Origin of the sequence: Hungatella hominis, from assembly GCF_014288005.1 — a bacterium.
Classification (GTDB): Bacteria; Bacillota; Clostridia; order Lachnospirales; family Lachnospiraceae; genus Hungatella; species Hungatella effluvii.
On the sequence record NZ_JACOPB010000001.1, the window covers coordinates 346,029 to 403,699 of the forward strand.

General features: G+C 50.1%; 55 protein-coding genes and 1 tRNA gene (2 of these 56 cut by a window edge). 42 read left to right on the plus strand and 14 right to left on the minus strand.

Going from position 1 to position 57,671, the window contains the following annotated elements; genetic code table 11:
- Positions 1-403 carry the 3' end of a hypothetical protein gene (locus tag H8S75_RS01565; RefSeq protein WP_187019606.1) on the plus strand. Its footprint begins 422 nt before the window's first position, so the window shows 403 of its 825 coding nt (coding positions 423-825); its start codon lies off the left edge, out of view; it ends in the stop codon at positions 401-403.
- A gap of 82 nt (positions 404-485) precedes the next feature.
- On the opposite strand, the gene H8S75_RS01570 is transcribed toward H8S75_RS01565, so the two are convergent.
- The gene (locus tag H8S75_RS01570; protein ID WP_110322177.1) at positions 486-716 is read right to left on the minus strand and encodes an HPr family phosphocarrier protein; all 231 of its coding nucleotides are present in this window, start codon (positions 714-716) and stop codon (positions 486-488) included.
- A 253-nt stretch (positions 717-969) separates the two neighbouring features.
- Here H8S75_RS01570 and H8S75_RS01575 point away from each other — a divergent pair, with 253 nt between their 5' ends.
- Entirely contained in the window at positions 970-1,380 is a 411-nt protein-coding gene (locus tag H8S75_RS01575) for a DUF134 domain-containing protein (protein WP_187018825.1), read from the plus strand.
- A 146-nt stretch (positions 1,381-1,526) separates the two neighbouring features.
- Positions 1,527-1,913 (plus strand): NifB/NifX family molybdenum-iron cluster-binding protein, encoded by a 387-nt coding sequence (locus tag H8S75_RS01580; protein ID WP_187018827.1) that lies wholly within the window; start codon positions 1,527-1,529, stop codon positions 1,911-1,913.
- Positions 1,914-1,960: 47 nt separating this feature from the next.
- On the opposite strand, the gene H8S75_RS01585 is transcribed toward H8S75_RS01580, so the two are convergent.
- Together H8S75_RS01585 and H8S75_RS01590 are read right to left on the minus strand one after the other, a co-directional pair.
- The gene (locus tag H8S75_RS01585; protein ID WP_187018829.1) at positions 1,961-3,832 is read right to left on the minus strand and encodes a sensor histidine kinase; all 1,872 of its coding nucleotides are present in this window, start codon (positions 3,830-3,832) and stop codon (positions 1,961-1,963) included.
- Positions 3,829-5,379 (minus strand): response regulator, encoded by a 1,551-nt coding sequence (locus H8S75_RS01590; protein ID WP_187018832.1) that lies wholly within the window; start codon positions 5,377-5,379, stop codon positions 3,829-3,831. The genes H8S75_RS01585 and H8S75_RS01590 overlap by 4 nt, the downstream gene beginning before the upstream one ends.
- Positions 5,380-5,562: 183 nt before the next feature.
- Between H8S75_RS01590 and H8S75_RS01595 the strand changes: the two genes are divergently transcribed.
- Together H8S75_RS01595 and H8S75_RS01600 are read left to right on the plus strand one after the other, a co-directional pair.
- Positions 5,563-6,570, plus strand: a complete 1,008-nt coding sequence (locus H8S75_RS01595; protein WP_187018834.1) for a substrate-binding domain-containing protein — start codon at positions 5,563-5,565, stop codon at positions 6,568-6,570.
- A gap of 118 nt (positions 6,571-6,688) precedes the next feature.
- Positions 6,689-6,925 (plus strand): HPr family phosphocarrier protein, encoded by a 237-nt coding sequence (locus tag H8S75_RS01600; RefSeq protein ID WP_002603170.1) that lies wholly within the window; start codon positions 6,689-6,691, stop codon positions 6,923-6,925.
- 125 nt (positions 6,926-7,050) lie between these two features.
- On the opposite strand, the gene H8S75_RS01605 is transcribed toward H8S75_RS01600, so the two are convergent.
- From H8S75_RS01605 to H8S75_RS01615, 3 genes are read right to left on the minus strand one after another with little or no spacing between them, the layout of a single operon-like run.
- A complete protein-coding gene (locus H8S75_RS01605) occupies positions 7,051-7,836 on the minus strand; it encodes an ABC transporter permease (RefSeq protein WP_187018836.1) in 786 nt (261 codons plus the stop codon).
- A 19-nt stretch (positions 7,837-7,855) separates the two neighbouring features.
- On the minus strand, positions 7,856-8,659 hold the full coding sequence (locus H8S75_RS01610; RefSeq protein WP_187018838.1) for an ABC transporter permease: 804 nt from the start codon (positions 8,657-8,659) through the stop codon (positions 7,856-7,858).
- Positions 8,660-8,669: 10 nt separating this feature from the next.
- Entirely contained in the window at positions 8,670-9,470 is an 801-nt protein-coding gene (locus H8S75_RS01615; RefSeq protein WP_187018841.1) for an ABC transporter ATP-binding protein, read from the minus strand.
- Positions 9,471-9,869: 399 nt separating this feature from the next.
- Between H8S75_RS01615 and H8S75_RS01620 the strand changes: the two genes are divergently transcribed.
- The 13 genes from H8S75_RS01620 (at position 9,870) to H8S75_RS01680 (ending at position 23,057) form a co-directional block, all read left to right on the plus strand.
- A complete protein-coding gene (locus H8S75_RS01620; protein WP_025531196.1) occupies positions 9,870-10,235 on the plus strand; it encodes an ArsR/SmtB family transcription factor in 366 nt (121 codons plus the stop codon).
- A gap of 27 nt (positions 10,236-10,262) precedes the next feature.
- Positions 10,263-10,487 (plus strand): cation transporter, encoded by a 225-nt coding sequence (locus tag H8S75_RS01625; RefSeq protein WP_002603175.1) that lies wholly within the window; start codon positions 10,263-10,265, stop codon positions 10,485-10,487.
- A 16-nt stretch (positions 10,488-10,503) separates the two neighbouring features.
- Entirely contained in the window at positions 10,504-12,408 is a 1,905-nt protein-coding gene (locus tag H8S75_RS01630) for a heavy metal translocating P-type ATPase (protein ID WP_187018843.1), read from the plus strand.
- A gap of 233 nt (positions 12,409-12,641) precedes the next feature.
- Positions 12,642-13,979, plus strand: coding sequence for a type I glutamate--ammonia ligase (gene glnA, locus H8S75_RS01635; RefSeq protein ID WP_187018845.1), 1,338 nt, complete (start codon positions 12,642-12,644; stop codon positions 13,977-13,979).
- A 45-nt stretch (positions 13,980-14,024) separates the two neighbouring features.
- A complete protein-coding gene (locus H8S75_RS01640; RefSeq protein ID WP_187018847.1) occupies positions 14,025-14,573 on the plus strand; it encodes an ANTAR domain-containing response regulator in 549 nt (182 codons plus the stop codon).
- A gap of 10 nt (positions 14,574-14,583) precedes the next feature.
- A complete protein-coding gene (dapF, locus tag H8S75_RS01645; RefSeq protein ID WP_187018849.1) occupies positions 14,584-15,393 on the plus strand; it encodes a diaminopimelate epimerase in 810 nt (269 codons plus the stop codon).
- A 21-nt stretch (positions 15,394-15,414) separates the two neighbouring features.
- Entirely contained in the window at positions 15,415-16,644 is a 1,230-nt protein-coding gene (locus H8S75_RS01650; protein WP_187018852.1) for an LL-diaminopimelate aminotransferase, read from the plus strand.
- A gap of 175 nt (positions 16,645-16,819) precedes the next feature.
- Positions 16,820-17,275, plus strand: a complete 456-nt coding sequence (locus tag H8S75_RS01655) for an Lrp/AsnC family transcriptional regulator (protein ID WP_187018854.1) — start codon at positions 16,820-16,822, stop codon at positions 17,273-17,275.
- A gap of 134 nt (positions 17,276-17,409) precedes the next feature.
- Positions 17,410-19,614 carry a glycoside hydrolase family 2 protein gene (locus H8S75_RS01660; protein WP_187018857.1) on the plus strand — a complete coding sequence of 735 codons (2,205 nt, stop codon included), beginning with the start codon at positions 17,410-17,412 and terminating at the stop codon, positions 19,612-19,614.
- Positions 19,615-19,686: 72 nt separating this feature from the next.
- The gene (locus H8S75_RS01665) at positions 19,687-20,469 is read left to right on the plus strand and encodes an N-acetylmuramoyl-L-alanine amidase (protein ID WP_187018859.1); all 783 of its coding nucleotides are present in this window, start codon (positions 19,687-19,689) and stop codon (positions 20,467-20,469) included.
- A 169-nt stretch (positions 20,470-20,638) separates the two neighbouring features.
- Positions 20,639-21,277, plus strand: coding sequence for a cytidylate kinase-like family protein (locus H8S75_RS01670; protein ID WP_117623608.1), 639 nt, complete (start codon positions 20,639-20,641; stop codon positions 21,275-21,277).
- A 197-nt stretch (positions 21,278-21,474) separates the two neighbouring features.
- On the plus strand, positions 21,475-22,119 hold the full coding sequence (locus tag H8S75_RS01675; protein WP_187018862.1) for an HAD family hydrolase: 645 nt from the start codon (positions 21,475-21,477) through the stop codon (positions 22,117-22,119).
- Between the two features lie 32 nt (positions 22,120-22,151).
- Positions 22,152-23,057: a DUF368 domain-containing protein gene (locus H8S75_RS01680; RefSeq protein WP_187018864.1), complete on the plus strand. Its 906-nt coding sequence runs from the start codon at positions 22,152-22,154 to the stop codon at positions 23,055-23,057.
- Positions 23,058-23,170: 113 nt separating this feature from the next.
- Here H8S75_RS01680 and H8S75_RS01685 read toward each other — a convergent pair whose 3' ends face one another.
- Complete coding sequence (locus H8S75_RS01685) at positions 23,171-24,442, minus strand: peptidoglycan-binding protein (protein WP_187018866.1); 1,272 nt, start codon at positions 24,440-24,442, stop codon at positions 23,171-23,173.
- Positions 24,443-24,611: 169 nt separating this feature from the next.
- A complete protein-coding gene (locus tag H8S75_RS01690) occupies positions 24,612-24,788 on the minus strand; it encodes a hypothetical protein (protein WP_187018868.1) in 177 nt (58 codons plus the stop codon).
- A 315-nt stretch (positions 24,789-25,103) separates the two neighbouring features.
- Between H8S75_RS01690 and H8S75_RS01695 the strand changes: the two genes are divergently transcribed.
- The 4 genes from H8S75_RS01695 to H8S75_RS01710 all read left to right on the plus strand — a co-directional run bounded on the left by H8S75_RS01695 (position 25,104) and on the right by H8S75_RS01710 (position 30,094).
- A complete protein-coding gene (locus tag H8S75_RS01695; RefSeq protein ID WP_187018870.1) occupies positions 25,104-26,177 on the plus strand; it encodes a carbamoyl phosphate synthase small subunit in 1,074 nt (357 codons plus the stop codon).
- Positions 26,177-29,371 (plus strand): carbamoyl-phosphate synthase large subunit, encoded by a 3,195-nt coding sequence (carB, locus tag H8S75_RS01700; protein WP_187018872.1) that lies wholly within the window; start codon positions 26,177-26,179, stop codon positions 29,369-29,371. Before H8S75_RS01695 ends, carB begins: the two co-directional genes overlap by 1 nt.
- 179 nt (positions 29,372-29,550) lie before the next feature.
- Entirely contained in the window at positions 29,551-29,901 is a 351-nt protein-coding gene (locus tag H8S75_RS01705) for a DUF3796 domain-containing protein (protein WP_055658726.1), read from the plus strand.
- A complete protein-coding gene (locus H8S75_RS01710; protein ID WP_025531210.1) occupies positions 29,894-30,094 on the plus strand; it encodes a helix-turn-helix transcriptional regulator in 201 nt (66 codons plus the stop codon). Before H8S75_RS01705 ends, H8S75_RS01710 begins: the two co-directional genes overlap by 8 nt.
- 22 nt (positions 30,095-30,116) lie before the next feature.
- Here H8S75_RS01710 and H8S75_RS01715 read toward each other — a convergent pair whose 3' ends face one another.
- Positions 30,117-30,659: a DJ-1/PfpI family protein gene (locus tag H8S75_RS01715; RefSeq protein WP_187018873.1), complete on the minus strand. Its 543-nt coding sequence runs from the start codon at positions 30,657-30,659 to the stop codon at positions 30,117-30,119.
- 604 nt (positions 30,660-31,263) lie between these two features.
- Between H8S75_RS01715 and H8S75_RS01720 the strand changes: the two genes are divergently transcribed.
- The 3 genes from H8S75_RS01720 (at position 31,264) to H8S75_RS01730 (ending at position 33,586) form a co-directional block, all read left to right on the plus strand.
- The gene (locus H8S75_RS01720; protein ID WP_187018874.1) at positions 31,264-32,076 is read left to right on the plus strand and encodes an RNA ligase family protein; all 813 of its coding nucleotides are present in this window, start codon (positions 31,264-31,266) and stop codon (positions 32,074-32,076) included.
- A gap of 2 nt (positions 32,077-32,078) precedes the next feature.
- Positions 32,079-33,215, plus strand: coding sequence for an AAA family ATPase (locus tag H8S75_RS01725; protein ID WP_187018876.1), 1,137 nt, complete (start codon positions 32,079-32,081; stop codon positions 33,213-33,215).
- A 62-nt stretch (positions 33,216-33,277) separates the two neighbouring features.
- Positions 33,278-33,586, plus strand: a complete 309-nt coding sequence (locus H8S75_RS01730; RefSeq protein WP_055658733.1) for a DUF3837 family protein — start codon at positions 33,278-33,280, stop codon at positions 33,584-33,586.
- A gap of 184 nt (positions 33,587-33,770) precedes the next feature.
- Here the strand turns inward: H8S75_RS01730 and H8S75_RS01735 are convergent.
- The 4 genes from H8S75_RS01735 to H8S75_RS01750 form a co-directional block, all read right to left on the minus strand.
- Positions 33,771-33,843: transfer RNA gene (locus tag H8S75_RS01735), tRNA-Val, on the minus strand.
- Between the two features lie 128 nt (positions 33,844-33,971).
- On the minus strand, positions 33,972-34,583 hold the full coding sequence (locus H8S75_RS01740) for a manganese catalase family protein (RefSeq protein WP_055658735.1): 612 nt from the start codon (positions 34,581-34,583) through the stop codon (positions 33,972-33,974).
- Positions 34,583-34,879, minus strand: a complete 297-nt coding sequence (locus tag H8S75_RS01745; RefSeq protein ID WP_002603201.1) for a spore coat protein CotJB — start codon at positions 34,877-34,879, stop codon at positions 34,583-34,585. Before H8S75_RS01745 ends, H8S75_RS01740 begins: the two co-directional genes overlap by 1 nt.
- Positions 34,879-35,082: a spore coat associated protein CotJA gene (locus H8S75_RS01750; RefSeq protein WP_055658737.1), complete on the minus strand. Its 204-nt coding sequence runs from the start codon at positions 35,080-35,082 to the stop codon at positions 34,879-34,881. The genes H8S75_RS01745 and H8S75_RS01750 overlap by 1 nt, the downstream gene beginning before the upstream one ends.
- Positions 35,083-35,252: 170 nt before the next feature.
- Here H8S75_RS01750 and H8S75_RS01755 point away from each other — a divergent pair, with 170 nt between their 5' ends.
- Genes H8S75_RS01755 through H8S75_RS01765 form a run of 3 tightly spaced genes read left to right on the plus strand, consistent with a single transcriptional unit; the run spans position 35,253 to position 37,943 of the window.
- Positions 35,253-36,173, plus strand: coding sequence for an NYN domain-containing protein (locus tag H8S75_RS01755; RefSeq protein ID WP_187018878.1), 921 nt, complete (start codon positions 35,253-35,255; stop codon positions 36,171-36,173).
- Between the two features lie 24 nt (positions 36,174-36,197).
- Entirely contained in the window at positions 36,198-37,169 is a 972-nt protein-coding gene (locus tag H8S75_RS01760) for a magnesium transporter CorA family protein (protein WP_187018880.1), read from the plus strand.
- 9 nt (positions 37,170-37,178) lie between these two features.
- On the plus strand, positions 37,179-37,943 hold the full coding sequence (locus tag H8S75_RS01765; RefSeq protein WP_187018882.1) for a DUF4261 domain-containing protein: 765 nt from the start codon (positions 37,179-37,181) through the stop codon (positions 37,941-37,943).
- Between the two features lie 126 nt (positions 37,944-38,069).
- Here the strand turns inward: H8S75_RS01765 and H8S75_RS01770 are convergent, their stop codons facing one another.
- Positions 38,070-39,068 (minus strand): YeiH family protein, encoded by a 999-nt coding sequence (locus H8S75_RS01770; RefSeq protein ID WP_055658744.1) that lies wholly within the window; start codon positions 39,066-39,068, stop codon positions 38,070-38,072.
- Between the two features lie 190 nt (positions 39,069-39,258).
- Between H8S75_RS01770 and H8S75_RS01775 the strand changes: the two genes are divergently transcribed.
- From H8S75_RS01775 to H8S75_RS33245, 14 genes are all read left to right on the plus strand, one after another.
- Positions 39,259-40,140 (plus strand): LysR family transcriptional regulator, encoded by an 882-nt coding sequence (locus tag H8S75_RS01775; RefSeq protein ID WP_187018884.1) that lies wholly within the window; start codon positions 39,259-39,261, stop codon positions 40,138-40,140.
- Positions 40,141-40,266: 126 nt separating this feature from the next.
- The gene (locus H8S75_RS01780) at positions 40,267-41,823 is read left to right on the plus strand and encodes a VanW family protein (protein ID WP_187018885.1); all 1,557 of its coding nucleotides are present in this window, start codon (positions 40,267-40,269) and stop codon (positions 41,821-41,823) included.
- 303 nt (positions 41,824-42,126) lie between these two features.
- Positions 42,127-43,440 (plus strand): ABC transporter substrate-binding protein, encoded by a 1,314-nt coding sequence (locus tag H8S75_RS01785; protein WP_187018887.1) that lies wholly within the window; start codon positions 42,127-42,129, stop codon positions 43,438-43,440.
- Between the two features lie 64 nt (positions 43,441-43,504).
- Positions 43,505-44,404 carry a carbohydrate ABC transporter permease gene (locus H8S75_RS01790; protein WP_110322141.1) on the plus strand — a complete coding sequence of 300 codons (900 nt, stop codon included), beginning with the start codon at positions 43,505-43,507 and terminating at the stop codon, positions 44,402-44,404.
- Between the two features lie 11 nt (positions 44,405-44,415).
- A complete protein-coding gene (locus tag H8S75_RS01795; RefSeq protein ID WP_187018889.1) occupies positions 44,416-45,282 on the plus strand; it encodes a carbohydrate ABC transporter permease in 867 nt (288 codons plus the stop codon).
- 35 nt (positions 45,283-45,317) lie between these two features.
- Positions 45,318-46,559, plus strand: a complete 1,242-nt coding sequence (locus tag H8S75_RS01800; protein ID WP_187018891.1) for an AGE family epimerase/isomerase — start codon at positions 45,318-45,320, stop codon at positions 46,557-46,559.
- Positions 46,546-47,964 (plus strand): sulfatase family protein, encoded by a 1,419-nt coding sequence (locus H8S75_RS01805; RefSeq protein WP_187018893.1) that lies wholly within the window; start codon positions 46,546-46,548, stop codon positions 47,962-47,964. The genes H8S75_RS01800 and H8S75_RS01805 overlap by 14 nt, the downstream gene beginning before the upstream one ends.
- Positions 47,965-48,002: 38 nt before the next feature.
- Positions 48,003-49,172 (plus strand): ROK family protein, encoded by a 1,170-nt coding sequence (locus tag H8S75_RS01810; RefSeq protein WP_187018895.1) that lies wholly within the window; start codon positions 48,003-48,005, stop codon positions 49,170-49,172.
- 664 nt (positions 49,173-49,836) lie between these two features.
- Positions 49,837-51,222, plus strand: coding sequence for an ABC transporter substrate-binding protein (locus H8S75_RS01815; protein WP_187018897.1), 1,386 nt, complete (start codon positions 49,837-49,839; stop codon positions 51,220-51,222).
- A 16-nt stretch (positions 51,223-51,238) separates the two neighbouring features.
- Positions 51,239-52,168, plus strand: a complete 930-nt coding sequence (locus H8S75_RS01820; RefSeq protein ID WP_349768845.1) for a carbohydrate ABC transporter permease — start codon at positions 51,239-51,241, stop codon at positions 52,166-52,168.
- Between the two features lie 10 nt (positions 52,169-52,178).
- Positions 52,179-53,021: a carbohydrate ABC transporter permease gene (locus H8S75_RS01825; RefSeq protein ID WP_187018902.1), complete on the plus strand. Its 843-nt coding sequence runs from the start codon at positions 52,179-52,181 to the stop codon at positions 53,019-53,021.
- A 38-nt stretch (positions 53,022-53,059) separates the two neighbouring features.
- Positions 53,060-54,562, plus strand: a complete 1,503-nt coding sequence (gene arfA, locus H8S75_RS01830) for an arabinosylfuranosidase ArfA (RefSeq protein WP_187018904.1) — start codon at positions 53,060-53,062, stop codon at positions 54,560-54,562.
- Between the two features lie 162 nt (positions 54,563-54,724).
- A complete protein-coding gene (locus H8S75_RS01835) occupies positions 54,725-55,708 on the plus strand; it encodes a LacI family DNA-binding transcriptional regulator (protein WP_187018906.1) in 984 nt (327 codons plus the stop codon).
- 15 nt (positions 55,709-55,723) lie between these two features.
- Positions 55,724-57,671, plus strand: partial view of a family 43 glycosylhydrolase gene (locus H8S75_RS33245; RefSeq protein ID WP_187018907.1) — the 5' portion only. Its footprint extends 455 nt past the window's final position; the window shows 1,948 of its 2,403 coding nt (coding positions 1-1,948); the start codon lies at positions 55,724-55,726; the stop codon falls past the right edge of the window.

The window sequence follows — 57,671 nt, forward strand, 5'->3', positions numbered from 1 at the left end:
GACAGTACCGGAAGGTTTCGTGCCGCTGGAATCGTATATGGATTTATACGTGGATGATACCATGACTCTGGATCTGTCGGTGGCGGCGCCGGATATGACGGTGTCCATGGTGGTGGTGACGTATGACCAGATGGACGAGGAGTTTAAGGGAATGAATGCCGGACAGCTGGCCGCGGTGATGGGGCAGGGACTCGGCGGATACGACGAGTATATGCAGATCGGAGCGGTGGAGATGGTCACCCTTGGCGGCCGGGAATACGCGAAGCTGCCGGTAATCTATACGGGACTTCTCAACCAGGATCTGTATTTCCGGTGGTCGGGAGAGTCCATTATGATGATCGAGATCGTCTACGATCCATACCGGAAAGATATGGCGGACGGAATTATCGGATCGATCCGATGAAGGAACGAAAGCAGAAAAGGTGTGTCAGCAGAACCATCGTTTTGATGATTCTGCGGCACACCTTTTTGAACTGTTCCGATTATTATCCGCGGCAGCAGAATTCAATCTTTTTAATCAGCTCTTCGTAATTATCGGAATAAATCTGAAGATTGAGCAGGCGGTTGACTCCAAGACTCAAAATGCCAAGCAGGGACTTTCCGTCAACAATCATATGATCACATTGTAAATCAAGATCACCGGAATACCCTTCAAGCGCTTTTAAATAATCCATCACTTCATCGACGGACTGGAATACAACCTTTACTTCTCCCATGTGAAGTACCTCCTTTATACATTGATAAGTATGTTGTATTTTAGTGGAAATGAAAAGAAAAGTCAAATAAGAAGTTGTTAAGAAACAGCAGATTCATGCTAAAATACCGTTAATATGCGGCCCTGATGAGGAGTGAACTGTAACTGAAGCAGAGAGTAGCACAGAAATACAGAGATAATAATTGACATATGTCAAAAATTGCCTTATAATAAATGACATATGTCAATAACATCTGCACAAGGGAGGAAACGATATGGCACGGCCCGTTAAGGCGAGACGGATATGCGGAATACCGGGAAGAATGCGGTTTGGACCGTTGGAAGCAGGGACAGGCCCGGAGTCGGACCAGGTGATTTCCCTGACTCTGGAAGAGTATGAGACGATTCGCCTCATCGACTACCTGGGCTGTACTCAGGAGGAATGCGCAGATCAGATGGGGGTGGCCAGGACGACGGTTCAGGCCGTATACCAGTCCGCGAGGTTGAAGATAGCGGCCATGCTGGTGGAGGGAGGCGCTCTTTCCATCTGCGGAGGGAACTATGAGGTATGCCCCAGGGCGGGCGGCTGCTGTAAAAAGGACTGCAGAAAGCGTCTCTGCCCCGGACGCAGGTGTGATGGACAAGAGCACTCTCGGAAACTCCCTTGCGCCCATCTTTGTGGCTGATTTTCCGCCATATGCACACAAATTTATTCAACGTACACGCCGTGTACGCCTCGTAAATTTGTGTATATCTGACGAAAAATCATCTCACAAATCTGAGCACAAGGAGTTTCCGAGAGTACTCGAATATCATAATGGAGGATGGAATCATGAAAATTGCGGTAACGTATGAGAACGGCGGTGTGTTTCAGCATTTTGGACACAGCGAACAGTTTAAGATTTATCAGGTAGAAGAGGGAAACGTTGTATCTTCAGAGGTCGTGGAAACCGATGGAAACGGTCACGGCGCGCTGGCTGGATTCTTAAAAGGGATGGGAGTGGAGACTCTGATCTGCGGAGGTATCGGCGGAGGAGCGAGAAATGCGCTGAGTGAGGCCGGAATCCAACTGTATCCGGGTGTGAGCGGAGATGCGGACCAGGCTGTGGAGGCGCTCTTAAAGGGAACGCTCTCCTACAATCCTGATACCATGTGCAGCCACCACCATGAAGGCGAAGAGCATGACTGCAATCATGGCGGCGGAAGCTGTCATCACTAGAGTGTGTCAGAAAGCAATTTTCAAACACGCTCTAAAGCTCTGTTGGTTTAAACAGGGCTGTCTTCGCGGCGTTTCTCGGGAATCTTTATGGTCACCTCCGTTCCTGTTCCGGGAGAACTCTGGAAGGTAAGGCCGTAGGAATCTCCGTAGAGACGCTTCAGGCGGAGGTTGGTGTTATAGACACCGATGTGTACAGAATCGGAGGTTCCATTTGCCATGGAATCTCCTTTTCCTTCTGCCAGAATAGATTCCAGCTTTTCGGGAGAAATTCCGATGCCGTCATCGGAGATGAGGAAGACAATGTCCCCGTCCTGCCGCCAGCCCGTCAGAAGGATGTTGCCGCTTTTTTCTTCTTTGTCCATGATTCCGTGGAGCCATGCATTCTCCACAATGGGCTGGAAGGTCAGCTTTGGAATGGTATATTCGGACAGTTCATCCGGCACATCCACGACGAAACTGACACAGTCGTCGTAACGCATGTTCTGGAGCTCCACGTATAGCTCGGTGTGTTCCAGTTCTTCCTCGATGGTGTTCATAAGCCCCCGCTTGCTGAGCGTCAGCTTATAGAAACGGGAGAGTGTCTGGACCGCCTTCGTAACGTCTTCTTTTCGTCCGGTTCTGGACAGCCAGTTAATCATATCCAGTGTATTATAGAGAAAATGCGGATTAATCTGCGCCTGTAAGGCCCGGAACTCCGCCAGCCTTAAGTCTTCGGAGGCCTTCTCCTGACTGTTCATCAGATCGTTGATCTCTTCCGTCATATAATTGTACGTGTCGGTGAGGACGCCGATCTCGTCACAACCGGTCTCTTCGGCCTCCATCGGCCTGGGGCGGCCTGTACGGACGGATTCCATCTGATAGGCCACCGCGATGATACGGTCCGCGATGGAGACGGAAAGCTTCAGGGCGATGAAGAGGGCGGCGGCGGTGAAGAGAAGGTAGGCCATAATCAGCTGAAGAATCAGCTTCCTACCTGCGTCGGTGATGTGGCTGGAGGGCAGCAGGGAAACCATGTACCAGTCCGTGTTCCTGACTGGGAAGTAGGCCGTATATGCGTCGCCATCCGGATACTCCACCAGGGAAAATGTCTTTTCCGGACCGATCCTGGTAAAGAGTTCGTCCGCGGGAATATAGTAGATCCCCGCAAGGGCCATGTCGGAGGCGGATACCATCACGTCACGGCTGTTGATGATGTAAGCTGCCTCTCCCTTGACTGAGGCGTTGTTAATAAGCGCGGAATCGAAGGGCTCACCGTTAAAATACACCGCCAGATAGGCGGAGGCCTGCACAAGCTCCTGATCGGAGCCTACAGGCGGCAGATAGGTGATCTTGGAAATATAGGCCAGGCGGCCGAATTCCCCTGCTTCGGACGGACTTAAGTAGAGCTCCGGGCAGAGCAGCTCCCTATCATGCATGGTGCTGAAGATTCCGTACCAGTAGCTGCTGCTGACAGAGGAGACAGGAGCAAACAGCCGGTTGCCCTCGGTATTGTATTTCATCAGATCAGGGTAAACGGAATCATCGTAGTAGATGCGGATTCCCGTGATCATGGTGTTGTCGGTCAGGCTGTCCGTCAAATGAAACAGGCTGTCCATCCGGTTCTGCTCCGGCTCAAACGCCGCTGCATCGCTCTCCGAGAGATAGAAGAGGCGGTGGATGGAGGAAGACTCCTTGAGTGCGTCAGATACATAGGTCACATGGGACACCAGATTCTCGATCGACGCCGCCGTCTGTGCAGATAAGGCCTGTTCCGAGCGAATGGAGTCGTCCATGACGATGCCGTAAAGCTTTACGAAAATAAAGCCTGATAAGACCGCCGTGGGCAGCAGAATTAAAAGAGCATGGGAGATAACAAGCTTATTCTTTAATTTCAGGTCATACGTATAGTGACGCATCATTCGTTTGAAGAAGTTTCTCATGAAAGTATTTTCTCCCTGTATTCAGAAGGGGACAGGCCCACCAGCTTTCGAAAGGTCTTGCTGTAATAGTTGCCGTCGCTGTAGCCCACCTTGGAGGAAATATCGGCGATCTTATAACGGGGATCGCCCAAAAACTGTTTGGACTTCTTGATCCGGTAATTGGTCAGATACTGGTTCAGTGTCTGACCCGTCTCATTTTTAAACAGCGTGCAGATATAGCTGGAAGACCGGTTCACATATTCGCTGACATCCAGCACAGAGAGCGAGGAGATGGCATAGTTCTGGTGAAGGTATTCCTTGACCTGAAAGACCAGGGGATTCTCCCCCGTGTCCCGGCTTAAATGGTCAAAATACTGTTCGATTTTCTCTGCCAGCAGGCTGTGCAGCTCAGAAAATGTGCGGCAGCGGAGTACGCTGTCCCAGATGGACTGAGGATTTACTCCCTCGCTGCTCCACAGGGAAACATAGTTCATGATGCCGTTTTCGTCCAGCTTGACAAGGTATTTGTAATAGATATCCTTCACCTGGCTGGGCAGAAGCGGCTGGCCGTTCAAGATGGAATCATGGAGCTGTTTCACCAGTTCCAGCGCCTTCTCCTTCTGCTTTTCCGAGAGGGCCAGGCCAAAGTCCATCAGTACATCGGCGGGCGGGCAGAGGGCGGCCGGTTTATCGTAATCGGTCAAAATGGAATTGAACTCGTGAAAAAAACTGTTTTCCAGGAGATGCTTCGCCTTTTCATAAGAGAGATGGACAGAGGCGGTGCCCGTGACGATAGGGCCTACTGCGAGGAAAAAGCGGCAGTATTTGTCGAAGCTCTCCTGTAAGAACAGGGCGCATCGTTTAACAGCCTCCTTATCCGGCTTTTTCTCAGAATATATATGTACGATTACATAGCGGTCGGAGCGGAAGGCATAGACCTGCTTTAATCCCAGCTCCTTTAACAGAATCAGGAAATTCTCCCGCGCCTCATCCATCGGGATCTCCGGAAGCTCGGAGAGCGGCGTCATGCTGTCTACGATGATTGTGAAAAATGAGGTAGCGGGACCGATGGTAAGCTCCAACTGGCCGCTCAGCTCCAGCGCCGCCGCTTCGCTGTCCGGAAGCGACAGAAGGTGGGCCAGATGGCCTTTCTGCTCCTTTTCCTGTATCATGACGGCGCTCCGCGTGTGGCTGCGCACCTGGCAGTTTAACAGGGCCTCGGCCAGGGCGTCGTCGAGCTCGGAGAGGCTCAGTGGTTTCTCTACGTAACGGACAGCCTTCAGTTTGATGGCTGCCTTTAAATACTCTTTATCAGAATAGGCGCTCATGAAAATAATAGCGGTATCAGGATTCTTTTCTAAAATGGCTTCTGCCATCTCAACACCTGTCATACGGGGCATCCTCACATCGGTTAAGACAATGTCCGGCTGTTCGGAGACCGCAGTCTCCAGGCCATGTACTCCGTCGTCGGCGAGAAGTATGGAGTCAAAAGGCAGAGAAAGCCTGGCGATGCTGTCACGGATTCCTTCGCGGGTCAGTTTTTCGTCGTCTACAATCAGCAGTTTCATCGTATCTTTCTCCTTCCAAAAATGCGGGAACGCCAGAACGTTCCCGGTTTCATGTTTTGTAAACATGGTATATAAATATTGTAACAGGAAATAGGAAATATGCAACGAAAATAGACAAATTACCCCATGGGTATTATACTGGTATATGATGGAAACAAAAGAGGAGACAGCGGAGGGAAGACGGTGAAACGGTTCTGGCTGATAATAGGACTTCTGACCATTTTAAGCCTTGCGGCGTGCAGTGCTGCGGGGCTGGTGGAGGAGAATCCGGAATATGCAGTAATCATGAAATCGAAGGATAACCAGTATAATGAAGAAGTGGCGGAATCGTTCCGCCAGGTGACAGAGGAAGCGGGATATCGCTGCGAGGTGCTGTATCCGGAATCGGCGAGGGCCCAGGATCAGGTGATTCTTGTGCGCCGTATGATGCGGGAGCGGGTGAAAGCCATCGCTATCGCGGTCAGTGACGAACATGCGCTCGCTCCCGTGTTAAAGGAGGCGATGGCAAAAGGAATCGTGGTCACTACTTTAGATTCTGACACGGAAAAGGACAGCCGCAGCATTTATGTGAGCCCGGCCGATCCGAAGGAGACAGGCGCCAGTCTGGTGCATGCGGTCAGGGACTGTATGGCTGGGGAGGGCCAGTGGGCAATCCTTTCGGCCCAGGCCCGTTCTGCTAATCAGAGCCAGTGGATTCGCGCCATGATGGAGGAACTGGAACAGCCGGAGTATCAGAATATGCGTCTCGTGGATATTGTATATGGGGAGGATGATTATAAGGCATCCGAAGCCAGGACGAGAGAGCTGATAGAGAGGTACCCGGCACTTAAGGCGATCTGTGCGCCCACCACGGTAGGGATTAAGGCTGCTGCGGATGTTGTAAAAGAGCAGGGACTTGAGGGACAGATCAGGGTGACAGGTCTTGGGGTTCCACCCATGTCTGAGGAAGACGCTGTTTCTGACTACGCCTGCGTGTGTCCGGAGTTAAATCTCTGGAATCCGGCTGCTTTAGGAAAGCTGTCTGCTCAGGTGTCCATGGCACTGGTTAATCAGGAACTTACAGTGAGAGAAGGAGCGGTATTTAAAACGGAAGACGGCAGGGATTATCCGATTCATGAGGGAGCCGGCGGCGGCCTGGAAGTGACGGCGGGCGGTCCCGTATCACCGGATGAGGGCGGCAGCGGCCTGTGAAACAGGGATAAATGGCAAAAACGAAATATTTTCCAGTATTTAGAAAAATATTACCGTAGAAATGTCGAATCGTGTCGTGGTATGATATAAACTGTCAGAAAACAAAGGGGTGATAAAAATGAAGCATATTTTCGTAACGTTTGACCAGGCAGAACAGATCTTTTCATTTGTAAAAATTATGAGCAAATGTGATTTTGATGCGGACGTAAAACTGGGAAGCCGTATAGTAGATGCGAAGTCGATTGTTGGAGTGCTGTCCCTTGCTAAATCGAGAACAGTAGAAGTTATCTTCCATACAGATAACTGTGATAATATAATTGATCAGATAGCAGCTATCGTTCCCATCGCTGCGTGAAGAAAAAGCAAAATCAGGCCGAATAAGCCAGAGTTTTGACTGCCGGAAGGCAGAGAAAGTAAAAGGTAGAACCGTTTACTTTCTCTGCCTTCTTTTTGTGTAACAGCTGCTTCAGAGGGGCTCTCTCATGAGCCTGTGGACTGGTAATGGGACAATCCGAAACGCCACAGGCAGGCCGCCGGAATTAAGAAGAGGCAGGCGGGCAGCGGAAGAAGGGCGTACCAGTCCCTGGCAGTTTTGCCGGTCAGATAGAGGAAGGGGTAGTACTGGAACAGGGAAAACGGCACCAGGAAGGTGCAGATCGTGAGCACCGTCTTTCCGTAAATGGAGATCGGATATTTACCGTACTCCCGCGCGCCGTCCGTGAACACGTTCATGAACTCCAGCCCCTCCAGGGTGAAGAAACAGATGGAGGCGAAGATGATATAGACAGCGGCAAACACGAGGGTCCCGCCTCCGATCATGAGGACCAGCGTGAGCACCCGCATCGGTGTCCAGAGAATACCGCTTTTCGCCACTCCGTAAGCCAGCATGACGACAGCCTGGAGAAGCCGTCCGATCCTTGTAAGCTCGATCTTGCTGCACAGCACCAGGAAGACGCAGCTGCCCGGCCGCAGCAGGATCCGGTCGAATTCACCGTTTCCAATCATCAGGTTGAAGGTATCGAAGCTGCGGAAAAATGTCTCCGCCAGCGTGTACGCCATCAGCGTGATGGAAAAACATAAGAGCACCTCCGGATAGATGAAGCCGGAAACCTCATGAAAACGCGTCATCATGAAGTAGACGCCCAGAAACGCGTTAAAAGAGACGAGAAACTGTCCCAGCATGGTGAAAAAGAACGAAGCCTTGTGCTGCATCATGCTTTTTAACTGCATTTCAAAAAAACGAAAATAAAGCCGTACTGCTTTCATAAAAGATTCCTCCTTTTTCTCAACCGCCCTGTATGACAACGTGTTTCAATGCATGGCGTTCCATGGCCCGGCCGGCGGCCAGCATCACAAGCAGCCAGAAGACCTGCAGAGAAAGGCTTAAGTATATCTCACGGCCGCTCAAATCACCGCCGAAGATGCGGAACGGCACATTCTGTATGGAGGCAAAGGGCAGAAGGCTGACGACAGCTCCTATATTTCCCGGCAAAAAGGGCAGTGGGATGACGGCGCCGCTGAAAAAATCGAAGAGCGACGAGACGATCAGCCGGATTCCCTGAGAGGAGATAGTATAAAAAACAGACATATAGACCACCATGTTAAGCGCAGTGACGATGAACAGCGCCAGAACCATGGAAAGTACGGTAAAAAACCAGGTTCCCGCATGGGAGGGAAGTGTGAGGCCGTAGGGCTTCGGAAGGAGAAGGGCTGCGATGAGAATCGGCATACAGCGCAGCACCGCCTTTGACAGACGGACGGCCAGACTCCGGACATACCACATATTATAGAGGCGCACGGGACGGCAGAGCTCGTAGGCTACATTGCCCGTGGTGATGGAATCAAACAGCTCCATCTCCCAGAACCAGGCCATGTAGAGGGCCAGAAATGCCTGCTGAAGCCAGACGTAGGTTGACAGCGCCTGAAAGGTCATGGGAAATGACGAGGAATCCGCCTGGTAGAAGGCCCGGAACAGTAAAATCTCCATGGCGCCCCAGACAAACTGGGTGACCATGCCTGACACCGCGGCAGTCCGGTACTGCAGCCCGTGTAGGAAGCGAATCCGGAAAAATGAGAGGTATTTTTTCATAAGCGGCCTCCTAAATCCGATAATCGCGGTACAGATCCGCGACCATCTCATCCAAAGTTTCCCCTTCTTCCCGGCAGTGATTTTTCAGTGACTCGAAGGTGCCGTCTAAAAGCAGACGGCCTCTTCCGATCAGCATGACCCGGTCTGCCATGGCTTCTATGTCCTGCATGTCATGGGTGGTCAGGAGGACCGTGGTGCCGTGAATTCTGTTATGTCTGCGGATAAAGTCACGGACCGCCAGCTTGGAGACGGCATCCAGGCCGATGGTCGGTTCATCCAGAAATAAGATTTTCGGCCGGTGCAGCAGGGAGGCGGCGATTTCGCAGCGCATCCGCTGGCCGAGGGACAGCTGTCTGGCAGGCGTCCGCATGATTTCACTCAAGGACAGTAAATCTACAAGCTCGTCGAGTGCGTCTTCGTAATGTGTCTGGGGAATTTCATAGATGTCGCGGAGAAGCTCGAAGGAATCAATGACGGGCACGTCCCACCAGAGCTGTGAGCGCTGGCCGAATACGACGCCGATCTCTTTTACGTGTTCCCTCCGTTCCTTCCAGGGTATCCGGCTGTCAATGAGGCAGGTTCCGCTGTCGGGAGTCAGAATTCCGCTTAAGATTTTGATGGTGGAGCTTTTTCCTGCGCCGTTGGGGCCTATGTAGCCGACCATCTCACCGTCTCCGATGGTGAAGGTGATGTCGTTCAGCGCATGGACATAGTCCACTTCTCTGTGAAAAAGCGCCCTGACCGCTTCAGAAAAGCCGGCGCTCCTTCTTGCGACTTTAAAAGTCTTGTTCACATGTTCCACTTGAATCATAATGGTTCCTCCTGGTAGTAATATTATGGAACGTGGACTTTCTGACAGAGGACAGCCGGTTGCAGATCTGTCGTAACAGTGAGTGCGTTCTAATATCTTGCCAAGCGGTGGAATGCCTCAAAAACCGCATTCCTCTCCGGGAGATGACTGTGCAGCAGGAAATGGCGCCTGCTTCCCGGGGACTCTACCGTGGTATCAATATTCTCTTTTCCCGATTCCCGGAATGGGATGAAGGCGGGAGAAAGGAACTTCATTTTAGCACCGGAGAGGGCAAAAGTCAACGGAAAAAGGGTATTGACTTATTCATAAAATGTGATAATATAAACATATGAACAGTTATTCATATGATGGAATAAAATAAGAACAAGAAGGAGGTAAATCATGGAGGATGGAAACAGAATGGATCTGCAGGACAGTGAGGCACCTCACTGTGATTTTATATCGGTCCACGAGGACATTGTAAACCGTGTCATGCAGGTGATGCCGGCTGACCAGCAGCTTCTGGATCTGGCCGAATTCTTCCGGGTATTCGGAGATTCCACCAGAATCAGGATCCTGTATGTACTCAGCCAGTCCGAGATGTGCGTTTGTGATATCGCAGGCCTTTTGAAGATGGGGCAGTCAGCGATATCCCATCAGCTGCGCGTCCTAAAGCAGATGCGTCTGGTAAAGTTCAGGCGGGACGGAAAAACCGTATTTTATTCCCTTGCAGACGGCCATATCGAGACGATTCTGGCCCAGGGCATGGAACATATCTGCGAATAAGAGAAAAGAAAAAGGAGAGAGTAAGGTATGAGAAAGATTATTAAATTAGAAGGTTTATGCTGTGCAAACTGTGCTTCAAAGATCGAGACTGAGGTTTCAAAGCTGGCAGGCGTGAAGTCTGCGGCACTCAGCTTTATGACGCAGAGACTGACCATGGAGGTCGAGGACGACCGTGCAGACGCGATTGTGGAAGAAAGCAGAAAAATTGCATATAAGATAGAACCGGAAGCAGAATTTAAGGTACTCCGGTAAACGTTAAGGAGCAGCGATGACGAAAAAACAGAAAACGATGGTAGTAAGGCTGGCGGTCAGCGCGGTATTTCTGATCGCAGGAGCCCTGATGGAAGGGAAGACGGCTTATGCCTGGATTCCATTTGTGATTTCCTATCTGTCTGCCGGATATGACATTCCGCTCAAGGCGGTGCGCAACATTTCCCATGGCCAGGTATTTGATGAGAATTTCCTGATGACAGTGGCAACCTTCGGAGCGATTGGGTGTGGAGCCCTGGAAGAAGCGGTTGCGGTCATGCTGTTTTATCAGGTAGGAGAGTTATTCAGCGATTATGCTGTCAACAAGTCGAGAAAGTCCATCACCGAGCTGATGGATATCAACCCGGAGTATGCCAACCTGGTCCGGGATGGAAAAGAAGAGAAGGTCGATCCGTATGAAGTCGAAATCGGAGATACGATCGTCGTTAAGCCAGGGGAAAAGGTGCCGCTCGACGGCGTGATTATAAAAGGAAACTCCAGCCTCGATACGAAGGCGCTGACCGGAGAGTCCATGCCGGTGGAGGTAAAGGATCATGATCCGATCATCAGCGGCTCTATCAATCTAAACGGAGTTCTGGAGGTCCGGGTGACGAAGCTGTTCGATGACTCCACCGTGGCAAAGATCCTGGAACTGGTGGAAAATGCCAGCTCCAGAAAGGCAAAGGCCGAGAACTTCATCACCAAATTTGCCAGAGTGTATACCCCGGTGGTCGTCTGTCTGGCGCTGGCTCTGGCTATTATTCCGCCTTTGCTCTTGGCCGGAAACTGGGGAATCTGGATTTACCGCGCGTGCAGTTTCCTGGTAGTGTCCTGCCCATGCGCACTGGTTATCTCCGTCCCGCTCAGCTTCTTCGGAGGCCTGGGAGCGGCTTCGAAGCAGGGGATCCTGATGAAGGGAAGCAACTATCTGGAAGCGGTGGCGTCACTCGATACGGTGGTATTTGATAAGACAGGAACACTGACCACTGGAAAGTTCCAGGTGACACGGGTAAAACCGGTGGAGGGAACGAAGGACGAACTGCTTGAACTGGCGGCCTACGGAGAGTTTCATTCCAACCATCCGATTGCCCTGTCGGTGAAGGACGCATATGGAAAGAGCGTGGAGGAATCCAGGATTATCACGGCGGAAGAGATTGCCGGACACGGAATCCACGCGGTACTGGATCTGGAGAACGGCAGAAAAGACTTATTTATCGGTAACGAAAGGCTGATGAAGGCACAGGGAATCACCATTACCGATGTGCCGGAGATTATGGGAACATCCCTTTACATCGCAGAAGGCGGCGTGTTCCTCGGTTCCATCATCATTTCCGATACGGTGCGCGAGGATGTGCCGGAAGCGCTGCACGGACTGAGAAGAGCAGGCGTCAGACGCCTCATAATGCTGACCGGAGACAAACCGGAAGTGGGCAGGGCGGTTGCAGATAGGCTGAGCCTCGATGAAGCGTACGGCGGCCTCCTGCCGGGGGATAAAGTGGGGAAGGTAGAAGAACTCCTCACTACGAAGCCGGAAGGCAGCACACTGGGATTCGTGGGCGACGGCATCAATGACGCCCCTGTTCTTGCCAGAGCGGATATCGGTATCGCCATGGGCGGAATCGGTTCCGATGCGGCAGTGGAAGCCGCGGATGTGGTGATTATGACAGACGAACCTTCCAAACTCGTGGATGCCATCGTTATCGCCAGAAAAACCATGCGGATTGTAAAACAGAATATTATATTTGCAATCGGTGTCAAGGTACTGGTTTTGATTCTGACGGCACTCGGATTTGCAACCATGTGGGCGGCGGTATTCGCCGATGTGGGTGTTTCGGTACTGGCGATCTTAAATGCCATCAGGGCGCTGAATTATAAGAAGGCGCGGGAGAAGGCGTTTGAGGGCAGCGCAGGTACGGAAGTTTAAGGGAAATGGCCCCATACCTTTGCGGGAAAACCGGATGACTGGATTGTTTTCCAAATATGAATAAAATGCTTCCAGAATAAGAATAAAAATACATTGACAAACTTTTTTCAAGCTGTTATATTTTATGCATATAACGGGGGTGATGTAAGAGAATTTCATCGGGGCGGAAGCTCCGGTCAGGGGTTCTGGCACATCACGCCCCTTTTTGTGTCATAGGGAAGGGAGAAGCTATTATGAGCAAATACAGTAAGGAAGATATCTTCCGAATCGTGGAAGAGGAAGATGTGGAGTTTATCCGACTTCAATTCACTGACATTTTTGGCATGTTGAAAAATGTTGCCATCACATCGAGCCAGCTGAAGAAGGCGCTCGATAACCGCTGTATGTTTGACGGGTCCTCGATCGAGGGCTTTGTGCGGATCGAGGAATCCGATATGTATTTATATCCGGATCTGGATACCTTTGAGATTTTTCCGTGGCGCCCGCAGCAGGGAAAGGTGGCGCGGCTGATGTGTGACGTCTACCGTCCCAATAAGACTCCGTTTGAGGGGGATCCGCGGTATGTGCTGAGAAGCGTGCTAAAGGAAGCGGCCGATATGGGTTTTGTCTTTAACGCCGGACCGGAATGCGAATTTTTTATTTTTCAGACAGACGAGGAGGGACGACCGACGACGGAGACCCACGAAATGGCCGGGTACTTCGACGTGGCTCCTATTGATCAGGGAGAGAATGTCCGCCGGGATATCGTGCTAAATCTGGAGGATATGGGATTTATGATAGAGGCATCTCACCATGAGATGGCGCCGGGACAGCATGAAATCGACTTTGAATACGCGGAAGGGCTGGTGACGGCTGACAATGTCATGACGTTTAAGATGGCAGTAAAAGCGATTGCGAAACGCCACGGCCTTCATGCCACGTTTATGCCGAAGCCGAAGGCGGGAGTCAATGGATCGGGCATGCATTTAAATATGTCCCTGTCTGATTTAAATGGAAAGAACTTATTTGAGGATGAGGCGGATCCATTGGGGCTCAGCCAGCTCGCCTACCAGTTTATGGCCGGCATCCTCTGCCATATGAAGGAGATGACCATTTTAACGAATCCGCTGGTGAATTCCTACAAGCGGCTCGTACCCGGGTACGACGCGCCCATCTATATCGCGTGGTCCGCAAAGGCAAACCGCAGTCCGCTGATTCGGATTCCGTCGTCGAGAGGAGAGAGCACCCGGATCGAGCTGCGCTGCCCGGACCCTTCCGTCAATCCATATCTGGCGCTGGCGGCCTGCCTGGCGGCTGGCCTGGACGGAATTAAAAAAGGTATGGTTCCGCCCGACAGTGTGGATACTAATATTTATACCATGGCGCCGGAGGAGGTTCTTGCGCGCGGTATTTCCAGGCTTCCTGAGACGCTCGGAGAGGCCATCGAGGAATTTAAGAGCAGCGAATTTATGAAAGAGGTTCTGGGAGAGCATATTTATACCAAGTATCTGGAGGCCAAGGAAGCCGAATGGAGGATGTTTCGGGCGTACGTAACGGATTGGGAGACAAAGGAGTACTTGTATAAGTATTAATTTTTTTGTTTCTCAGCTGATTCGATACCCTGGAGGTGAGTGCGCTTGGCCAATGTGATTGTGGCGTTCTCCAAACCGGAGGACGCGAAAAATATTAGGAATATCCTTGCAAAAAATGGCTTTTCGGTCGCGGCGGTCTGTACTTCCGGCGCACAGGCCATTAACAGCGCCGATGAACTGGGAAGTGGGATTGTGGTATGCGGGGCCAGATTTGCAGACATGGTGTACGACGAACTCTACGACTGTCTGCCTCCGGGAGTCCGGATGCTTTTGGTGGCATCGCCGGGACACTGGAACGGAAGAGCGCCGGAGGATGTAGTCTGTCTCGGGCTGCCCCTGAAGGTTCACGATCTGATCAGCACTCTGGAGATGATGATGGAATCGCTGGTCAGGAGAAGGAGAAAACAGAGACTGAAGCCCCTGGAACGGAGCAGGGAAGAACAGGAATTAATCAAACAGGCGAAGGAACTTCTGATGGACAGAAACCATATGACCGAGGCGGATGCCCACCGCTATCTGCAGAAATGCAGCATGGACAGCGGCACCAACATGGTGGAAACCGCGCAGATGATCATGAGCCTGATTAACAGATAAGGGGGATACCATGAAGTTTACAAAGATGCAGGGAACGGGGAACGACTACGTGTATATCAACTGTTTTGAGGAGACGGTGGAGAGACCGGAGGAGCTGGCGGTAAAGGTCAGTGACCGCCATTTTGGAATCGGTTCGGATGGCCTGATTTTGATCTGTCCTTCCGGGCAGGCGGACTGCCGCATGAAGATGTTTAATGCCGACGGCTCCGAGAGCGAGATGTGCGGAAACGGAATCCGGTGTGTGGGGAAATACGTGTACGACCACCATATTGTGGAAAAGGATGAATTCGATGTGGAGACGAAGGCGGGAATCAAGCATTTAAAGGTCACTGACGAGGGCGGTAAGGCCTCATTAATCACCGTGGATATGGGGATTCCCGAGGTGACGGGAGAGGTGCCGGAGCCGATCATGATCGACGGCCGGTCCTATGAGTTCATTGGAATCTCCATGGGAAATCCTCACGCCATCTATTATATGGATGAGATTGACGGATTGGATTTAGAGGCCATGGGACCGGCGTTTGAGACACATAAACGTTTCCCGGAACGGACCAACTCAGAGTTTATCCAGGTGATCGACAGAAGCCATCTCCGCATGCGTGTGTGGGAGCGCGGAAGCGGAGAGACGTGGGCCTGCGGCACAGGAGCGACGGCGAGCGCTGTAGCCTCCATCTTAAGCGGCAGGACGGAGAATACCGTGGAGGTGGAACTGAAGGGGGGAATATTAAGCATAACCTGGGACCGGGAGAGCGGCCATGTGTATATGACCGGACCGGCTGTGGAAGTATTTCAGGGGGAATTTGATCCAGAAAATTTATAATTTGCTCACAGGAGGACATCGATGGTAAAAGTAAATGACAACTATCTGAAACTGCCGGGAAGCTACCTGTTTTCCGCTATTGCGAAAAAGGTGAATGCCTATACCGCTGCAAATCCGGATAAGAAGATTATCCGTTTGGGAATCGGCGACGTCACGCAGCCCATTGCGCCGGCTCTCATAAAGGCGCTTCACGATGCCGTGGAGGAGATGGGCAGTGTAGAGACATTTCATGGTTACGCGCCGGATCTTGGCTATGGCTTTTTGCGGGAGGCCATCGCGGCTGGTGATTACGCCGCCCGTGGATGTAAGATCGAGGCGGATGAAATCTTCATCTCCGACGGTGCGAAATGCGACTGCGGCAATATCCAGGAGATTTTCAGCGAGGACGCGGTAATTGCAGTCTGCGATCCGGTCTATCCGGTTTACGTGGATTCCAACGTCATGGCCGGCAGAACCGGAGAGTATGATGAGAAGACGGGAAAATGGAGCAGAGTCATTTACATGCCGTGCACGGCGGAAAACCAGTTTGTCCCGGAACTCCCGGAGGAGACTCCCGATCTGATCTATCTGTGCGTTCCAAACAATCCGACCGGAACGACGCTTACGAGAGACCAGCTTAAGGTGTGGGTCGACTATGCCAACAGAACGGGAGCCGTGATCCTTTACGATGCGGCTTATGAGGCGTATATCGCAGAGCCGTCGGTTCCGCACTCCATCTTCGAGATCGAAGGGGCCAGAACATGTGCCATAGAGTTCCGTTCCTTCTCGAAAAACGCCGGCTTTACCGGCGTGCGTCTGGGATTTACCGTGATTCCGAAGGAGTTGGTCCGTGGAGGTGTCATGCTCCATTCCCTGTGGGCGAGGCGCCACGGAACGAAGTTCAACGGCGCCCCCTATATCGTTCAGAAGGCCGGTGAGGCGGTATACTCTCCGGAAGGCAGAGAGCAGCTAAAGGAACAGGTAGCCTATTATATGAGAAATGCGAAGGTGATCTATGAGGGGCTGAAGGAAATCGGATGCGAGGTGTACGGCGGTGTCAACGCCCCCTATATCTGGCTTTTAGTCCCTGGCGGAATGACCTCCTGGGAGTTCTTCGACTGCCTCTTAAATGAGGCCGGCGTGGTGGGAACTCCTGGAAGCGGATTCGGGCCCAGCGGCGAGGGATATTTTCGTTTAACGGCATTTGGCACGTATGAGAATACGGTGGAGGCCGTGGAACGCATGAAAAATATGGTTTCCCTAAGAAAATAACGTTGACAACCGCCCTTTCTGTGGTTATGCTAGATGAGAAATAAGAAAATAAAGATAATGGTTGTGAATAAAAAGGACAAAAGCGTTCGTACCCTGGTGGTACTGACGCTTTTTTTGTTTCACAGGGGACTCCGCTTGCCGGAATTTTTATTCTATAAAAGGAGAGAAAAATCAGATGGATGAGATCGATAAGAAAATATTGCAGATGCTGCAGGAAAATGCAAGGTATTCCCTCAAGAAGATTGCTGAGAGTACCTTTCTGTCTTCGCCGGCGGTTTCCTCCAGGATTGGAAAACTGGAACGGGAGGACATCATCACTGGGTACCACGCGGCGGTGGATCCGGTTAAGCTGGGATATCACATCACGGCATATGTAAATCTGGATGTTGTGCCTGGAGAGAAGCTGGGATTTTACGAACGGATGGCGGAGATTCCCAATGTGCTGGAGTGCAGCTGCGTGACGGGAGATTACTCCATGCTGCTGAAGGTGACCTTCCGGAGCACCACGGAGCTGGACGCTTTTATCGGTGAAGTGCAGAAATACGGGAAGACGAACACACAGATCGTACTGTCAACTCCGGTCGGTCCCAGGGGGGCGGATGTCATGGAGGCTGGTAGCTTTCACGATTAATATCTTCGATCGATTAACTAATTATTAATTATAGTGCATTTTTATAAATAGTATTGTGCATTTTCTGAATTTTTTGTATAATATATCTAAAGTGTATCAGGCTGACAAGTGCATTTTCAGCAGGGAGGAGCAGAATGAAAAGATACAATATTAATTCTGACTGGAAATTCAGAAAAGGCGATGGAAGCCCTGCCTCCGTGGTTACGCTGCCTCACATCTGGGATATCAGGGGAGGTCAGAATGGAAACGGCGGTTATGTGGGAGCGTGCGTCTATGAAAAGCAGATTGTGATGTCGGATGACTGGAAAGGCAGGGATATCTATCTGGAGATAGGCGCTGCGGGCAGTGTCGCCGAGGTTGTGATCAATGGTCAGCCAGTGGGGACGCATAAAGGCGGCTACTCCTTATTCCGGTTTAACATTACGGAATGGATGAGACCGGGGCAGTACAACCGGATTGAAGTGCGGGTGGACAATTCCGTGCGCGACGATGTGTATCCGATCGCGGCGGACTACACGTTTTTCGGCGGTATTTACCGGGATGTCAATCTTGTGGTGGCGGATTCGTCGAGATTCAGCCTGGATGACGACGGCTCTGAGGGTGTTTATATCATTCCGGAGATTACGGGCGGCGGAAGAGGACGGGTCCGCGTGTACAGTGTGGTGGACGAGCCGGAAGGGTGCGAGGTCTGCTGCCAGGTGCTGGATCAGGACGGGGAGCTGTGTACGAAAGCGACGGTCAAGGCAGGAAAGGAGCCGGCAGAGCTTTTTATCGAGCAGCCTGTTTTGTGGAATGGACGTAGTGGTGCTTATCAGTACACGCTGTCCGCAGATTTGCTGAAAAACGGAAAGTGGATGGAGAAGCGGATGATCCGATTCGGCTTTCGAAGTATCAGCCTTTCCGCAGAAAGCGGTTTTCAGCTGAACGGAGAGAGGCTGTTTCTCCACGGCGTAGGGCGTCATCAGGACAGAGAGGACTGCGGATGGGCCATTTCCCGGGAGGACATGGAGGAGGACATGGCCCTCTTAAAGGAAATCGGCGCCAATACCGTAAGGCTGGCCCACTATCAGCATGCTCCTTATTTTTATGAGCTGTGCGACCGGGAGGGGCTGGCAGTATGGGCGGAGATTCCGTTTATTTCCAGGCTTTCAGACAGTGCGGCGGCCAGAGACAACGCTCTTTTGCAGCTGACGGAGCTGATAAAACAGAACTACAACCATCCGTCCATCTGCTTCTGGGGAATCGGCAACGATGTGACCATGTTCGGCGCAGAGGACTGGGTGGAGGAGGCGCTTCGGGAGATGAATGCATTGGCGAAACGCCTTGATCCCGGACGAATCACGGTCTGCTCCCACATGATGACGCTTGCGGAGGACAGCCCTTTGAGCGTTATTACTGACGGAATCGGCTATAACGTCTATTACGGATGGTATGTGGGCGAATGCAGTGACATGGGAGTCTGGCTGGATGAACTGCAGCAGAAGCAGGTGCCCGTTCCGATCGCCATATCGGAATACGGCGCGGATGGAATTCTGACTTACCAGACCGGTTCGCCGACGAAAGGCGATTACTCCGAAAGCTACCAGTCTCTGTACCACGAAGAGATGCTGGCAATCATAAGGGAGCATCCGCTGGTGTGGGCGTCCTATGTGTGGAATCTGTGTGATTTCGCCTCCGTCAACCGAAAGGAAGGCGGTGTGAGCGGGAGAAATAACAAGGGACTGGTCACGTATGACCGAAAGACGAGAAAGGACGCATTTTACCTGTATAAGGCGGAGTGGTCCGGGGAGCCGGTGGTTCATATTACCGGAAAGCGTTATAAGAGGCGGGCGGAAAGCAGTAATACTATCCGTGTTTATTCTAACGCGGAGGACGTGGAACTGTTTGTGAACAGCAAATCCATGGGAGCCATGTGCAAGGACTGCCATATCTTCTGGCTGGACGGAGTGGTGCTGCTTCCGGGGAAGAATGATATTCTGGTGAAGACGGAGCGCGGAGATTACGATGATGTGATCCTGTATGGAGAACAGGCGGATGAACCTTCCTATTTATTCAGACAGGACAGGAATGCGGAGATGCGGGAGGTGGCGACCGAATACCGTGTGAGGAACGGGTATCATTCCGTATACGATACACTGGATGAGATTTTGGACAATCCGGAGGCGAAAAAGGTTTTGGAGGAGGAGGCGGGAGCCGATGTGTTGAGCCAGCCCCTGCTGCATACGCTGGGAGAACTTCCGTTAGAAAGCATTGCAAGGAAATCGGGAGGACTCATACGCAGGGAATGGGTCGTCCGGCTGAACGAACGCCTTACAAAAGTGAAGAAACTGCAGGAATAGATCAAAAATGGTACATTCAGGGCTCTTTTCACATACTTTACATCATAGAGGTATGTGAAAGGAGTTTTTCTTTTGGCTGAAAGAAAGATAGTAGTGATAGATGCCGGTCACGGCGGCGCTGATCCGGGCGCAAAATTTGAAGGAAGACAGGAAAAGGACGATGCATTGAGGCTTGCCCTGGCGGTAGGAAAAATTCTGTCGGAGAATGGAGTAGACGTCAGATATACAAGAACAGATGATACGTATAATACGCCTCTGGAAAAGGCCACGATGGCGAATGAGGCGGGAGCGGACTATTTCGTATCGATTCACCGGAATGCCATGCCAATACCGGGCAGCGCCTCCGGAGTTATGAGTCTCGTATTTGAGAATAAGGGAGTTCCGGCACAGCTTGCGAACAATATCAACGAAGAACTGGCCAATACGGGGTTTGCCAACCTGGGTATCATCGAGAGGCCGGGGCTGGTCGTGCTTCGCAGAACCGAGATGCCGGCCGTCCTGGTTGAGGTGGGATTCATCGACAATGAGGCCGACAACCAGCTCTTTGATGATAATATTGATGCCATCGCAAGAGCGATTGCCGACGGAATTCTGACAACGATCCGGGAAGGGGAAGCGGCGCAGCCGGAGTACTACCAGATTCAGACGGGAGCTTACCGCATCCGCTCTCTGGCAGAACAGCAGATGAATACGCTGCGGTCCCAGGGATTCCCGGCGTTTATCGTCAATGAGGATGGTTTATTCAAGGTACGTGCCGGCGCTTTCCGTGAGCTGGATAACGCCGTGCGCATGGAGCAGGAGCTGAGACGGTATGGATACAATACATTTCTTGTCAGAAGACCGGCCGTTTCTTAAGAGACCGGACCGGGACCATTTTCCAACGGTGAAAATGGTCCCGCCGGGGAACTCCATATTCCGGAAAAATAGTGTCCGCAACAGAAAATGTGTGTTATAATAGAGACAGAAAAACAACAAAACAACAAAACAACAAATCAACGGTCACGCATGCACAGGAGGGATTCACATGGGAGATAAGAAACTTGTTATTACCATTGGCCGTCAGTATGGCAGCGGCGGCAATGAAATCGGTCGGAAGTTGGCGGGAGAACTGGGAATTGATTTTTACGACAAGAATATCCTGCGTATGAATTCCGACGAGAGCGGCATCAAGGAGAGTTACTTTCATCTGGCGGATGAGAAAGCGGGGAACCGGCTTCTGTACCGGATTATCAGCAGTATGACACCGGAGATGAGAGGCCCAAGCTTCGGTTCGGACTTAATCTCGGCGGACAACTTATTCCGTTTTCAGTCTGAGGTGATCCGGAAGCTGGCAGAGGAGCAGTCCTGCGTCATTGTGGGCCGTTGCGCGGATTACGTGCTGGAGGACGCGGACAACATCGAACTGGTACGGATATTCATTTATTCGGATATGGACGCGAGAATCCGCAGGATTAAGGAGAAAGAACTCTATGCGCCGGAGGACATTAAGAAGAATGTAAAGCGGATAGACAAGGAACGACGGAATTACTACCGTTATTATACCGGGAGAGGATGGGCGGACCCGGAGAACTACGATCTTCTGATCAATACATCAACGGCCGGGATCAAGGGGAGTGTCAGAATGATCGAGGAGTACATAAAGATCAGAGGCTATAAAATATGAGTTTGGGCGGCACAGTCAGGTTTGGCTGTGCCGTTTTTTTGGGGCGGCTGAACAGGATAAAAATGATATATTGTGAAAACCGGCAGTAGTGTGATATGATAGAGCCATCCGGGCAGGCCGGACTTGTGAAAAGGCGCCTGGGAATGGTAAACGGAAATACTGGTAACGCAGGATAAGGGACAGGAGAGAGGAAACACATGGTTAAGGCAGTGATTTTTGACATGGATGGCGTGATCATCGACAGCGAGGGAACGTATTTGGAATTTCAGTTGGAATTTGCCAGGAAGAAGAACCCGAACGTGCGCATTGAACAACTTTATCCGATGGTTGGCGCGACAAAAAAAGAGGCGTGGGAGGTACTGGAGCGTGCGGTCGATAACGGACAGCCGTGGGAGGAATTGAGAGATGAGTGCCGCCAGCGTGATATTTACAGTGAGGTGGACTATAGAGAGATTTACCGCCCGGAAGTTACAGAGGTCTTAAGAACTTTGAAGGAAAAGGGATACCGGCTCGCACTGGCTTCTTCCACTCAGATGGATTTGGTGGAACGGGTTCTTCGTGAAAATGAGATAAGGGAATATTTTGAAGTGGTGGTCAGCGGCAGCCAGTTTAAACGGAGCAAACCGGACCCTGAAATCTATCAGTATACAGCGTCTCAGCTGGGCGTAAGGACGGAAGAGTGTCTGGCGGTGGAGGATTCCACCATCGGGATTACAGCGGCCAGCAGAGCCGGGATGAAGATCGCGGCGGTGATCGATAACCGCTACAATTTCGACCAGAGTCTGGCGGATTATCACATTGCCAGGGTGAAAGAGGTATTAGAAGTGGTGGCTGAAGCATAAAATACGATATACAACCTTGAAGGAGGAATGATTTGGAGTATATCGGTGAATTGCTGAAAGGCGTGGTCATAGGAATTGCCAATATCCTTCCCGGCATCAGCGGCGGGATGCTGGCCATATCCATGGGCGTGTACGACACGATCATCCATGCGGTGAACCGGCTCTTTAAGGAACCGGTGGAAAGCATAAAAACGCTGTTTCCCTACGGTCTGGGGGCGGTGGCTGGGATCATCAGCCTGTCTCTGGTGTTCGAATACTTATTTGGGACGTTTCCTTTACAGACGAAGCTGGCGTTTATCGGGCTGATCGGCGGCGGCCTTCCTGCTCTGTTTGAGAAGACAAAGGCGAAGGCGGAGCCTGGGGAGAAGAGACTGGGGGCTGTTACGATCTGCATCACAGCCGCCGTGGTGATCATTATCACCGTAGCAGGCGGTATATCACTCGCCTCCGGTTCGCAGGCTGGAGGCGAAGCGGCGAAGACTGGAGCGGCCTATCTATCTTCCGGCCGGTTCTGGATTATCTCCATGTTCTTCGTGGGCATACTGGCTGCGGGAACCATGGTGGTTCCGGGCGTGAGCGGCTCCATGATCATGATGATGATCGGTGTGTACGAGCCGCTGCTGCAGACGACAAACGGCTGTATCAGGGCGGCGGCCGCGTTTGATTTTCCAGCGCTTCTGTCAGATGGACTGGTCCTGCTTCCGTATTTTACAGGGCTGGGACTCGGAATTTTTCTGTTTGCCAAAATTGTGGAACATCTTCTGGTCAATCATGAGCGCCAGATGTACCGCGTGATCATCGGCCTGGTATTTTCTTCGCCGGTGGTGATCCTGTGGGATGTGGCCTGGAAACAGATCGAACTTTACCAGCTGCTTGGCGGGATTTCCCTGTGTCTGCTGGGATACGCAGCAGCGGTTCGGTGCGGCGGAGAAGGATGAGCCGGCGGTTGAGAAACGGGAATACAAAAAACAGAAATACAAAAAGCCAGATGCATCGTCTGATCAGCAGAAACGATGCATCTGGCTTTTTTCTTCTTAATTAATTATATGAATTAATTTAACTCGGCAATTCTTGTGACTCCCACATAAATATGGGATATTTTATACCAGGTGCGGAAATCGATAACTCCCGTCACAGGGAGGCCGAATATGGACTGGAATTCCCGTACAGCGGCTGCGGTTGCCGGTCCGAAGATCCCATCCGGCGTAATGTGCGGGATGGCGCTGTAAACGGTGGCGATGGCGTCCAGCTGTTCCTGCACCTGCTGTACCTTCTGGCCGCTGGAGCCGATGGTTAAATCGTAGCCGGGCCAGGAAGCGGGGATGCCGGAAATCTGCTCGGCGGTATTGATGTACATGTCATCACCGTAGAAATAGCGCAGAATTTCAATGGGGCTGTATCCGCGTTCGCCTAAGTCGGCGGAGCCCCACTGCGTCATCCAGCCTTTGTGCTGGCAGGACACCCGGTTGCCATCACAGTACTGGGTTAAGATCGGCTGTTTTACCTCAGGACGCGATAAGTAGTTGTCGAAGATCTCATCCACAACCTCGGAGATGGACTGGAAGATATTTCTGCCGTAGATCCATTTATGATCAAAAGCGGTGGAAGAGGTAATGGTGAAATCATAGCCCTGGTTGCGGTACCACTCCGTGTAGACACGGTTCAGTGTGAAGCTCATGATGGCCAGAACGTTTGCCGTGATGGAGGAACGGGGCCAGGTTGCGTAAATTTCACTGGAGGCTACATTCTTGATATAGTCCCGGTATGGAACGTAGTAATTGGGGGCGGTTGAGTCGGTAGGAACTCCGTCATGAACCACGACGGTCTGAGGAACTACCACGCGGCTTAAGACGATCTCACCGGTTTCAGCCACCGGCTTTACTTCAGCTTCAGCAATTTTTGGCGGATAGTAACCATAGAGCGTGTGATCCGGAATGACGATGGGAGTGTCCGGTGATACCTCGTCGGCCAGCGGCGTCATACGGACCGGCTGGATTGCAAGAGAGTCCGGAAGGATTTCCGTTCCGGAGATGGCGACTTCCGCAAAGCCCCGCGCCCGGATGGTGATGGTATATTCGGAATAGGGCTGGGTTAAGCCGGGCGACAGGCTGTATTCCAGCGGAGGAGCGGCTAAGCGGATCTCCCCGGTCTGGCCGGAAGAATTGGTGTTCGTCGATTCTACAGTGCTTTCAGGATCTCCTTTGTAAGCGATGGAAACTTCGGCATCGCGGATAGGAAAATTGTTTTCGGCAGAAACTACATTTACCTGGAGTGAGCCGGTATCAGTAGGTTCCAGTGCGGCAGCGGTCATATATTTTCTCATAGATTGCCCCTTTATTGGATGATTACTGACAGTATATGACGGCTGTTTCGCAAATGTTCCGGTTTTTCCGGAAAACGGGCTGCGGCGGAGAATGTTTCTGCCGGGAGGGGGCAGGCGCCGCAGTCCAGGAATCCTGGCTGACTGAAGGGATTCCGAATTTCCGGACGTTTTACCGGAACATGGACTCTACGTAGTTACGCATTTCAGTCCGGCTCTCAACGTTTCTGGCTCCGTCTACGATTTCGTTCCGTCTGGATTCCGGAAGTTCCGCAAAACGGGTCAGAATGTCGGAATGCTGTGCCAGCTCCATGGTAAAACCGATGGGCATTTCACTGTTATCTATCATAAACATCACCTCGGAGATAGTCTCTGCAGTTTTGAACCCGGCTATTCGCGGATACGGTTTTTTCATCAGGATGTGAAAGCCAAGGCCGGAAGATCTATCCATCTCAAACGGAAGATCCATCCAACGTAATATGAAAAAAAGGAAATTGTATATTATGTTTAAAATAGTCTATAAAAAATACAAAAAGATAGTCAGGCAATCGTGCAGAAAACAGTTGAAAAATGTCGTGAAATCATGTATAATCTATTCAATTTGGGCTGATTTTCAGAGCGCTCAAACAACGCATAGCATTAAGAAAGGATTGGGACTTTACGTATGAAAGCTTTTTTAATACTGGAAGACGGAACCGTATTCACAGGAACCAGCATTGGTTCGAAAAGGGAAGTAATCAGCGAAATCGTATTTAATACTTCCATGACCGGTTATTTAGAAGTCCTCACCGACCCCTCGTACGCGGGGCAGGCCGTGGTGATGACGTATCCGCTGATTGGTAATTACGGAATTTGTCGTGAAGATATGGAATCGTATAAAGCATGGCCGGACGGCTACATTGTCAGAGAATTATCTAGAATCCCCAGCAACTTCAGAAGCGGGGATACCATTCAGCATTTCTTAGAGGAACAAGATATTCCAGGTATCAGTGGTATCGATACGAGAGCCCTAACAAAAATCTTAAGAGAAAAAGGTACGATGAACGGCATGATTACAACCAATGAAAATTTTGATTGTGATGAGGCTGTTGCCCGTATGAAAAATTATTCGGTTACCGGTGTGGTGAAGAAAACCACCTGCGCCGAAAAATACATGCTTCCGGGAGACGGAAAGAAGGTGGCGCTTCTCGATTTAGGCGCCAAGATGAACATTGCCCGTTCTTTGAATGAGAGAGGCTGCCAGGTTACCGTATATCCGGCGACGACGGCAGCGGAAGAGATTCTGGCGGAAAATCCTGACGGAATCATGCTTTCCAACGGCCCTGGAGATCCAAAGGAGTGTACGGATATTATCACCGAGATCCGCAAATTATATGAATCAGAGGTACCGATCTTTGCCATCTGCCTCGGCCATCAGCTGATGGCGCTGGCCACAGGCGCGGATACCCACAAGTTAAAATACGGTCACCGCGGCGGAAACCATCCGGTAAAGGACTTAGAGACAGGACGCGTCTACATCTCGTCACAGAACCACGGCTATGTGGTGGACATGGATACAATTAAATCTGAGACGGCCGTTCCGGCATTTGTCAATGTCAACGATGGCACTAACGAGGGATTAAAATACGTAAATAAGAACATTTTCACGGTTCAGTACCATCCGGAGGCATGTCCGGGACCGCTGGACTCCGGCTACTTATTTGACAGATTTTTGAAAATGATGGAGGAGGGAAAGTAATGCCGAAGAATCCTGATATTAAAAAAGTACTTGTTCTCGGCTCCGGCCCGATCATCATCGGCCAGGCGGCGGAATTCGACTATGCGGGAACCCAGGCGTGCCGTTCTTTAAAAGAGGAAGGCATCGAGGTGGTTCTCTTAAACTCCAATCCGGCCACCATCATGACGGATAAGGATATTGCGGACAGGGTTTATATCGAACCTCTGACGGTAGAAGTGGTGGAACAGCTGATCCTGAAGGAGAAACCGGACAGCGTACTCCCGACTCTGGGCGGCCAGGCGGGACTGAATCTTGCCATGGAATTAGAGGACGCCGGATTTTTTAAGGATCACAATGTGCGTCTGATCGGAACCACAGCTCTTACCATTAAGAAGGCGGAAGACCGCGAGATGTTCAAGGAGACTATGGAGAAGATCGGCGAGCCGGTAGCTCCCTCCGATATCGTGGAGGATGTCAAACACGGTCTGGAAATCGCGGAAAAGATCGGTTATCCCGTAGTCCTTCGTCCGGCTTACACACTGGGCGGTTCCGGCGGCGGTATCGCTGAGAACCCGGAGAAATGTGCGGAGATTCTGGAAAACGGCCTTCGTCTGTCCCGTGTGGGACAGGTTCTGGTGGAGCGGTGCATCGCAGGATGGAAGGAAGTCGAATACGAAGTGATGCGCGACGGTGCGGGCAATGTGATCACCGTTTGTAATATGGAAAATATCGATCCGGTCGGCGTTCACACCGGCGACAGCATCGTTGTGGCTCCCTCCCAGACTCTGGGTGATAAGGAGTACCAGATGCTTCGTACATCAGCACTTAAAATTATCAGCGAACTGGGAATCACCGGCGGCTGTAACGTACAGTACGCCTTAAACCCGGACAGCTTTGAATACTGTGTCATCGAGGTAAACCCGCGCGTGAGCCGTTCCTCCGCGCTGGCTTCCAAGGCCACCGGATATCCCATTGCCAAGGTTGCGGCCAAAATCGCACTTGGTTATACCCTGGACGAGATTAAGAACGCGGTTACGAAGAAGACGTACGCCAGCTTCGAGCCGATGCTGGATTACTGCGTGGTCAAGATGCCGCGTCTCCCGTTTGACAAGTTCATCAGCGCCAAGAGAACGCTGGGAACCCAGATGAAGGCGACCGGAGAGGTCATGAGTATCTGTACGAACTTTGAAGGCGGCTTAATGAAGGCGATCCGTTCTTTAGAGCAGCATGTGGACAGCCTGATGTCCTATGATTTTACAGAGCTTTCCGACGAGGAATTAAAGGACACGCTGGCCCTCGTGGACGACAGGAGAATCTGGGTGATCGCGGAGGCGTTAAGACGCGGCTTCACCTATGAGACGATCCATGCGATCACGAAGATCGACGTCTGGTTTATCGATAAGCTGGCGATCATCGTGGAGATGGAAGAGGCGCTTAAGAAGGGACCGCTGACGGTGGATCTGCTGAGAGAAGCCAAGAGAATCGAGTTCCCGGACAACGTCATCGCCAGACTGACAGGAAGCTCCGAACAGGAGATTCATCAGATGCGTAAGGACAACAACATTGTGGCCGCGTTTAAGATGGTGGATACATGCGCGGCTGAATTTGCGGCGGAGACGCCTTACTACTATTCCTGCTTTGGCAGCGAGAATGAAGCCGCATATACCAGCGGGCGGAAGAAAGTGCTTGTCCTCGGTTCCGGTCCGATCCGTATCGGCCAGGGGATCGAGTTTGACTTCTGTTCGGTTCACAGCACCTGGGCGTTCAGCAAAGAGGGCTATGAGACGATTATTGTAAATAATAACCCGGAGACGGTAAGTACCGACTTCGATATTGCGGATAAGCTGTATTTCGAGCCGTTGACACCGGAGGATGTGGAGAGCATTGTGGACATCGAAAAGCCGGATGGGGCAGTGGTTCAGTTCGGCGGCCAGACGGCCATCAAGCTGACGGAAAGTCTGATGAAGATGGGGGTGACCATTCTCGGTACGGCCGCGGAAGATGTGGATGCGGCGGAGGACCGGGAGCTGTTCGATAAGATTCTGGAGGAATGCAGTATTCCGAGACCTGCGGGCCATACGGTTTACACTGCCGAAGAGGCTAAAGAAGCGGCCCATAAGCTGGGATATCCGGTGCTGGTCCGTCCATCCTATGTTTTAGGCGGCCAGGGCATGCAGATCGCCATCAGCGACCAGGATGTGGACGAATTTATCGGAATCATCAATCAGATTGCCCAGGAGCATCCGATACTCGTAGATAAGTATATCATGGGAAAAGAGATCGAGGTTGATGCCATCTGTGACGGCACCGACATTCTGATCCCGGGAATCATGCAGCATATCGAGAGGACCGGTATTCATTCCGGCGACAGTATTTCCGTCTATCCGGCTCAGGATCTGACAGAGAAGAACATCGAGACTTTAGTAGAGTATACGGAGAAGCTGGCGAGAGCCCTTCACGTGAAAGGAATGATCAACATTCAGTTCATTGTGGACGGAGACGACGTGTACATCATCGAGGTGAATCCACGTTCTTCCCGTACCGTGCCGTATATCAGCAAAGTTACCGGAATCCCCATCGTGCCGCTGGCGACGCAGATCATCTGCGGACGGACCATCCGGGAGCTGGGCTATACGCCGGGACTTCAGCCTTCCGCGGACTATATCGCCATCAAGATGCCGGTATTTTCCTTTGAAAAAATCCGCGGCGCCGATATCAGCCTCGGGCCGGAGATGAAGTCTACCGGAGAGTGTCTGGGAATTGCGAAGACCTTCAATGAGGCGCTTTATAAGGCATTTGAGGGAGCAGGCGTGCGCCTTCCAAAGTATAAAAATATGATTATCACGGTCCGCGATTCCGAGAAGGAAGAGGCCGTGGACATAGCAAGAAGATTCCAGGCACAGGGATACCGGATTTTCTCCACCGCGGGAACTGCGAAGTTTTTAAACAGCCATGGAGTAAAGGCGCTGGCAGTAAGAAAGCTGGAACAGGAGTCCCCGAACCTGCTGGATCTGATTCTGGGACACGAGATCGATCTGGTTATCGATATCCCGCCGCAGGGGGCGGATAAGAGCCGTGACGGTTTCATAATCAGAAGAAATGCCATCGAGACAGGCGTAAACGTGCTGACCTCACTCGATACGGCGGCGGCTCTTGTGACCAGTATGGAAAACAGGGCGAATGAATTGACGTTGATTGATATTGCAACGGTTTAAAGGGCAGACGGGCGGCAGTTACAGGTTTAAATATCTGTGGCTGCCGCCTGTTTATATTGTTAGAAGAAAACACTGTTTTACTATAATAATCGAAATAACTGGCTGTTGACAGCTTGAAAAATATGTGGTATATTTATAACATAAAGTTATAAATATACCACATAGAAAGGGGGAAGAATATGAAATATGGCTATGGTTGTCTGGGATTTCTATCGCTGCTGGGTATCCTGGGAATTGTCACGGAGGAGCGTACCTTCCTCGCATTTTTTGGATTTGCGGTGGATTTTCAGTACTTTTTCAGAAAGACAGATGAGATGATGATCGAGTATATGAATAAGTCCGCTGCCAGGGCATTTATGTGCGGCATGGTTTTAACTGCCGTAGTGACGCTGATTTACGCGGCGCTTTATGGGATCAGCAAGGCGCTTGTCATCGGGATCGCCTGGGGGTGGAGCGCATCGGTGCTGGTCTATGCGTTATCAACTGCCTATTATGGAATAAAAGAAAGCTGGTGGTCGGGAGATGATTAAAAACCGGATCAAAGAATACCGGGCCAGGTATGATATGAAGCAGGAAGAACTGGCGGCCAGGGTGGGAGTCCGCCGTGAGACGATCGGTAACCTGGAAAAGGGGAAGTACAATCCTTCCCTTGTTCTGGCCTGGAATATCGCAAAGGTCTTCGGCGTCACGATTGAGGAACTGTTTACCGTGGATGAATCGTGACGCCGTTTGCGGCAGCATCGAGTCAGATCTCTGATTTGTGGTATTTAAAGAAGTCCAGTGTCTCGGCAATGTCGGCCTCGTCTGAAAACAGGCCGATGGCCTTTCCCGCTTCGACTGCAAAATCCACATATCCGTTTGGTCTGGCTGTGATGAGACGTCCGTCGCTCACAGCCAGATTTTTGCTTGTCCGAATGGTGTTCTTTCCTTCCAGAAAACCGTATTCTTCCAGAAGATCGACGCCGGCGCAGATGGCGCAGATACAGGATTTGTCCCGGTTAAGTCTGTGAAGGAAGGCACTCAGCTCGTCTCCTCTGACATGGGCGATATCGCCGCCCGGAATGATGAAGGCTGTAACTTCGTCCGGATCGATATCTTTTAAAAATGTGTCTGCCTGAACGCAGAAGCCTTCCGATGTGCGGATCGTTCCGCCGCCTGTGTCATCGGCGGAGCCAGCCATGCAGTAAGCACAGGGCTGTTCACCAAGAGAGGAGTATTTCATGAAATATCCCAACAGTACGATCTCAAAGAAACAGCAGCCGTCATAAATAAGAAAATAGTTACGCATAGTTCTGCCTCCGTAATAAAATTGATATCCTTATTATAGGTGACGGCACGTTATTTGTATAGATAAATTGACATTCTATTTATTTGATGGTAAGATTACCCTAGATTTATAAAGAAAGGGTGAGAACGATGTAATGGTTTGTTTATAAGTAAATCAATGGAACCAGGGATGGAACGCAGCGTGCGGGCTGTCTTGTTTTGATACCCTTATAAACGATACTTTTACACCGTATACAAGCCCGAAAAAGAATTTCTTTTTCGTCTGTTTTCGTGAGCGGCTGGTCGTGAGGATACGTATGGATATTCCGGAAGCTGCCGCGGGACTTAACTTGTGTTGTGGTGATGTATGGGCCACAGCTTTTTTTTATTTCATAGGAAAGTTCGTCCTATGAAATAAAAACCCTCCAGGAGGATGCGCACTCCGCGCTAAGGAAATATGGCCGCTGAAGCGACCGCGCTCCGGCGCGAGAGTCCGGCTTGCCGAACTCTTTATTCAATGGAAGAGGGCTCCTGCTGCGTAAAAATGGAAACGTGCGCTTTGACGGATGGCTGAAAGGTCTGTGGCATATAACGGGAACATGAAGAGAGAAAGAAGTGAAATGAATATGGAAATGATTTATAAATATCCGAGAACCCGCCATATCGAAGGCTCCAGAATCCAGGCGGGCGACGAGGATTTGAAAAATGTGAGATTCGAGGAGATCAGGGGAAAATTCGTGGTTCTGGAGGAAAAGGTGGATGGCGCCAACTGCGGCGTCAGCTTTGGGGAGAACGGCAAACTGATGCTCCAGAGCAGGGGCCATTTCTTAAACGGCGGCTATGGAGAGCGCCAGTTTGATCTTTTTAAGACGTGGGCCAGCTGCCATCAGGCGGATTTATATGAGATGCTGGGGACGCGCTATGTGATGTACGGGGAATGGCTGTATGCCAAACACACGGTGTACTATGACAGGCTTACCCATTATTTTATGGAATTTGACATTTTTGATAAGAAAACGAAATGCTTTTTAAGTACGGCTGCGAGAAGGAAGCTGCTCTTACAGTGCCCGTTTATTGTGTCGGTCCTCGTTCTGTTTGAGGGCAGGCTGAATTCTCTGGAAGAGCTGGTTTCCTGGCTTGGCAGGTCACATTTTAAGTCGGAGCGGTATGAGCAGTCCCTGCGGGAGCAGTGTGAAGGACAGGGGCTTTATTGGGAACTGGTAAAAAGGCAAACAGATATGTCCGATCTCATGGAGGGTATCTACATCAAGGCAGAGGACGACGGTCTGGTGAAGGAACGGTTTAAATATGTGAGAAGCACATTTTTAAACACGATTCTCGATTCGGAGACACATTGGCTCAACCGGCCCGTCATTCCGAACCAGCTGGCGCCGGGGACGGATTTATTCTCGGATATTCCCCTTCGGGAGGAGGTGTGAGTATGGCAGATCAGCAGAGACTTGAAGATTTCTTAGATCAGAAGGGATACTGCTTTGACACACTCCTCGTGGAATTTCCATGGCTGGAGGAGTTGGAAGACGTCATGCAGGACAGCACATGGCACCGCGAGGGAAATGTGCTGGAGCATACGAGGCACGTCTGCCGTGCGGTCGTGTCAGGTGAAGAGTGGAAGGATTTAAACAGAGAGGAACGGGCGGTCCTTTATATGGCCGCCATGTTCCACGATATCGGAAAGAAGAGCTGCACAATGCCCTCGGCCGAAGAAGAGGGCAGAATCATTTCACCCGGGCACAGCATTGCGGGAATGAAGCGGTTTCGGGAGCTGTGCTATAAGGAATTGGAGGAACGTTTTTCGATTCCGTTTACGGTCAGGGAGGAGATCGCCTGGCTGATCCGTTACCATGGGCTGCCGCTTTTGTTTATGGAGAAGGAGTCGCCTTCCGTTAGCCTTGTGAGAGCAAGGGAGAGCGTCAGGCTGAAGCTGCTCTATCTTCTTGGGCGCGCAGATGTGCTGGGAAGGGAGTGCAGCGATAAGACGGCGGCTCTGGAGACGGTGGAATATTTCAGGGCTTATGCCGGGGAAACAGGCTGTTATGATGAGCGGATTCATTTTGCCAATGAGTATACGCGTTTCTGTTACTTTGAGAAACAGACCATATGGCCGGAGGAATGCCTCTATGATACGACGAAGTTCGATGTCTATGTGATGGCGGGGCTTCCTCTGGCAGGTAAGGATACGTATATTCAGGAGAATTTTTCACATCTCCCGGTAATCTCCCTGGATGACATCCGGGAGGAGATGGGAGTGCGGCCGAGTGAGCCTTCTGGGCCTGTGGCGGCCGTTGCGAGAGAGCGGGCAAAGGGATTTCTGCGCACGCAGACCCCATTTGTGTGGAATGCAACCAATCTGGTGCTGGACAACAGACAGAAGATATGCCGGCTGTGCAGCAATTACGGTGCAAGAGTGAATATCAGATATTTGGAGGTGCCTTACCAGGAAGTGCTGCGGCGCAATACGATTCGGGAGCGGAGTGTACCGGTGGAGGTGATTAACCGGATGATTCGCCGCCTGGATATGGTAGAGCGTACCGAGGGCTTCCGGGTAAGCTTCCAGTAAAATGACGGCCGCCTGATAAAATAGAGCTGGAAGGCCGATCTGAGAAAAAGGAGTGGAGAGAGATGGTGTTTTATATTAACAAACAGGCAGTGGAGATCAAGACGAGATTCGAAAACGCACCTTTGACCTCGCCGAATGAAGCGTGTGCGGCGATCGGCATGCTGTGCAAGATATACGGGCTTCCCATACCGGAAAAGCGGGAGATGGTCAGCGAGATGAAGCAGGATCTCCACACCGCCATTGATGGGAAGCCGATCCCGTCGGAATTCGCGGAGAAAGTCTTAAGCCTTTTAGAAGGGTATTTTAAAGATGATCCGGTGACAGATGAGATTTATGAGCTGCTGAAGTACAGCTATGATGAGCAGAAATAGTGTTAAAATATAAGCGGAGCGCTGATTTTTGGGGAATAGGATCGGCGGTGCGGTAACGGTGGAACTGCCCCTAAGGCCTCAGTCCCGTTTGCCTCCTGCTTTACCACATTTGCTTTTACAGAGAAAGTTTTTTATAACAAAAAAGTGCTGACCTCCCATTCAGGAAATCAGCAATCTCTTCTAATGGAGATGACAGGGCTCGAACCTGCGACTTCTTGCGTGTGATGCAAGCGCTCTCCCAGCTGAGCTACACCTCCATAGCAACTATTTTACCACGTTGACGGAAAAATGCAAGAAAAAAATGGAAAATTAATCATAATTTATCCTGTAAAAACACAATTGAGCGGCGGAATCGTTCCCGCCGCTCTGTGTTATTGCGCAGTCTTTATTTCTTTACAAACTGCTTATCAAATTCCGGATTGAAATAGTAGAAATTCTTGGAATCCAGATTGGACTTAATCTTCTCCAGCGCCTCGCCGAATCTCTGGAAATGAACCACTTCACGTTCACGCAGGAACTTGAGCGGTTCCCTGACTTCCGGATTGTCGATGATACGGATCAGGTTGTCGTAGGTGGTTCTGGCCTTCTGCTCGGCTGCTAAGTCTTCCGTTAAGTCGGTGATGGCGTCGCCCTTGGACTGGAACTCACAGGCATTAAACGGGACGCCTGCTGCGGCGGTCGGCCACAGGGCTGTGGTGTGATCGACATAGTAGGCGTCAAAGCCTGCAGTCTTTGCCTGCTCCGGCGTTAAATTCTTTGTAAGCTGATAGACGATGGCGCAGATCATCTCCAGATGTGCCAGCTCTTCCGTACCGATATCCGTTAAAAGTCCGCCAACTTCTTTGCATGGCATGGAGTAACGTTGGGAAAGATATCTCATGGAAGCAGCCAGCTCTCCATCAGGACCACCAAACTGGGTGATGATGAGAGATGCCGTCTTCGGGCATGGCGTCGAAATTTTTACTGGAAACTGAAGCCGTTTTTCATAATTCCACATTAGACAGTACCTCCTTCCCACGGAAGCGGACCGTCAGACCAGGTAAAATGCTTCTGTCCCGGATACTTCGTATGGGTTTCTGATTTGTTGTTGGTATCGGGGCAGACACAGTCAACCGTCAGCGGTTCAAAATTCTCCGCGTACGTCTGCATCAGCTGTTTTCTCTGCTTCATGGCGTCGCTGAATGCCTTTAAAGCGTTGTCGTCAAGAGGATGGGTGTCAAGGAACAGGGTCAGATCATTGACTGTGAAGCTGATTTCATTAATTTGTTTTAACATTGTTTCGCGGTCTGCCATTATTTACCACCTCCAGTCACATAAAACGGTAAGTCGAGACAAGGGAAGATCGTTCCGTGCTGTAAAGCGGCAGCAGGCTCATATGGCTGTTCCCAGGGCTGCATCGGTACTGTCGCGATAGCCAGTGTTAAAGCGGCGGCAGGTGTACTCTTGTCACTGTCGGATTTTCCGCAGCCACATGAACTGTTTGAATTCAAATTCATAAGAACACTCCTTTCATGTTGCGTTGTAAAGTATCTTCTTTTCTAGTATCTGCACAGAAGATAAAAATACGATGCAAAAAATATGCCAGAATAACCATTTGCCTTATTGTATAATGGACCAGAATAAAATATAATGGTAGATATCACTAGGATAACAGGAGATCAGAACATTGAATGACAAGAAATTTGCAGTATTAATCGATTCGGATAACATTTCAGCAAAGTACATCAGCTATATTCTGGCTGAGATGACAAAGTATGGTGTCATTACATACAAAAGGATATATGGAGACTGGACAAGCTCTCAGATGGGAAAGTGGAAACAGGAACTCCTGGAAAATTCTATTACACCGATTCAGCAGTTTTCCAATACCGTGGGAAAGAATGCCACCGACTCTGCGCTGATTATCGATGCCATGGATTTGCTGTATACCGATAACGTGGATGGATTCTGTATTGTTTCGAGTGACAGCGATTTTACGAAGCTGGCCAGCCGGCTGAGGGAATCGGGAAAGGAAGTCATCGGCATGGGTGAGGAGAAGACTCCAAAGTCATTCCGCGCCGCATGTACTGTGTTTACCAATTTAGAGATCCTGCTTGACCAGGATGAGGAGAGCGTCAGCGGAGTAACGGTAGGACGGGAAGTCATCGAACAGGATATCGCTTCAATTATCCTGGAGAACGACGATATGAATAAGGCTACTGGTCTGGGAGAAATTGGGAATCGTCTTGTAAAAAAATATTCTGATTTCGACGTCAGAAGCTATGGTTACAGCTCTCTTTCGAAATTTCTGGAGGAAATGGATAGTTTTGAACTGAAGAAATCAAATAATGTAGTAACGGTTCGCATAAAGGACAACCGAACCAGGAAACAGGAGCTGGATGATTACGCCATAAAGCTGGTAAGAAACAGCGGAAGGAACGGCCTGGAGCTGGCCGCTCTGGGCAACGGCATGCACAGGAAGTATGGGGATTTCAAGGTCAAGGATTACGGCTACTCCACATTTTCCAAGTTTGTGCAGAGTATCAGCCAGTTAGAGGTCCGGGAAAATAAGATAAACAACAAAGTCGTCTTCATCAGACAGGAGTAATACGGAAGGAAAGAGGGAATAACGATGGTAAGTTACAGCTTTGGTACAAGGCTGACCAGACTTTCCGACGGAGAGAGACGAGAGAGTGATGACGCCTGTATTACAGTCATGACGCTGGAAGAATTCCGGGATGCGAAGGAAACGTACCTTCACCGGAAGGTACTGGTGCATTCCATGGAGAATATCCATTACTGCAAGGCGGAGGCGTACGGCGGCTGCACGATGGGGACTTTTATGATTCCCAATAAAAATAATCTTTTAGGCGAGAAGTTCTCCTTTGGCTTCTATGTGACGGACAGTGAGCTGATTCTGCTCGATGAAGGGGATATGCTGACTGAGATCATCAAACGGATGGAGGACATTGCGTCGAAAGAAGGGACTGCCCATTCCCATGCTGGAGAGGAGAGGGCGAAGGAAAAAGGAACGTCTGCCGCTCCCGCGGAGTTTCTGATCCTCTTAATGGATTATCTGATCCGCAACGATGTGCTTTTCCTGCAGAAGTATGAGGCGAAGCTGGAGGACATGGAGGACGAGCTGCTGGATCATCAGCCGAAGAATTTTTATGAGACGGTGATCGTGAGCAGAAAGGAACTGCTTGCACTGCACACCTACTATGAACAGCTGATATCTCTGGGAGAGGAACTGGAGTCCAATGACAACCACCTGTTTTCCGAAGGGGAATGCGTAGGTTTCGGCATGTTCGCCAGCCGGGCCAGCCGTCTTCACGATCATGTGGAGATGCTGCGGGAGTATGTATTTCAGATTCGGGAGATGTACCAGTCTCAGATTGCCTCCAATCAGAACCAGATCATGAGCTGGCTGACCGTAGTGACGACGATCTTTCTGCCCCTCAGCCTGTTGGTAGGCTGGTACGGAATGAATTTTGCCAATATGCCGGAGCTTCGATGGAAATACGGCTACGCAGGGATGATTCTTCTGAGCGTCGTAATTGTAGCGGTCGAGATTTGGTTTTTTAAGAAAAAGAAGATACTATAGGAGAACGCGATGGAAAACAAGGAAAAAGGCTCGTTTGTCGGCAGTGTGCTTCTGTCTTCCCCGGTGTGGGATGCAGAAAAGTTAAAAAAGGATTTGCTGGATGAGTGGAATATCAGCGTACCGGATGAGGAGGAGGCGGATAACGACACCATCGTATTCGAGGTTGATAATTATATGGTAGCCATCAGCCTGATGCCGGCACCTGTGCCTGCGGGAGAGGCGGAGTATTACGCCAAGTCCAATTATTTTTGGAAAGGCGCTGTGGACGCGGCCAGTGAGCACCGGGCCCATATTCTGGCTGCCGTGGTCGGGGGAAGGGAAAATGATCCGGTTGCAGCCGGTAAGCTTTACGTAAAGATTTCTTCGGCCTGCTTAAAGCAGGAGAATGCGCTCGGAATTTATACCAGCGGAACCGTGTTTGCGCCGGAGATGTACTGCGCCGTGGCGGAAGATATGAAAGAGGAAGAAGAGACTTATCCGATTTTAGACTGGATTTATTTTGGCCTGTATCAGACGGAAAAAGGGATGAACGGGTATACATACGGCATGACTGCTTTTGGGAAGGATGAGATCGAGGTGTTGGAAAGCGCGGCTACGCCAGCCGAGCTTCACGAATTCCTCTTTGATATTGCGAGCTATGTACTCTGTGATGATGTACTTTTAAAGGATGGGGAGACCATCGGCTTCACGGAAGACGAGAAGCTTCCGATTACCAGGTCGAAAGGCGAGGCGGTGGAAGGCGACAGCATAAAGATCGCCTTCATGCTAGTATAACCCACACCAAATACCTTACTGCTTCGCTGGTCTGATTTTCCGATAGTACAGACGCAAAAAATCATCCTCACCGAACCAGCAAGGCATTTAGTGTGGGTCATACTAGCTTAAGAAATCAGGAACCGATTACCAGATGCCCAGAAAATTCTGCATGGACAGGCTGACCAGGGAAATTCCGATCCAGCAGCACAGGCCCAGAAGAATCGGTTTCATTCCTGTTTTTACGAGGGTGACCAGGTTGGTATTGGTCCCGATGGCGGCCATGGCCATGATGATGAAGAATTTGCTTAAATCTTTAAGCGGTCCCGTAACCGTGGCGGGGAGATGAAATACGGTGGTCAGTACGGATGCGAGAAGGAAGAACAGAACGAAAAACGGAAATATTTTTGCGATTTGAAAGGTATTTCCGGAGCCGCTCTGTTCTTTTTTTGTGCGGTAAAATGCCAGGAACAGGGTGATTGGTATAATCGCCAGGGTTCTGGTTAGTTTAACAATGGCGGCGGCCTCCAGTGTATTGCTTCCGTAGATGCCATCCCATGCAGCAGCGGCGGCCGTGACGGAGGAGGTATCATTGATGGCGGTGCCGGCAAACAGACCGAAGCCCTCGTTGGAAAGCCCTAAAGCGGCGCCGAGCGCGGGGAAAATTAATGCAGCGGCAATGTTGAACAGGAAGATAACGGAGATAGACTGTGCGATCTCCTCGTCGTCCGCCTCAATGACCGGCGCAGTTGCCGCTATGGCAGAACCGCCGCAAATGGAAGAACCGACGCCGATTAAGATGGCGCTCTTCGTCGGTATCTTCAAAAGCCGGAAGAGCAGAACCGCTATGAGAATCGATGTAGTGATGGTGGCCAGGATAATGGGGAGAGACTGCCTTCCTTTTTCCAGAACCACGGATAAGTTCATGCCGAAGCCGAGTAAAACGACGGCGTACTGGAGAATCTTCTTAGATGTAAACGCGATCCCGGGGCGGAAAAGCTCCTTTCCCTTTATAAATGGAGCAATAGCCATTCCGATTAAGATGGCACAAACGGGGCCGCCCACTACCGGAAAGAGTCTGCCTAAAAACCAGGCCGGTATGGAGATGGCGAGACAGATCAGAAGCCCTGCGGTATATTTTTTCATAGTTAAAAATTCCTTTCTTGTTCGATATCATTATGAGATCATGGGGATAAATTTATTCCAGAGGCCATGGAAACTGTTACCATTATACAGAAGGATAACCATAAAATAAAATTCTAAATATTTATTTATTGATAAATATATGTTATGATATTTAGAAAGGAACGTATTTTACAAAAGGAGGAAAGTTCAGATGCTGGATTTTCGGATGGATACATTTCTCGCCGTATGCAGATGCATGAATTTTACAAAGGCGGCGGAGGAACTCAACATTACACAGCCTGCTGTGTCACACCATATTCACTATCTGGAGGAGCACTATCAGGTAAAGCTGTTTAAGTACAGCGGTAAGAAGATCGGACTTACGGAGGCGGGGAGGATGCTTTTGTCGGCGGCGACGACGATGCAGCACGATGAGCTTCATTTAAAGCAGGCACTCAAGATGTCGGATGGCGGCGGGCGGCGTCTCGTGTTCGGGGCAACCATGACTGTGGGAGAGTATGTTCTTCCGGAAGCGCTGATGCGGCTTATGGACGCTCAGCCGGATATTTCTGTGAAAATGGTGGTGGCCGACACCCAGGATCTGCTTAAGAGCCTTGACGAGGGGGAGATCGAATTTGCAGTGGTAGAGGGCTTTTTTCAAAAAAAGGAATACGATTTTCTCGTATACGACAGAGGGAAATTTGTGATTGTGGCTTCGCCGGAATATCAGTTTCACAGCGAGGGTAAGGTGATCGAGGATCTGACGCAGGAACGGTTCTTTATCCGGGAGCCGGGATCCGGTACAAGATATGTGTTCGAGCGGTATCTGGAAGGCAAGAACCTTCTGATTCACGATTTTGAGGACCTGATGGAGATCAGCAACATTGGCGCTATCAAGAGCCTGGTTGCAGATGGACGGGGAATCACATTTTTATATGAGGCTGCTGTGAAGAAGGAACTGAAAGATGGCCGGTTGAGGCGCGTGGAGCTGGAAGACTTCGAACTAAGCCACGATTTTACTTTTATATGGAGAAAAGACAGCATTTACTCCGAATATTACCGTGAACTGTACCGTCTGCTCCGGGGAGAATAACGGAGAACCTCGAAAATACTCTTGACAGAATTAACTGTATCTGCTATTGTTACAGTGTAAACTGAAATAATAAAAGTTACAGTTTGCTGCGGAATGCAGTAAAGTGTGTGAAATGGAGTGATAAAGATGAAGAGGGGAAGATCGAGGAGACGCCGCCGTCAGGCAAGGCTGGTGATGTACGGTGGAACGGTCATTTTACTGGCTGCGGTTCTTGGAACGGCAGGTCTGGCTGTTGGGCGGAGAACCGGTGGCAGAAGGCCGGAATCCGCAGTGGAAGAGAGCAGCACGGCTTCTGTGGCGGAACATCTGGCAGGGACGGTAACGGCTTACGAAAGCACAGTCGTCGAGGGGATTGATATTACCGGAAAGAGCCGGAGCGACGCCGAGAAGCTTCTTTTGGAGAAGACGAAGGGTCTGTCTGTGGTCTGGCAGGATGGGACCGTGACAGCGGAGGAGGAAACCGGCGGAGCAGTCAGGAGAATTCTGGATGAGATTTACGGAAACGGGCAGATGAAAACCGGAACATTCGGTTTCGACATGGATTCTCTGGAGGAGTCCTTCCGTGCGCTGGCTAAGGAGCTTGCCGGTAAATGGAACCGTGCGGCGGCCGATTCCCAGCTGGTCTCCTTTGATAAGGAAACAGGCGTCTATACCTATTCGGAGGCGAAATCTGGAAGAACGCTGAATGAAGATGCGCTGGTACAGGGCCTGATGGAGGCGGTAAAAGCTGGAAATTATGCTGCGGTGGAACCGGAATTTTCGGAGAACTCCCCGAAACGCAGCGCGGCGCAGGCAAAGGAGCAGTATCAGGTTATTGGAAGCTTTACGACTAAGACGACAAGCAACAAAAACCGGAATGAGAATATTCGTCTGGCGGTGGAAGCGATCGACGGCAGGATTCTGAAGCCGGGTGAGGAATTTTCTTTTAATCTCGCCACAGGAAACAGGACGAAGGAGAAAGGATACCAGCCTGCCGGCGCATACCGGAACGGTGTGTTGATTGAAGAACCGGGCGGCGGTGTGTGTCAGGTGTCTACCACACTTTATAATGCCATTGTGAGTTCGGGGCTTTCGGCGACGGAACGCCATTCCCACAGCTTTACTCCGAGTTACATACAGCCGGGAGAGGATGCTATGGTAAGCTTTGACGGCTATGCCGGGCCGGACCTTAAGTTTGTAAATTCAGAGCCGACAACGGTGGCAGTCCGTGCCTCTCTGAAGGATAACACACTGAAGATATCCATAGTCGGCCTTCCAATTCTGGAAGATGGCGTGAAGGTGACCATGCGTTCCGAAAAGGTAAGGGACGTAGAACCACCGGCGCCGGTGTACGAAGTCAATGACGGGCTTCCGGCAGGTACGGAGAAGGTTGTGGATCAGGGGCAGAAAGGCGGAGTCTGGAAGACCTTCCGCGTAGTGACCAAAGACGGCAATGTCTTGGAAGAGACTCCGCTTCACAATACGACATACCGTGGAAAGGCATCGGTAATTCAAAAGAACGAGAACGCGGCAGAAACCGGTGAGTCTTCGGCAGAGGCGGGAGAAAACGAGAGCGCGGCCGGCGGACAGACGCAGGGGATTGCAGGGCAGGAGACGGCGCAGCAGCAGGCAGTTCCCCAGCAGACACCGGCAGCGGGCGCAGATGCAGACGCAGTCGTGGTACCGGCTTTTCCAGGTACATGAATTAAGATATATTGAAAATAAACAATAGAATAAAACCATTAAATGTCATTTGGAATAAGAAAAGCCTTTTATAGACTGATCTTATCCCGAATGGCATTTTTTTGTTTCCTTTGCTGAAAGTTATCTTGATTTGGTTATAAGATTTTACTAATCAGACAAATATGCGTATAATAATTATTGTTATAATAAAAAATAATGCGCAATATAAATAAAAATATAATATTAAATTAATATATATTGACATATTCTACAAAATATAGTATTTTATTATTATAAAAATAATAATTAAGAGGAGGAAGCAAAATGAAAAAAAGTATTTTTATGATCTCGATGATATTAATACTTTGTCTTACAGCATGTGGACAGCAGAGGGATGTTCCAAAAGAGAGTGGCACTACAAGTGAAACTGCAAAATCAGGTAAACTGAATGTATTGTTCATGTCGGGTGTTTATGCAGATTCAGCACGATCCATGACAGATGAGTTCAAAGAAAAAACAGGGTTCGACGTAGAAGTTAATGATGTTCCGTTTGCCTCATTCCATGAAACTGCCATGCTGGACTTTGCCAGTCAGGCGGGAAGCTACGATGTCGTTGCGGTAAATTTATCATGGCTGGGAGAATTTGCTCCTCATCTTGAACCTTTAGATGACCGGGTAAAGGAGAGCGGCATGGAGGTAGATAAGTTTATACCCAGTGTCTACGATGCCTGTAAATGGAATGATGTGCTGTACGGCTTTCCGAAGGCACCGACACCAAACATGATGGCATATCGCACGGATCTGATTGATACGCCGCCAAAGACATACGAAGAGTATATGCAGATGGCGGATAAATTCAATGATCCGGACAATGGAATGTACGGGATCTCCATACCGGGAAAGAAAGAACAGTATGCGGTTCTCTACCTTGTACGTTCATGGGCCATGGGAGCAGACGTTGCGGACAAGGACTGGAACGTTGTGGTAAACGGTGAAGTCGGACGCAGTGCCATGGAGCAGTTGGGAGAAGTTACGAAATATTCCGATCCGGCTGGTTTGTCATGGGGACTGGAGGAATCCATCAATGCCTTTCTTCAGGGAAAAGCAGCATTCTGTGAGGCATGGCCGACTTTGGGAATCGTACAGGCGGCGGATGATCCGGAAAAATCCAAGATTGTGGATAACTGGGCTATCGCACCATTCCCACAGGAAAAGACAGGAATCAACCAGATGAGTATCTGGTGTGTGGCTGTTTCCAAGTATTCAAAGAATAAAGATGCGGCATTCCAGTGGATCAGGGAATACTCCAGTCTGGAAAAGCAGGAAAAGTTTTTCGATGAATTCGGAATTTTACCTTCTTACACAAGTTTCTGGGAAAAGGATGAAGTGAAGAATTCCAAGATGGGCCCACTGGGAGAGGGGCTAAAGACGAGTCTTCCCAAGTGGCGCATCCCTGTATCGGCAGAACTGGATTCTATTATGGCAAATGCAGTCAGCTCTTATATGTCGAAGCAGATGACACTGGATCAGGCAATGGAATTTTTCGATTCCGAACTGAACCGTGCAATTAAGAATAATCCACCGCCTGCTGACAGCAAAAATGACAATGCGATCGCGATAGAAGAAGCTTTGAAATAAGGGCGTGGGGGGAGCGCAGCGGTTGCCGGTGCCTCCCCTTTTTGCTTTACGATCGGAGGAACCTATGAGAAAAGAGGAGAAAAAGAAGAGGATATCGGAGGACCAGCTGACGACATGGCTGTTTTTAATGCCGGCGCTAATCATTGTGCTGGTGGCAGTGATTATCCCTCTCTGTAATTCGTTTGTGCTGAGCTTTGAAAAAGTAAGAATTAATGTTCCGGGATTCATACCTCAGTTTGTAGGGCTGGAGAACTACCTGCGTATGCTTGATGATCCGGTTTTTATCCGCAGTGTCCAGAATACAGCCCTTTTTGCCTTTGCGTCAGTTCCTGTGGAGCTGGTACTTGGCATGATGCTGGCGATGATGCTGTCCGGGGATGGGACGGGCGCACGTATCATGCGGTCGATTATGCTGATTCCGATGATTATGGCCCCGGTAGCGGCCGGAACCATGTGGAGAATGATGCTGGACAAAAATACAGGTATTATTAATTATCTGCTGACGTGTATCGGCATGCCCGCAGTTGACTGGCTCGGTAATCCGAAGCTGGCTATATTTTCCGTTATCATGGTGGATGTCTGGAGAATGACTCCGTGGTTTGCCCTGCTTCTGATTTCGGGGATCAAATCGATTCCCGGCGATACCATAGAAGCTGCTCTCGTGGACGGGGCCACGAAGTGGAAATGTTTCCGTTATGTAATCCTGCCCCAGCTTTACAGGGTTCTGACACTGGTGCTGATGCTGCGCGTCATAGATGCTTTTAAGGTTTTCGATATTGTCTTTGTTATGACGGGGGGAGGCCCGGGAATGGCGACTGAGATGCTTCCGAGCTATATCTACGCCCAGGGACTGCGCTATTTCGATGCAGGATATGCGGCGGCGCTGGCCCTTGTCTTCATCGCAGCCATGGCAGTTCTTTCATCTGTATTTGTATTCTTAAGATCCAGGGTTCGGGATGAGTAAAGGAGGAAATCATGAGACGGAAAGAAAATGACAGAATCAGCAGTACGATCACAGACTTTCTCGGAAAGCCAACGAAATGGATTTTTATTACCCTGTTTGCAGTATCTGTGATTCTGCCTCTGTATTGGCTTGCTACAAATGCCATAAAAGTGGAGGCAGATTATCTCGCAAGCCCTCCGGTTATCATACCGACGCGGATAACGACAGAAAATTTTATAAAGATCTTTGTAAATGACGGCGTGGGAAAGGGATTGTACAATTCGGCTGTTATCACAGCTGTGTCAACCTTTTTGGCTGCATCCTTCGGAAGTCTGGCGGCCTACGCGCTGACAAAAGGAAAACTGGGAAAAAGGACGCGGAGTATCTTTGCCGGCTGGTTTCTTTTACAGAAGATGTATCCGGCGGTGGCAACGGCGATACCGATCTATCTGGTTATGCGCAGCCTGCATCTGATTGATACAAAGACGGCCATGATTATATTAAATACCAGCTTTAATTTTCCTATGGTAATCTGGCTGATGATGGGATTCTTTCAGGAGGTGCCGGAAAGTATCGAAGAATCTGGGAAAATTGATGGATGCAGCATGGCGCAGCGATTTTTCTATCTTGTGCTTCCGATCGTGAAACCGGGGCTAGTGGCTTCCGCAATCCTTACATTTGTCAGTACCTGGAATGAATTTTTATTCGCTGTAATTCTGAGTGTCAGAAATGCGAAGACGCTGCCGGTTATTATATCCGGTTTTATTACGGACCGTGGACTGGAATGGGGGCCGATGGCTGCTACCGGTGTAGTAATTATCATACCGGTCTTTATCATTGTATGGCTACTGCAGAAGGATTTTGTGCAGGGGATGACGATGGGAGCAGTAAAGGGATAGAGCATAATAGCATTATCCGGGAAGGAGGAACAGGATTGCAGAAAACAGGGGTTTTAGCGGAAGAGGCGACAGTCTGGTATGAGATCGTAAGAAATTGTCTTCTTAACGACATTTTGGGCTTTTGGAAGGAGAGGACTGCGGATCAGGAACATGGGGGGTATATAACTTCCTTCGACCGTGAGGGAAACTGTACCGGAAAAGAGAAAAATATCTGGCTTCAGGCCAGACAGGTCTGGATGTTTGCAACAATATACAGTAATGTGGAAAAAGATCCGGCCTGGCTCAATCTGGCAAAGACAGGAAGAGATTATCTGATATCCCATGCATACGCAGGAAACGGGAGATGGTATTATCTGCTTGATGAGAATGGGACCGTTCAGCAGGGTGCCATATCCCTGTTTACAGATATGTTCGTTTTAATGGCACTCAGCGCATACGCCGCGGCCTCAGATTCGACGGAGGATGAGAACGTAATCCGAGAGACATTTGACAGGCTGGATCAGAATATACGAAATGAGGACTGCCGTGACACATTTCCTCAGAAATACAAGGCGGGAGCAGTCAGTCATGGGAGATATATGATCTGCCTGAATTCTGTGGCTTGTGCACGGGGATATTTAGATGGAGATAAGGCGGATGCGTTGATTCGTTTCTGTATGGACAGAATTTTCGGCGTGCTGGGGCATGGTGATGATGGGACCATTCATGAGATGAGAACGCTTCAGGGCGGATATATCGACAGCGAGGATGGACATCGGATTAATCCGGGACATATTTTTGAATCCATGTGGTTTGTTCTGGAACAGGCTGAACGAGTCGGACGGCCGGAATATGCGGAGCGTGCGCTTCATACGATTTCAGTTACGTATCAGAGAAGCCATGACGAAAAATTCGGCGGGATTCTTCACATGCTAAGCGATAATGGAACCGACGAACAGTATAAAGACTGGAATGCGGCTCGTCAGTTAAAATGGGATGAAAAGGTCTGGTGGACACAGGCGGAGGCGCTGTGTGCATTGCTGACGTCTGCTGACAGAACCGGTGACAGCGCAGCATGGGAAGAATTTAAAACCCTCTTTCTCTGGTGCAGGGAGCACTTCTTTGATCCGGATTATGGGGAGTGGTATGCGGTATTAAACCGGGATGGATCACCTCGAATGAAGCTCAAGGGCGGAATTCAAAAGGCAGCATTTCATATACCAAGAGCGTTGTACCAGTGCAGCTGTATACTGAAAAAATATGTAGCGGAAACGGGAGATTGTGATGCGCAGACCTAATATAGTATTTATTTTAGCCGATGATATGGGGTTCTGGACACTGGGAAGTGCGGGCAACAGGGACGCAGTTACGCCGAACCTGGATGATATGGCGCGAAATGGCTGTACTGCGGAAAACTTCTTCTGTTCCTCGCCGGTGTGCTCGCCGGCCAGAGCAACCCTTCTGACAGGAAGGATGCCGTCTATGCATGGTATTCTGGACTGGATCTTACAGGGGAACATGGAAAATGAGGGAGAGAAGCCTATTGAATATCTGGAAGAGTTTAAAGGGTATACAGATTATCTGAGTGAAGCCGGATATGTCTGCGGGGTAAGCGGAAAATGGCATCTGGGAGACAGTGAAAAAAGGCAGAAGGGGTTCTCGCACTGGTATGTACATCAGTCAGGAGGCGGTAACTATTATGATGCCCCCATGATACGGGAGGGGAAAAGAGTCCGTGAACCGGGGTATGTTACCGAACTGATTACCCAGGATGCAGTCCGGTTCCTGCGGGAGCGGGAGGGGAAAGACGAACCGTTTTATTTGAGCGTTAATTTTACTGCACCCCACACGCCCTGGATTCATAATCATCCGCAGAAGTATCTGGATTTGTACCGTGACTGCGCATTTACCAGTTGTCCGGTGGAAAAACGCCACCCATGGCAGATCGATTTTTCCGAGTTCAATTATGACAGGAAGGAAATGCTGAAGGGGTATTTTGCGGCAACCTCCGCTCTGGACTTGGGGGTAGGTGAGATCAGAGAAGAACTGAGGCGGCTGAATCTGGACCGCGATACTCTGATTCTGTTTTCCAGCGATAACGGATTTAACTGCGGCCATCATGGAATATGGGGAAAGGGAAATGGAACCTCCCCTTTTAACATGTACGATACTTCGGTAAAGGTGCCGTTTATAGCATGTATGCCGGGAAAGATCCGGCCGGGAATACGTTTAAAGGGACTATACAGCGCTTACGATTTCTTTCCAACGATCATGGAGATTGCGGGACTGGCGTATAAAGAAAAGGATCTTCCGGGAAAAAGCTTTGCAAAAGCCATTTTTACGGGAGAAGAACGGGAGATCAATGACTGTGTGGTTGTCTACAGCGAATATGGCGCAGTCCGGATGGTTCGCCAAAGGGAGTGGAAATATATCCGCAGGTATCCGGAAGGCCCGGATGAGCTCTACAATCTTAAAACTGATCCGGGGGAAATGCTCAACATGATTGACAAGGCGGCTCCTGAATTGATAGAATTATTAAATAAACGTCTGGAAAGCTGGTTTTCGGAATATGCAAGACCGGAGACAGACGGACGGCAGGCGAACGTGACAGGAGCCGGACAGAACAAGAGGCATACTGCAAAAGGATTTGAACCTGGTTCTTTTCAGATGGGATACGAAACGCTGCCGGTCCGACAGGCATAGAGCGCAGGAGCATTTGTGCGGCGCCGGAAAGAGGGACTATGACTGAACTTAGTGCAAAGGAAGAGAAAATTTTATGGTACATCTATGCGATGAAGCATGTATCAAGAAAGAGTCTGTTGGAGTTGAGTCATTACAAGGCGCCTACCCTTTACCGGGTGATAGAGGCCCTGGTGCAGAATGGATACGCAGAGGTATCCGGCAGTGAGGAATACGGGAGCAAAGGAAGGCCCGGTGAGCTTTTGTCCATGAACAGCAGGCATGCTTATGTGTTTTCAATCTGTATATTGCGGGAAACATTTTACTGTGCGGTAGTGGATTTCAGTAATGATATACTTACAATGGAGGAGCACAGACTGATTCCGGGCATGACGCCGGAGCAGCTGGCAGATATTGCCAGACAGGATTTTTCAGAAGCCTGTGAACGGCTGGGACTGGCGGAGGACTTGTTTTTAGAGATTGGTCTCTCCGCTGTCGGTCCCCTCGACTATGCGAACGGGCAGATGCTGAGGCCGTTATATTTTTTAGCCGGAGAATGGAAAAATATTCCAATTGTGAAGGTGCTACAGACCAGATTTAACCGGAAGGTCTACTTGGACTGCAACGCGAGGGCGGCACTTATGGGAAATTATCTTCCCAATTACTTTGAAAGACATCAGAATGTGGTTTATGTGACAGTCGGAAATGGAATCGGCTCAGGATTAGTTATCAACCGGAAACTAATGCTGAACCACAATATCATACTGGATGGATTCGCTCACATGACGATTGACATGGATGGCCGCAAATGCACCTGCGGAGAATATGGCTGCGTGGAAGCTTACGTATCGGTTCCGGCAATCCTGGCTCAGTGTGTGGAAGAGATGAGACTGGGCATCGACAGCAGCATGAAAAGTCAGATGGATCATCTGACACTTCAGGATTTACAGAGAGCAGTGAGGACAAAAGACGCCCTGGCTGTTATCCAGATCAATAAGGCGGCGAATATTTTTGCAAAATGTATATTGAATTATCTTCGGATGGTTGAACTGGAGGCCGTTGTGTTGGGGGGGAGTTTAATTGAGGCGGTTCCAGAGTTTTATGACAGGGTAGAGCAGTATGCCAGAGAGCGGAATTCGTCTGTTATGTTTTACCGTTCCACAGAAAAAGAGAAGAATATTTTAAGGGGAATCGCGTCTGAAATTGTAATGAGATATATTTTCGGAGAATAAATATGAGGTTTTACATGAAAGGGGAACACGCATGAGAAAAGTTTTTCAATCATAAGAATATCCATATCGTATACGACTTCCGCAGATAAACATGTTCATGAGTTTCAGGTGGCATCTTTGATTGATAATCCAATCGAATAGTATGGAATGCTGGCATAGGAGGAAAATCCTGTGCCAGTTTTTTTGAGTTGGAATTTTACTGTAGGGAACTGGCGAGGGATATCAGCGGTGTTTCTGTTTTATCTATAAGGTTACGCCAATCATACAAAATGGTAACAGTTCAGACGGCGGAAAAAAATAAAGAAGGGTATTGACAATAAATTGTGCAAGGAATATAATAATCGACATAGAGTACACGTGTACGCAAATAAAAAGTGCATATACAAAAACCTCGATTACAAATAACAGAAATAAATTTAATGAAATATAACCAAATAAATGAATGAGTATTTGGGAAAATTAACGAATGCCGGTGAAGGAAGAGAAAGGAGAGGGCAAAAAAATACCCTGAGAGTTTATCGGTCTGCCGCGAAACATACGGATAAACAGTCAGGATACCTTATTCAGTACCATTCTAAATGATTTAAGTAAAAAAGTAAAGGTTTCTTTTCATTAAAATTTATATATTACAGTTGTTAAACAACCATATTTCAGGAGGTTCTATATGAAAAGAAGATTTGTTGCTGCGATGCTGGCCGGAGTCATGGCGTGTTCACTGGCAGGATGCAATACGAAGTCACCGATGGCAGGAAAAGAAGAGACGACAACGGCCGCCGATACCCAGGCAGGCTCGGATACCCAGGCTGCTTTAGCAGAAGGAGAGACAGATAAGCAGGCGGAAGCCGCAGGCCCGATCACCATTCAGTTCTGGAATGCATTTACAGGAACGGACGGCGATGTGCTGAGGGAGATTGTGGACCGCTATAATAAAGAGAATACCAGAGGAATTACGATTGAGATGGATATCATGCCGGCCAGCAGCTTAGAGGAAAAACTTCCGGCAGCCATCGCTTCCAAGACAGCGCCCGCCCTTATTATCAGAGGTAATTTTGATACGGCAACTTATACGGATAATGGAATTTTGACGCCGCTTGATGATTTCTTCGAACAGACCGGAGTGGATGCCTCGAATTTCAGTGATGCATCTCTTCAGGCGCTTCAGTATTTTCCGCCGAACGAAGGTGAGGGGGACTCTCCGCGTCAGAAGGTACAGATGATGATTCCGATGCAGGTTCATTCCACGTTCCTTTACTGGAATAAAGACCTGTTTGAAGCGGCGGGACTTGATCCTGAGACACCGCCGGCAACATGGGAAGAGGCGGCCGAGTATGCGCTGAAGATCTCTGATCCGTCCAGAAAGCTTTATGGAATCGGTTTCCCAATCAGCGGCGCGCCCTGCTATTTTGATGCAATGTTCAAGTCCAACGGAGGTGACGTCTTCTCTGCAGACGGTAAGAGTTCTGTTCTGGACAGCCCTGAGAACTTAAAGACCCTTCAGTATATTCAGAATCTCGTCAATCAGGGGGCTGCGCCGGTTGGATCTACAGGAGCCGATACGGATAACTTAATGCTTGCCGGACAGATGGGAATCTACTGCGGCGGTCCATGGCTGATCAGCGGACTGAAGGAAGCGGAGATCAATTTTGGTGTTACGGGAATGCCCGCAGGGGACAAGGAAGCTGCCGGTGTCATCGAGGTCCAGGGCTTTGGAGTCACCTCCACGGCCAGTGAAGAAGAAAAGGCGGCGGCTTACGACTTTATCGCCTACTGGAATTCAGACACGACTTGTAAAGAGTGGTCCCTGCGCAACGGCTATCCGCCATATTTAAAGTCTCTGGCAGAGGATGCAGACATCAAAGCGGATGCAACAGTCAATGCGCTGTCCTCTATCTCTGAGTTTGGATTTTCCTTTGCACCGGGAATTAAATCTGTAAAACAGGTCAATAACGACATTTTATTCCCCATGATCGAAAATGTAGTGGCCGGCAACGACCCGCAGGAGGAACTGAGCAAGGCGTCGGAGAGCATCAACAAGCTGCTTTCTGAGTAGACAGCAGTACATAGAGGTGATTTCATTGAATAATATAAAAACCAGAAAGTCCCCTTCACGTTCATTCGACAGAAAATACTGGAATAAACCGGATCGGGTAGCATATTTATTTATGCTGCCCTCCATCCTGGTACTGTTCGTATTTGCGATTATTCCGCTGATGGCATGTCTCGTAATCAGTCTGTTTGACATGAATATCTTCTTTACGGACACCAGTTTTACAGGGGCCCACAACTTTATCACGGCATTTCAGGATACACGGTTCTGGAACGCACTGCTGAACACGGTTATATTCGTCCTGTTTGAAGTGCCTCTTCAGATTGTGATCGGACTTTTGACGGCCAATGCGCTGGTAAAGACCAGCCTCTTTAACAAGGCGGCCAGATCCATCTTCTTCCTGCCGGTAGTCTGCTCCATGGCGGCGGTAGGCATTATCTGGTCCATTCTTTTAGATACCAATATCGGATTCATACCGTACTTACTGGAACAGATCGGTATTCATAACGCCACCTTTTTCCGAAATGCGAAGACGGCCATGCCGACCGTGATCGCCATGACGGTGTGGAAAAATTTCGGCTACACCATGTCCATTCTGGTAGTGGGAATCCAGGGGATATCCCAGAGCTACTATGAGGCGTCGGAGATCGATGGGGCAGGGAAGACGGCACAGTTCTTTAAGATTACACTGCCGCTTTTGAAGCCCACGCTGGGGTTCTGCCTTATTACCAATACCATCGGCTCTCTTCAGGTGTTTGACCAGGTGTACGTCACGACACAGGGCGGTCCGCAGTTTAAGACCGAGACGCTGGTACAGTATATTTATAAAACCGGTTTTAATCAGCCCTACAATCTGGGATACGCCTGCGCCCTTTCTGTGCTTCTGCTGGTGGTGATACTGGCTGTCTCCCTTCCGATGTACAAGAACATGTTTATTAACCAGAATTAGGAGGCCGGGGATGAACGAAAAGAAGAGAAGACGTGTGACACTTTTAAGTGTGGTTAAGATCGTATTTACGGTGTTCCTGATTGTGATTGTCCTGTTTCCGCTTATCTGGATGGCAGTTGGGTCCTTTAAACTGGAAAAGGAGATCCTGGGATATCCGCCCACTGTTTTTGGAACGAAATATACACTGAAGTCCTTCCAGAGGATTTTTAGGACAATCCCTATGGCATCATATATTAAAAATACCGTGATATTTGCAGGTGGTTCAACGATTCTGGCAGTGCTGTTTGACTCATTAACGGGCTATGCGTTCGCGCGGCTGGATTTTAAGGGGAAAGATATCCTGTTCATGCTGGTGCTGCTTACCATGATGGTACCATTCCAGGTTATGATGATTCCGCTGTTTCTGGAATCGAATCTGCTGGGGCTTTTGGACACCTACGGCGGACTGATTCTGCCGAAGGCCACCTCGGCATTCGGCATCTTTATGATGCGGTCCTACTTCGCGGCTCTTCCGAAGGATCTGGAGGAAGCGGCAAGAGTGGACGGCATGAGCGAATTCGGTATATTTGCAAAGATTATGTTCCCGCTGGTAATACCGGGAGTACTGACTCTGGCTATTTTCCATCTGATGCAGAACTGGAATGATTTGCTGTATCCGTTAATGATGACCAGCAGCACGAGGATGAGGACGCTCTCCGCAGGACTTGCCCTTTTCGTGGGAGAACACGCGACCACTTATTATGGACCGCAGCTGGCCGGTGCTCTTCTGTCGGTGCTGCCGCTGCTCGTCATTTATATCTTTTTCCAGAAATATTTTATCGCCAGTGTCGCGACCAGCGGAATGAAGGACTAGCACTGCTAAGCTGCTGAAACAGAGGAGAGAAAAAAACAATGCAGAAAGCCAGAATTACGATCAATCGAGAGTTTAAAAAGGGTTCCGTTGATGACCGGATCTATGGAAGCTTTGTGGAACATATGGGCCGGGTGGTCTATTCCGGAATCTATGAGCCGGACCACCCGCTGGCTGATGAGGATGGATTCCGAAAGGATGTGCTGGAGGCGGTTAGAAACGCCGGCATTACCACCATCCGGTATCCGGGCGGTAATTTCGTCTCCTGCTATAACTGGGAAGACGGAATCGGCCCGAAGGAGGAGCGGCCGCGCAGGCCGGAACTGGCCTGGAAGGCGGTCGAGACGAATGAGTTCGGAACCGATGAATTTATGAAATGGTGTGAAAAGGCCGGGGTGTCACCGATGCTGGCGGTCAATCTGGGAACCGGCAGTATCCGGGAAGCGTTGCATTACCTGGAATACTGTAATTTTAAGGAGGGCACCACTTACAGCGAAAAGCGGAAAAGGAACGGGCGGGAAGAACCGTACCGGGTCCGCACCTGGTGTCTCGGCAATGAGATGGACGGGGAATGGCAGCTGGGCCACAAAGGCGCTTCTGAATATGGAAGGCTGGTGAGAGAGACCGCCAAGGCCATGAAGATCCTGGATCCCGGTGTGGAACTGGTTTCCTGCGGAAGCTCCTTAAATACCATGGCCACATTCCCGGAATGGGAGGCGCAGTCGCTGGATGAGACGTATGAGTATGTGGATTACATATCCCTGCATCAGTATTTTGACGGCCATGAAAAGCCTGTGGAAAGCTTCCTGGCACAGGCGGATGAGATGAGTGATTACATCCGGACGGTGACATCAGTCTGTGATTATATCAAAGCGAAAAAACGCTCTTCCAGACAGCTTTCTATCAGTTTTGATGAATGGGGCGTGTGGACCAGGGCGTCAAAGGAGACGGTAAGAGAGTGCGACGAGAGGCCCTGGCAGAAGGCAATGCCGATCAGCGAGATGGTTTACAGCTTTCAGGACGCTCTGCTCTTTGGAGGAATGCTTCTGGCAATCCTGAAACATGCGGACCGCGTCAAGATCGCGTGCCAGTCCCTTTTGACTAATGTCAGCGCGATGATCATGACGGAAAAGGGCGGCGGGGTGTGGCTGCAGCCGATCTATTATCCATTTGCGGATACTGCCGCCTACGGTCACGGCAACGTCATGGACTGCCGCGTAACCTCAGACTCAGTTTATTATGAGAAGAAAGAAATCCCACTTCTGGATACGGCCGCGGTGGAGAACGGAGATGAGATGGTTGTATTTATGATCAACCGTTCTCCTTCGGAGGAGATGGAGGTGTCACTGGATTTACAGGGATATGAGGCGGTAGCTGTGCTGGAGCACCGCGTTCTTGCTTCGGACGATCCGGAAGCCGTGAATTCACCGGGCCATCAGCCAGTGAGACCGGAACAAAAGGATGACGCTGCCATAAAAGACGGAAAAGTTGCGGTTGTGCTTGACAGGCTGTCATGGAATGTGTTACGAATAAAAGTTAAGTGACAGCTGCCGGAACAGGTACAGAGAATTCCGGCGCAAGTCAAAAACCCCGCTGCAAGCAACGGGGCATTTGACCCTCGCGGCAGTCGCCAAATGGACGCGCCAGCGTGTCCTTTTGGCTCGTTGCTTGCGGGAATAATGAAGAAACCGGAGGCATGGTGCAAAATGGGTGTTACGACGAATGATATAGCGAGAATCTGTCAGGTTTCGAGAACAACCGTGATCCGGGCCCTGAACAATCAGGGAAGGATCAGCAAAGAGACGAAAGACAGGATCGTGAAGACAGCGGAAGAACTGGGATATCGGCCGGATCTTCTGGCAAGAGGACTGGTAAAGGGAAAGACGATGTATATCGGCGTCGTGGTATTTGATGTCAAGAACCAGTATTTTGCCCAGATGTTAAGCGCAATCGAGACGGAGGCCCAGACAAGAGGCTACTGTGTAAACATCACGCTCCATGGAAAGAACAGGGAAAAAGAGGTGGATCTAATCCGAAAGCTGGTGGATTACCACGTGGATGGCCTGATTCTTTCCCCGGTAAATAAAGGAGAACATTTTAATAAGTTTCTGAAAAGTCTGGACACACCGCTCATCGTCATTGGAAACAAGGTTTCGGATGAGATTCCGTTTGTGGGAATTGATGAGCGGAGGGCGGCAAGGGAAGCGACGGATAAGATTCTGGATTCCGGCTATGAGCGGGTGGTGTTTGTCTGCCCGCCTCTGGGCGAGTCTAAGGAAGGGAACAACTATACTCATGAGCAGCGTCTGGAGGGCTTTCGGGATGCGATAGGGAGCCGGTTCACGGGGGCGCAGATCATAAGCTCGGAATCGTACGGGGAGGAAGCGGCTTCCATTCTGGAAGAGGGAGGCGGCAGGACTGCATTTTTCTGTTCCGGCGATATCTATGCGATGGATATTATGAAGTATTTGAAGGCCCGCGGCAAACGGGCGCCGAAGGACTACGGAATCATGGGTTTTGATGATATTGAGCTTCTGGAATACTTATCTCCGCGCCTGTCCACCATCTATAATTCGGTGGAGGAAGTGGCGAAAAGGGCAGTGGAGCTTCTGTTCGACGAGATGGAAGGCCGGGAAATTGCCATGGAAACCTATGAGCGCTACCGCCTTGTCCAGGGAGAGACTCTGTAAACAGAGAGGACAGACATGGACAGAGATCATTATGCATCAACGGAATACAATATTCCGCTGATTGAAAACAGGGCCGATCCGTACATCTGTAAGCATGAAGATGGTACGTATTACTTTACCGCGTCGGTCCCTGAATATGACAGGATTATACTGAGAAAAGCCGCGACCATATCCGGTTTAAAATGCGCGGAGGAAAAGACACTTTGGGTCAGACACGACAGCGGACCGATGAGCTGTCACATATGGGCGCCTGAAATTCATTATATATCCGGCGCCTGGTACATTTATTTTGCTGCCGGAGAGAAGGACGATATCTGGAAAATCCGCCCTTATGTGCTGGTAAACAGGGGAGACCCGATGGAAGATGAGTGGGAGGAACTGGGACAGATGAAGGCGGCGGAAACCCCGGAGCCTGACAAATTCTCATTTCAGGATTTTTCCCTTGATATGACGGTATTTCCGTACCGGGAAAAATGGTACTGCGTTTGGGCGGAAAAGGTGAATATAGGCAAAAAGATATCCAATTTATACATCGCTGAGATGGAGGCGCCGGACCGGCTTTTGACGGCGCAGGTGCTCTTAAGCGCCCCCGATTACGACTGGGAGCGCCGCGGATTCTGGGTGAATGAAGGGGCGGCTGTCTTAGAGAGAGACGGCAGGCTGTTTCTGACGTATTCGGCCAGCTCGACGGGTGCCGATTACTGCATGGGAATGCTGCGCTTACGGAGAGGAGGAAACCCCCTCGATCCGGCTGACTGGTCAAAATCCAGAGAACCGGTGGTGAAGACCGATGTGGAAAAGGGGATATTTGGCCCCGGCCACAATTCCTTCGTGAAATCTGAGGACGGTCTCACGGATATTATGGTATTCCATGCCAGGCAGTATGACGAGATTCTGGGCGATCCTCTGTATGATGAGAATCGGCATGCCTACACACTTCCCGTGGAGTGGGATGAAAATGAGGAGCCGGTGTTTCATTTTAGGAAGAACCGGCGCCCCAATATTTTGATGATGGTAGTGGACCATCAGGCATTTTACGGTCATTCCAGGGTGAAGACGCCGTATTTTGACCGGCTGAAGGCGGAGGGAGTATTCTTTGAACACGCCTACTGCTCCTCGCCTCTCAGTATGCCTTCCAGAAAAACGATGATGACGGGGCTGTATCCCCACCATCACGGCCAGACGGACAATTCCTTTGAAACGCCCTGGGACAGCCACGAAACGTATGTGGATGTCCTTAAGGAAGCCGGATACCGGAATTATTACTTTGGAAAATGGCACGCCTGCGCCGGAAAACCGTCGGATCTGGGCTGCCTTGGGGTGTCCTACCCGGATTATTCCAATCCATACCATCAGCCGGAGTACGAAGAGTACCGGAAGCGGAAAGAACTTCCGCCGGCCAGAATGCGCGTGGAAATGAATATGTGCGAGAAGGGCTGGATTGATGATGTGAAGGAGGGAGATCTCTATGATTTCCCGGGGGATCTCACGAATGAGGCGCTCTCCGGCATCCTGGAGGGACCGAAAGAGTGCCATGAGGCGTACTATGTCGCGGATATGGCCTGCCGCCAGCTGGAGGAGCTGAAACGGGAGGAGGCTCCGTTCATGATGCGGGTGGATTTCTGGGGACCGCACCAGCCGTACAGCCCGACAGAAGAATTTGCGGCGCTCTATCCGCCGGAATCCATAGAAGAATATCCGAGTTTTTTCGATGATCTGGCCGGAAAGCCAAGATCCTACCTGTTCGATACGGGAAGGGAAACGAGCCGTGACAGAGAGCTGATCCGGCCGAATCCCATGGAATGGTCCCGATGGCAGATGCTCCTTTCCAGATGCTACGGCCAGATCACTATGGTGGACGAGGCTGTGGGAAGCGTGATTGAGAAGCTGCGGGAGCTTCAGATGGATGAGAATACGCTGATTATCTGGACCGCGGATCACGGTGATGCCCTGGCCTGCCACG

What these genes read in the sequence shown, in the direction of transcription:
- H8S75_RS01780 (WP_187018885.1), top strand. Translation starts at nt 40,267, where the DNA reads ATGAAGAGGGGAAGATCGAGGAGACGCCGCCGTCAGGCAAGGCTGGTG.
- H8S75_RS01810 (WP_187018895.1), top strand. Translation starts at nt 48,003, where the DNA reads ATGACTGAACTTAGTGCAAAGGAAGAGAAAATTTTATGGTACATCTAT.
- H8S75_RS01605 (WP_187018836.1), bottom strand. Translation starts at nt 7,836, where the DNA reads ATGAAAGCAGTACGGCTTTATTTTCGTTTTTTTGAAATGCAGTTAAAA.
- glnA (WP_187018845.1), top strand. Translation starts at nt 12,642, where the DNA reads ATGAGCAAATACAGTAAGGAAGATATCTTCCGAATCGTGGAAGAGGAA.
- H8S75_RS01825 (WP_187018902.1), top strand. Translation starts at nt 52,179, where the DNA reads ATGAACGAAAAGAAGAGAAGACGTGTGACACTTTTAAGTGTGGTTAAG.
- H8S75_RS01675 (WP_187018862.1), top strand. Translation starts at nt 21,475, where the DNA reads ATGGTTAAGGCAGTGATTTTTGACATGGATGGCGTGATCATCGACAGC.
- H8S75_RS01685 (WP_187018866.1), bottom strand. Translation starts at nt 24,442, where the DNA reads ATGAGAAAATATATGACCGCTGCCGCACTGGAACCTACTGATACCGGC.
- H8S75_RS01770 (WP_055658744.1), bottom strand. Translation starts at nt 39,068, where the DNA reads ATGAAAAAATATACCGCAGGGCTTCTGATCTGTCTCGCCATCTCCATA.
- H8S75_RS01835 (WP_187018906.1), top strand. Translation starts at nt 54,725, where the DNA reads ATGGGTGTTACGACGAATGATATAGCGAGAATCTGTCAGGTTTCGAGA.
- H8S75_RS01695 (WP_187018870.1), top strand. Translation starts at nt 25,104, where the DNA reads ATGAAAGCTTTTTTAATACTGGAAGACGGAACCGTATTCACAGGAACC.
- carB (WP_187018872.1), top strand. Translation starts at nt 26,177, where the DNA reads ATGCCGAAGAATCCTGATATTAAAAAAGTACTTGTTCTCGGCTCCGGC.
- H8S75_RS01795 (WP_187018889.1), top strand. Translation starts at nt 44,416, where the DNA reads ATGAGACGGAAAGAAAATGACAGAATCAGCAGTACGATCACAGACTTT.
- H8S75_RS01690 (WP_187018868.1), bottom strand. Translation starts at nt 24,788, where the DNA reads ATGATAGATAACAGTGAAATGCCCATCGGTTTTACCATGGAGCTGGCA.
- H8S75_RS01620 (WP_025531196.1), top strand. Translation starts at nt 9,870, where the DNA reads ATGGATCTGCAGGACAGTGAGGCACCTCACTGTGATTTTATATCGGTC.
- H8S75_RS01750 (WP_055658737.1), bottom strand. Translation starts at nt 35,082, where the DNA reads ATGAATTTGAATTCAAACAGTTCATGTGGCTGCGGAAAATCCGACAGT.
- H8S75_RS01615 (WP_187018841.1), bottom strand. Translation starts at nt 9,470, where the DNA reads ATGATTCAAGTGGAACATGTGAACAAGACTTTTAAAGTCGCAAGAAGG.
- H8S75_RS01625 (WP_002603175.1), top strand. Translation starts at nt 10,263, where the DNA reads ATGAGAAAGATTATTAAATTAGAAGGTTTATGCTGTGCAAACTGTGCT.
- H8S75_RS01815 (WP_187018897.1), top strand. Translation starts at nt 49,837, where the DNA reads ATGAAAAGAAGATTTGTTGCTGCGATGCTGGCCGGAGTCATGGCGTGT.
- H8S75_RS01730 (WP_055658733.1), top strand. Translation starts at nt 33,278, where the DNA reads ATGGTGTTTTATATTAACAAACAGGCAGTGGAGATCAAGACGAGATTC.
- H8S75_RS01790 (WP_110322141.1), top strand. Translation starts at nt 43,505, where the DNA reads ATGAGAAAAGAGGAGAAAAAGAAGAGGATATCGGAGGACCAGCTGACG.
- H8S75_RS01670 (WP_117623608.1), top strand. Translation starts at nt 20,639, where the DNA reads ATGGGAGATAAGAAACTTGTTATTACCATTGGCCGTCAGTATGGCAGC.
- H8S75_RS01705 (WP_055658726.1), top strand. Translation starts at nt 29,551, where the DNA reads ATGAAATATGGCTATGGTTGTCTGGGATTTCTATCGCTGCTGGGTATC.
- dapF (WP_187018849.1), top strand. Translation starts at nt 14,584, where the DNA reads ATGAAGTTTACAAAGATGCAGGGAACGGGGAACGACTACGTGTATATC.
- H8S75_RS01740 (WP_055658735.1), bottom strand. Translation starts at nt 34,583, where the DNA reads ATGTGGAATTATGAAAAACGGCTTCAGTTTCCAGTAAAAATTTCGACG.
- H8S75_RS01715 (WP_187018873.1), bottom strand. Translation starts at nt 30,659, where the DNA reads ATGCGTAACTATTTTCTTATTTATGACGGCTGCTGTTTCTTTGAGATC.
- H8S75_RS01600 (WP_002603170.1), top strand. Translation starts at nt 6,689, where the DNA reads ATGAAGCATATTTTCGTAACGTTTGACCAGGCAGAACAGATCTTTTCA.
- arfA (WP_187018904.1), top strand. Translation starts at nt 53,060, where the DNA reads ATGCAGAAAGCCAGAATTACGATCAATCGAGAGTTTAAAAAGGGTTCC.
- H8S75_RS01775 (WP_187018884.1), top strand. Translation starts at nt 39,259, where the DNA reads ATGCTGGATTTTCGGATGGATACATTTCTCGCCGTATGCAGATGCATG.
- H8S75_RS01765 (WP_187018882.1), top strand. Translation starts at nt 37,179, where the DNA reads ATGGAAAACAAGGAAAAAGGCTCGTTTGTCGGCAGTGTGCTTCTGTCT.
- H8S75_RS01655 (WP_187018854.1), top strand. Translation starts at nt 16,820, where the DNA reads ATGGATGAGATCGATAAGAAAATATTGCAGATGCTGCAGGAAAATGCA.
- H8S75_RS01760 (WP_187018880.1), top strand. Translation starts at nt 36,198, where the DNA reads ATGGTAAGTTACAGCTTTGGTACAAGGCTGACCAGACTTTCCGACGGA.
- H8S75_RS01805 (WP_187018893.1), top strand. Translation starts at nt 46,546, where the DNA reads ATGCGCAGACCTAATATAGTATTTATTTTAGCCGATGATATGGGGTTC.
- H8S75_RS01630 (WP_187018843.1), top strand. Translation starts at nt 10,504, where the DNA reads ATGACGAAAAAACAGAAAACGATGGTAGTAAGGCTGGCGGTCAGCGCG.
- H8S75_RS01650 (WP_187018852.1), top strand. Translation starts at nt 15,415, where the DNA reads ATGGTAAAAGTAAATGACAACTATCTGAAACTGCCGGGAAGCTACCTG.
- H8S75_RS01785 (WP_187018887.1), top strand. Translation starts at nt 42,127, where the DNA reads ATGAAAAAAAGTATTTTTATGATCTCGATGATATTAATACTTTGTCTT.
- H8S75_RS01720 (WP_187018874.1), top strand. Translation starts at nt 31,264, where the DNA reads ATGGAAATGATTTATAAATATCCGAGAACCCGCCATATCGAAGGCTCC.
- H8S75_RS01590 (WP_187018832.1), bottom strand. Translation starts at nt 5,379, where the DNA reads ATGAAACTGCTGATTGTAGACGACGAAAAACTGACCCGCGAAGGAATC.
- H8S75_RS01660 (WP_187018857.1), top strand. Translation starts at nt 17,410, where the DNA reads ATGAAAAGATACAATATTAATTCTGACTGGAAATTCAGAAAAGGCGAT.
- H8S75_RS01725 (WP_187018876.1), top strand. Translation starts at nt 32,079, where the DNA reads ATGGCAGATCAGCAGAGACTTGAAGATTTCTTAGATCAGAAGGGATAC.
- H8S75_RS01570 (WP_110322177.1), bottom strand. Translation starts at nt 716, where the DNA reads ATGGGAGAAGTAAAGGTTGTATTCCAGTCCGTCGATGAAGTGATGGAT.
- H8S75_RS01745 (WP_002603201.1), bottom strand. Translation starts at nt 34,879, where the DNA reads ATGGCAGACCGCGAAACAATGTTAAAACAAATTAATGAAATCAGCTTC.
- H8S75_RS01710 (WP_025531210.1), top strand. Translation starts at nt 29,894, where the DNA reads ATGATTAAAAACCGGATCAAAGAATACCGGGCCAGGTATGATATGAAG.
- H8S75_RS01575 (WP_187018825.1), top strand. Translation starts at nt 970, where the DNA reads ATGGCACGGCCCGTTAAGGCGAGACGGATATGCGGAATACCGGGAAGA.
- H8S75_RS01585 (WP_187018829.1), bottom strand. Translation starts at nt 3,832, where the DNA reads ATGAGAAACTTCTTCAAACGAATGATGCGTCACTATACGTATGACCTG.
- H8S75_RS01610 (WP_187018838.1), bottom strand. Translation starts at nt 8,659, where the DNA reads ATGAAAAAATACCTCTCATTTTTCCGGATTCGCTTCCTACACGGGCTG.
- H8S75_RS01580 (WP_187018827.1), top strand. Translation starts at nt 1,527, where the DNA reads ATGAAAATTGCGGTAACGTATGAGAACGGCGGTGTGTTTCAGCATTTT.